General features: G+C 68.6%; 54 protein-coding genes (2 of these 54 only partly in view). 30 read left to right on the top strand and 24 right to left on the bottom strand.

All coding sequences use genetic code 11. The features are described 5' to 3' along the window. The 4 genes in view from ABI214_RS02660 to ABI214_RS02645 are tightly spaced (at most 2 nt apart) and all read left to right on the top strand, a layout consistent with a single transcriptional unit that may run on beyond the window. Positions 1-1,168, top strand: partial view of a cysteine desulfurase gene (locus tag ABI214_RS02660; protein ID WP_348605878.1) — the 3' portion only. Its footprint begins 95 nt before the window's first position; the window shows 1,168 of its 1,263 coding nt (coding positions 96-1,263); the start codon falls outside the window, past its left edge; the stop codon is at positions 1,166-1,168. A 2-nt stretch (positions 1,169-1,170) separates the two neighbouring features. Further along, on the top strand, positions 1,171-1,665 hold the full coding sequence (sufU, locus tag ABI214_RS02655; RefSeq protein ID WP_348611181.1) for a Fe-S cluster assembly sulfur transfer protein SufU: 495 nt from the start codon (positions 1,171-1,173) through the stop codon (positions 1,663-1,665). Continuing rightward, the gene (locus ABI214_RS02650) at positions 1,662-2,066 is read left to right on the top strand and encodes a metal-sulfur cluster assembly factor (RefSeq protein WP_127916953.1); all 405 of its coding nucleotides are present in this window, start codon (positions 1,662-1,664) and stop codon (positions 2,064-2,066) included. The genes sufU and ABI214_RS02650 overlap by 4 nt, the downstream gene beginning before the upstream one ends. Beyond that, the gene (locus tag ABI214_RS02645; RefSeq protein WP_348605876.1) at positions 2,044-2,553 is read left to right on the top strand and encodes a DUF1990 family protein; all 510 of its coding nucleotides are present in this window, start codon (positions 2,044-2,046) and stop codon (positions 2,551-2,553) included. Before ABI214_RS02650 ends, ABI214_RS02645 begins: the two co-directional genes overlap by 23 nt. A gap of 3 nt (positions 2,554-2,556) precedes the next feature. On the opposite strand, the gene ABI214_RS02640 is transcribed toward ABI214_RS02645, so the two are convergent. Beyond that, positions 2,557-3,387, bottom strand: a complete 831-nt coding sequence (locus ABI214_RS02640; protein WP_348605874.1) for a Ku protein — start codon at positions 3,385-3,387, stop codon at positions 2,557-2,559. 518 nt (positions 3,388-3,905) lie between these two features. Continuing rightward, entirely contained in the window at positions 3,906-6,392 is a 2,487-nt protein-coding gene (locus ABI214_RS02635; RefSeq protein ID WP_348605872.1) for a LuxR C-terminal-related transcriptional regulator, read from the bottom strand. Between the two features lie 330 nt (positions 6,393-6,722). Here ABI214_RS02635 and ABI214_RS02630 point away from each other — a divergent pair, with 330 nt between their 5' ends. Further along, positions 6,723-9,095, top strand: coding sequence for a sensor histidine kinase (locus ABI214_RS02630; protein WP_348605870.1), 2,373 nt, complete (start codon positions 6,723-6,725; stop codon positions 9,093-9,095). Positions 9,096-9,396: 301 nt separating this feature from the next. Here the strand turns inward: ABI214_RS02630 and ABI214_RS02625 are convergent, their stop codons facing one another. Then, on the bottom strand, positions 9,397-10,056 hold the full coding sequence (locus ABI214_RS02625; protein WP_348605868.1) for a response regulator transcription factor: 660 nt from the start codon (positions 10,054-10,056) through the stop codon (positions 9,397-9,399). Between the two features lie 915 nt (positions 10,057-10,971). Between ABI214_RS02625 and ABI214_RS02620 the strand changes: the two genes are divergently transcribed. After that, positions 10,972-11,664, top strand: coding sequence for an alkaline phosphatase family protein (locus ABI214_RS02620; protein WP_348605866.1), 693 nt, complete (start codon positions 10,972-10,974; stop codon positions 11,662-11,664). A 4-nt stretch (positions 11,665-11,668) separates the two neighbouring features. Here ABI214_RS02620 and ABI214_RS02615 read toward each other — a convergent pair whose 3' ends face one another. Both ABI214_RS02615 and ABI214_RS02610 read right to left on the bottom strand, forming a co-directional pair. Then, positions 11,669-12,784: a lycopene cyclase family protein gene (locus ABI214_RS02615; protein ID WP_348611176.1), complete on the bottom strand. Its 1,116-nt coding sequence runs from the start codon at positions 12,782-12,784 to the stop codon at positions 11,669-11,671. Beyond that, positions 12,781-13,551: an SDR family oxidoreductase gene (locus ABI214_RS02610; RefSeq protein ID WP_348605865.1), complete on the bottom strand. Its 771-nt coding sequence runs from the start codon at positions 13,549-13,551 to the stop codon at positions 12,781-12,783. Before ABI214_RS02610 ends, ABI214_RS02615 begins: the two co-directional genes overlap by 4 nt. Positions 13,552-13,711: 160 nt before the next feature. On the opposite strand from ABI214_RS02610, the gene ABI214_RS02605 reads away from it, so the two are divergent. Continuing rightward, the gene (locus ABI214_RS02605) at positions 13,712-15,343 is read left to right on the top strand and encodes an ABC-F family ATP-binding cassette domain-containing protein (RefSeq protein ID WP_348605864.1); all 1,632 of its coding nucleotides are present in this window, start codon (positions 13,712-13,714) and stop codon (positions 15,341-15,343) included. Between the two features lie 104 nt (positions 15,344-15,447). Continuing rightward, a complete protein-coding gene (locus ABI214_RS02600) occupies positions 15,448-15,669 on the top strand; it encodes a helix-turn-helix domain-containing protein (RefSeq protein WP_348605862.1) in 222 nt (73 codons plus the stop codon). A 6-nt stretch (positions 15,670-15,675) separates the two neighbouring features. Here the strand turns inward: ABI214_RS02600 and ABI214_RS02595 are convergent, their stop codons facing one another. Continuing rightward, a complete protein-coding gene (locus ABI214_RS02595; protein ID WP_348605860.1) occupies positions 15,676-16,242 on the bottom strand; it encodes a TetR/AcrR family transcriptional regulator in 567 nt (188 codons plus the stop codon). 111 nt (positions 16,243-16,353) lie between these two features. Next, positions 16,354-19,155: an aconitate hydratase AcnA gene (gene acnA / locus ABI214_RS02590; protein ID WP_348605858.1), complete on the bottom strand. Its 2,802-nt coding sequence runs from the start codon at positions 19,153-19,155 to the stop codon at positions 16,354-16,356. Between the two features lie 342 nt (positions 19,156-19,497). Here acnA and ABI214_RS02585 point away from each other — a divergent pair, with 342 nt between their 5' ends. From ABI214_RS02585 to ABI214_RS02545, 9 genes are all read left to right on the top strand, one after another. Next, entirely contained in the window at positions 19,498-20,079 is a 582-nt protein-coding gene (locus ABI214_RS02585) for a DUF6676 family protein (protein ID WP_348605856.1), read from the top strand. A gap of 318 nt (positions 20,080-20,397) precedes the next feature. Continuing rightward, the gene (locus ABI214_RS02580) at positions 20,398-21,873 is read left to right on the top strand and encodes an NlpC/P60 family protein (protein ID WP_348605854.1); all 1,476 of its coding nucleotides are present in this window, start codon (positions 20,398-20,400) and stop codon (positions 21,871-21,873) included. A gap of 167 nt (positions 21,874-22,040) precedes the next feature. Then, the gene (locus ABI214_RS02575) at positions 22,041-23,099 is read left to right on the top strand and encodes an AAA family ATPase (protein ID WP_348605852.1); all 1,059 of its coding nucleotides are present in this window, start codon (positions 22,041-22,043) and stop codon (positions 23,097-23,099) included. Further along, the gene (locus ABI214_RS02570; RefSeq protein ID WP_348605850.1) at positions 23,096-24,067 is read left to right on the top strand and encodes a DUF58 domain-containing protein; all 972 of its coding nucleotides are present in this window, start codon (positions 23,096-23,098) and stop codon (positions 24,065-24,067) included. The genes ABI214_RS02575 and ABI214_RS02570 overlap by 4 nt, the downstream gene beginning before the upstream one ends. Beyond that, positions 24,064-25,044 (top strand): VWA domain-containing protein, encoded by a 981-nt coding sequence (locus ABI214_RS02565; RefSeq protein WP_348605848.1) that lies wholly within the window; start codon positions 24,064-24,066, stop codon positions 25,042-25,044. The genes ABI214_RS02570 and ABI214_RS02565 overlap by 4 nt, the downstream gene beginning before the upstream one ends. A 77-nt stretch (positions 25,045-25,121) precedes the next feature. Then, positions 25,122-25,844, top strand: a complete 723-nt coding sequence (gene fabG1 / locus ABI214_RS02560; RefSeq protein WP_348605846.1) for a 3-oxoacyl-ACP reductase FabG1 — start codon at positions 25,122-25,124, stop codon at positions 25,842-25,844. Between the two features lie 54 nt (positions 25,845-25,898). Then, positions 25,899-26,696 carry an NADH-dependent enoyl-ACP reductase InhA gene (gene inhA / locus ABI214_RS02555; protein WP_348605844.1) on the top strand — a complete coding sequence of 266 codons (798 nt, stop codon included), beginning with the start codon at positions 25,899-25,901 and terminating at the stop codon, positions 26,694-26,696. Between the two features lie 42 nt (positions 26,697-26,738). Further along, positions 26,739-27,806, top strand: coding sequence for a ferrochelatase (locus ABI214_RS02550; RefSeq protein WP_348605842.1), 1,068 nt, complete (start codon positions 26,739-26,741; stop codon positions 27,804-27,806). A gap of 53 nt (positions 27,807-27,859) precedes the next feature. Then, positions 27,860-28,348 carry a helix-turn-helix domain-containing protein gene (locus ABI214_RS02545; RefSeq protein WP_348605840.1) on the top strand — a complete coding sequence of 163 codons (489 nt, stop codon included), beginning with the start codon at positions 27,860-27,862 and terminating at the stop codon, positions 28,346-28,348. A 6-nt stretch (positions 28,349-28,354) separates the two neighbouring features. Here ABI214_RS02545 and ABI214_RS02540 read toward each other — a convergent pair whose 3' ends face one another. Further along, positions 28,355-29,167, bottom strand: coding sequence for a hypothetical protein (locus ABI214_RS02540; RefSeq protein WP_348605838.1), 813 nt, complete (start codon positions 29,165-29,167; stop codon positions 28,355-28,357). Positions 29,168-29,234: 67 nt separating this feature from the next. Here ABI214_RS02540 and ABI214_RS02535 point away from each other — a divergent pair, with 67 nt between their 5' ends. The 4 genes from ABI214_RS02535 to ABI214_RS02520 all read left to right on the top strand — a co-directional run bounded on the left by ABI214_RS02535 (position 29,235) and on the right by ABI214_RS02520 (position 32,153). Then, the gene (locus tag ABI214_RS02535; protein ID WP_348605835.1) at positions 29,235-30,059 is read left to right on the top strand and encodes a DUF3097 domain-containing protein; all 825 of its coding nucleotides are present in this window, start codon (positions 29,235-29,237) and stop codon (positions 30,057-30,059) included. A 97-nt stretch (positions 30,060-30,156) separates the two neighbouring features. Continuing rightward, positions 30,157-30,588: an NfeD family protein gene (locus tag ABI214_RS02530; protein WP_348605833.1), complete on the top strand. Its 432-nt coding sequence runs from the start codon at positions 30,157-30,159 to the stop codon at positions 30,586-30,588. 5 nt (positions 30,589-30,593) lie between these two features. Continuing rightward, entirely contained in the window at positions 30,594-31,766 is a 1,173-nt protein-coding gene (locus tag ABI214_RS02525; RefSeq protein ID WP_348605831.1) for an SPFH domain-containing protein, read from the top strand. Positions 31,767-31,769: 3 nt separating this feature from the next. Continuing rightward, entirely contained in the window at positions 31,770-32,153 is a 384-nt protein-coding gene (locus ABI214_RS02520) for a ribosomal protein L7/L12 (protein ID WP_348605829.1), read from the top strand. 38 nt (positions 32,154-32,191) lie between these two features. On the opposite strand, the gene ABI214_RS02515 is transcribed toward ABI214_RS02520, so the two are convergent. After that, positions 32,192-32,887 carry a helix-turn-helix transcriptional regulator gene (locus ABI214_RS02515; protein WP_348605827.1) on the bottom strand — a complete coding sequence of 232 codons (696 nt, stop codon included), beginning with the start codon at positions 32,885-32,887 and terminating at the stop codon, positions 32,192-32,194. A gap of 89 nt (positions 32,888-32,976) precedes the next feature. On the opposite strand from ABI214_RS02515, the gene ABI214_RS02510 reads away from it, so the two are divergent. Together ABI214_RS02510 and ABI214_RS02505 are read left to right on the top strand one after the other, a co-directional pair. Further along, complete coding sequence (locus ABI214_RS02510; RefSeq protein WP_348605825.1) at positions 32,977-33,720, top strand: alpha/beta fold hydrolase; 744 nt, start codon at positions 32,977-32,979, stop codon at positions 33,718-33,720. Between the two features lie 65 nt (positions 33,721-33,785). Beyond that, a complete protein-coding gene (locus ABI214_RS02505; RefSeq protein WP_348605822.1) occupies positions 33,786-34,772 on the top strand; it encodes an IS481 family transposase in 987 nt (328 codons plus the stop codon). Here the strand turns inward: ABI214_RS02505 and ABI214_RS02500 are convergent. From ABI214_RS02500 to ABI214_RS02485, 4 genes are read right to left on the bottom strand one after another with little or no spacing between them, the layout of a single operon-like run. Then, positions 34,769-35,299, bottom strand: a complete 531-nt coding sequence (locus ABI214_RS02500; protein WP_348605820.1) for a hypothetical protein — start codon at positions 35,297-35,299, stop codon at positions 34,769-34,771. The genes ABI214_RS02505 and ABI214_RS02500 overlap by 4 nt on opposite strands. Beyond that, on the bottom strand, positions 35,296-35,877 hold the full coding sequence (locus ABI214_RS02495; RefSeq protein ID WP_348605818.1) for a hypothetical protein: 582 nt from the start codon (positions 35,875-35,877) through the stop codon (positions 35,296-35,298). Before ABI214_RS02495 ends, ABI214_RS02500 begins: the two co-directional genes overlap by 4 nt. 60 nt (positions 35,878-35,937) lie before the next feature. Next, positions 35,938-36,603, bottom strand: coding sequence for a TVP38/TMEM64 family protein (locus tag ABI214_RS02490; RefSeq protein WP_348605816.1), 666 nt, complete (start codon positions 36,601-36,603; stop codon positions 35,938-35,940). A gap of 30 nt (positions 36,604-36,633) precedes the next feature. Beyond that, entirely contained in the window at positions 36,634-37,494 is an 861-nt protein-coding gene (locus ABI214_RS02485) for a PaaI family thioesterase (RefSeq protein ID WP_348605814.1), read from the bottom strand. A 171-nt stretch (positions 37,495-37,665) separates the two neighbouring features. Here ABI214_RS02485 and mutA point away from each other — a divergent pair, with 171 nt between their 5' ends. Genes mutA through meaB form a run of 3 tightly spaced genes read left to right on the top strand, consistent with a single transcriptional unit; the run spans position 37,666 to position 42,825 of the window. Then, positions 37,666-39,579, top strand: a complete 1,914-nt coding sequence (gene mutA, locus ABI214_RS02480) for a methylmalonyl-CoA mutase small subunit (protein ID WP_348605812.1) — start codon at positions 37,666-37,668, stop codon at positions 39,577-39,579. Then, positions 39,576-41,837, top strand: coding sequence for a methylmalonyl-CoA mutase (gene scpA, locus ABI214_RS02475; protein ID WP_348605810.1), 2,262 nt, complete (start codon positions 39,576-39,578; stop codon positions 41,835-41,837). The genes mutA and scpA overlap by 4 nt, the downstream gene beginning before the upstream one ends. After that, positions 41,824-42,825, top strand: a complete 1,002-nt coding sequence (gene meaB, locus ABI214_RS02470) for a methylmalonyl Co-A mutase-associated GTPase MeaB (RefSeq protein WP_348605808.1) — start codon at positions 41,824-41,826, stop codon at positions 42,823-42,825. The genes scpA and meaB overlap by 14 nt, the downstream gene beginning before the upstream one ends. Positions 42,826-42,902: 77 nt before the next feature. On the opposite strand, the gene ABI214_RS02465 is transcribed toward meaB, so the two are convergent. The 4 genes from ABI214_RS02465 to ABI214_RS02450 all read right to left on the bottom strand — a co-directional run bounded on the left by ABI214_RS02465 (position 42,903) and on the right by ABI214_RS02450 (position 45,730). After that, positions 42,903-43,340 (bottom strand): VOC family protein, encoded by a 438-nt coding sequence (locus tag ABI214_RS02465; protein ID WP_348605806.1) that lies wholly within the window; start codon positions 43,338-43,340, stop codon positions 42,903-42,905. Between the two features lie 76 nt (positions 43,341-43,416). Continuing rightward, a complete protein-coding gene (locus tag ABI214_RS02460; RefSeq protein ID WP_348605803.1) occupies positions 43,417-44,094 on the bottom strand; it encodes a ScbR family autoregulator-binding transcription factor in 678 nt (225 codons plus the stop codon). Positions 44,095-44,192: 98 nt separating this feature from the next. Beyond that, positions 44,193-45,251, bottom strand: coding sequence for a nucleoside hydrolase (locus ABI214_RS02455; protein ID WP_348605801.1), 1,059 nt, complete (start codon positions 45,249-45,251; stop codon positions 44,193-44,195). After that, positions 45,248-45,730, bottom strand: a complete 483-nt coding sequence (locus tag ABI214_RS02450) for an OsmC family protein (protein ID WP_348605799.1) — start codon at positions 45,728-45,730, stop codon at positions 45,248-45,250. Before ABI214_RS02450 ends, ABI214_RS02455 begins: the two co-directional genes overlap by 4 nt. A 67-nt stretch (positions 45,731-45,797) precedes the next feature. Here ABI214_RS02450 and ABI214_RS02445 point away from each other — a divergent pair, with 67 nt between their 5' ends. Continuing rightward, on the top strand, positions 45,798-46,508 hold the full coding sequence (locus ABI214_RS02445; protein WP_348605797.1) for a lysoplasmalogenase: 711 nt from the start codon (positions 45,798-45,800) through the stop codon (positions 46,506-46,508). Between the two features lie 26 nt (positions 46,509-46,534). Here the strand turns inward: ABI214_RS02445 and ABI214_RS02440 are convergent, their stop codons facing one another. The 3 genes from ABI214_RS02440 to ABI214_RS02430 all read right to left on the bottom strand — a co-directional run bounded on the left by ABI214_RS02440 (position 46,535) and on the right by ABI214_RS02430 (position 50,995). Then, complete coding sequence (locus ABI214_RS02440; protein ID WP_348605795.1) at positions 46,535-47,968, bottom strand: ATP-binding protein; 1,434 nt, start codon at positions 47,966-47,968, stop codon at positions 46,535-46,537. Beyond that, on the bottom strand, positions 47,965-49,623 hold the full coding sequence (locus ABI214_RS02435; RefSeq protein ID WP_348605793.1) for an FAD-dependent oxidoreductase: 1,659 nt from the start codon (positions 49,621-49,623) through the stop codon (positions 47,965-47,967). The genes ABI214_RS02440 and ABI214_RS02435 overlap by 4 nt, the downstream gene beginning before the upstream one ends. Before the next feature lie 112 nt (positions 49,624-49,735). After that, a complete protein-coding gene (locus tag ABI214_RS02430) occupies positions 49,736-50,995 on the bottom strand; it encodes a CoA transferase (RefSeq protein ID WP_348605791.1) in 1,260 nt (419 codons plus the stop codon). A gap of 121 nt (positions 50,996-51,116) precedes the next feature. On the opposite strand from ABI214_RS02430, the gene ABI214_RS02425 reads away from it, so the two are divergent. Then, complete coding sequence (locus ABI214_RS02425) at positions 51,117-51,656, top strand: DinB family protein (protein ID WP_348605790.1); 540 nt, start codon at positions 51,117-51,119, stop codon at positions 51,654-51,656. Positions 51,657-51,734: 78 nt separating this feature from the next. Then, positions 51,735-52,610 carry a class II glutamine amidotransferase gene (locus ABI214_RS02420; RefSeq protein ID WP_348605788.1) on the top strand — a complete coding sequence of 292 codons (876 nt, stop codon included), beginning with the start codon at positions 51,735-51,737 and terminating at the stop codon, positions 52,608-52,610. 4 nt (positions 52,611-52,614) lie between these two features. Here ABI214_RS02420 and ABI214_RS02415 read toward each other — a convergent pair whose 3' ends face one another. From ABI214_RS02415 to ABI214_RS02400, 4 genes are all read right to left on the bottom strand, one after another. Then, entirely contained in the window at positions 52,615-53,862 is a 1,248-nt protein-coding gene (locus ABI214_RS02415; protein WP_348605786.1) for a saccharopine dehydrogenase family protein, read from the bottom strand. Between the two features lie 42 nt (positions 53,863-53,904). Then, complete coding sequence (locus ABI214_RS02410) at positions 53,905-54,279, bottom strand: DUF2784 domain-containing protein (RefSeq protein ID WP_348611172.1); 375 nt, start codon at positions 54,277-54,279, stop codon at positions 53,905-53,907. A gap of 44 nt (positions 54,280-54,323) precedes the next feature. Further along, a complete protein-coding gene (locus ABI214_RS02405; protein WP_348605784.1) occupies positions 54,324-54,719 on the bottom strand; it encodes a universal stress protein in 396 nt (131 codons plus the stop codon). Between the two features lie 102 nt (positions 54,720-54,821). Beyond that, positions 54,822-56,264 carry an SDR family NAD(P)-dependent oxidoreductase gene (locus ABI214_RS02400; protein ID WP_408586709.1) on the bottom strand — a complete coding sequence of 481 codons (1,443 nt, stop codon included), beginning with the start codon at positions 56,262-56,264 and terminating at the stop codon, positions 54,822-54,824. Positions 56,265-56,484: 220 nt separating this feature from the next. Between ABI214_RS02400 and ABI214_RS02395 the strand changes: the two genes are divergently transcribed. Beyond that, positions 56,485-57,458 carry the 5' portion of a S8 family peptidase gene (locus ABI214_RS02395; RefSeq protein ID WP_348605780.1) on the top strand. The gene runs 250 nt beyond the window's last position, so 974 of the gene's 1,224 nt are visible here — the first part of the coding sequence; it begins with the start codon at positions 56,485-56,487; the stop codon falls past the right edge of the window.

Below are 57,458 nucleotides of genomic sequence, written 5' to 3'. Positions count from 1 at the left end.
CCTGGATTCCGGCGCGACCTCGCAGCGTCCGGTGCAGGTGCTCGACGCCGAGCGGGAGTTCCTGACCACGTGCAACGCAGCGGTGCACCGCGGTGCGCATCAGCTGGCCGAGGAGGCCACCGACGCGTACGAGGGTGCCCGCGCGGCGATCGCCTCGTTCGTCGGTGTCGATTCGGACGAGCTGGTGTTCACGAAGAACGCCACCGAGTCGCTCAACCTCGTCGCCTACGTGTTCGGCGACGACCGCTTCGACAAGGCCGTCGGACCGGGTGACGAGATCGTCGTCACCGAGCTCGAACACCACGCGAATCTCGTTCCGTGGCAGGAGCTCGCGCGTCGCACCGGTGCAACGCTGCGCTGGTACGGCATCACCGACGACGGACGCATCGACCTCGATTCGCTCGAGCTGACCGACAAGGTCAAGGTCGTCGCGTTCACGCACCAGTCCAATGTGACCGGTGCGATCTCGCCGGTCACCGAACTGGTCCGCCGCGCGCAGGCCGTCGGCGCGGTCACGGTTCTCGACGCGTGCCAGTCCGTCCCGCACATCGCCGTCGACTTCCGTTCCCTCGGTGTCGATTTCGCGGCCTTCTCCGGGCACAAGATGCTCGGCCCGTCCGGTGTTGGCGTGCTGTACGGCCGCCGTGAGCTGCTCGCGTCGATGCCGCCGTTCATCACGGGCGGTTCGATGATCGAGACGGTGACGATGGAGGTCAGCACCTACGCGCCGCCGCCGCAGCGTTTCGAGGCGGGCGTGCCGATGACGTCGCAGGTCGTCGGGCTCGGCGCGGCCGTGAAGTACCTCCAGGACGTCGGTATGGACGCCATCGCGCAGCACGAGCACCTGCTCGTGACCGCGGCCCTCGAGGGACTCGCGGGCATCGACGGAGTGCGGATCGTCGGCCCCACCGACGGTGTCGACCGCGGCTCGGCCGTGTCGTTCCTGGTCGACGGGATCCACGCCCACGACCTCGGGCAGGTCCTCGACGACGACGGCGTCGCCGTGCGCGTCGGGCACCACTGCGCGTGGCCGATGCACCAGCGGTTCGGCATCGCCGCTACCGCGCGGGCGTCGTTCGCGCTGTACAACACCCTCGACGAGGTCGATGCGCTGCTCGCCGGCATCCGGCGCGCGCAGGACTTCTTCGGCGTGAGCGGAGGTGCGTGATCGTGCGTCTGGAGCAGATGTACCAGGAAGTGATCCTGGACCACTACAAGCACCCGCACGGGCGGGGGCTGCGTGACCCGTTCGGCGCCGAGGTCCATCACGTCAACCCGACCTGCGGGGACGAGATCACGCTGCGCGCGCTCCTCGCCGACGGTGAGGACGGGCAGCCGGTGGTCGCGGACATCTCGTACGACGGCCAGGGTTGCTCGATCAGCCAGGCGTCGACGTCGGTGCTGTTCGACCAGATCGTCGGCATGCCGCTGGACGAGGCGCTGCGCACCGTCGACGCGTTCAACGAGATGGTGAGCAGTCGCGGCACCATCGAGGGCGACGAGGACGTGCTGGGAGACGGCATCGCCTTCAGCGGGGTGTCGAAGTACCCGGCCCGCGTCAAGTGCGCGCTGCTGGGATGGATGGCTTTCAAGGACGCCGTTGTTCGAATAGTCGACGGCAACCCTGAAGACGACCTTGCTCGAACCGGAGGACAGACATCATGACGGACACCCAGGCCGAGCAGGCCCAGACCGAGACCACCGAGGCCGAGGCGACCGCCGCGTACGGCGCGACCCTCACCCCGGAGCGCCTCGACGAGCTCGAGGAGGCGATGCGTGACGTCGTCGACCCCGAACTCGGCATCAACGTCGTCGACCTCGGTCTGGTGTACGACTTCAAGGAGATCGACGAGAACGGCGTCGACGTCGTGCTGCTCGACATGACGTTGACGTCCGCGGCCTGCCCGCTGACCGACGTCATCGAGGAGCAGTCCAAGCGGGCCCTGGTGAACAGCAGCCTGTGTGACGAGCTGCGGATCAACTGGGTCTGGATGCCGCCGTGGGGTCCGGACAAGATCACCGACGACGGCCGCGAGCAGCTGCGTGCCCTCGGGTTCACGGTCTAGTCGGGCCGCGCGGGAACTGACGTATCGGGAGGTCGGTGCCACCGCCGGAGAGCTGCCGGCGGGGTACCGACACATCCGTGAATGGACATCGCTCGGACGCGGTGAGGACATCTTCCTCGCCGCGTCCGACGCGTTGATGCGGTGGGACGTCCACCGTCGTGCCGGCCTGAGGGTGGCGGCCGAGAACCCGACCGCGGCGCCCGGCACGACCGTCGAGCTGCGGTGGCTCGGGTTCACGATCCCGTGCCGGGTGGTCTACGTGCTCGACGAACCGGACCGCCGGGGATTCGCCTACGGCACCCTGTCCGGACACCCGGAGTCGGGGGAGGAATGTTTCTGCGTCGAACGCGCGCCCGACGGGTCGGTGCGCGCGACGATCACGGCGTTCTCCCGTCCCGGACGCTGGTTCACGCGCCTCGGCGATCCGGCCGCGCGTGCCGTGCAGCGCTACCTGACGCGCCGCTACCTGCGGGCCTTCGCGGACTGACGATCAGGCGCGCTTGCGTCGCGGCTTCTTCGCGGGGGCGGGAGTCGCTTCCTCGCCCGCGGCCTCGAGGCTCCGCTGCAGCGCGGCGACCAGGTCGACGACTTCGGCATCGGCGCCGGCCTCGACGCGCTCGGCCGCCGGGATCACCTTCTTGCCGCCGCTCGCGATCGCCTCGTCCAGCAACTGGCGCAGCTCGATCTGGTAGTCGTCGGTGAACTCCGTCGGGTCGAAGTTCTCGGCCATGCTGTCGACGAGGGTGCCCGCCATCGCCAGTTCCTTCGGCTTCGGCTCCTCGGCGTCGTCGAGCGACGGGAACTCGGCGGCGCGCACCTCGTCGGGCCACAGCAGCGTCTGGATCACCAGGACGCCGTCGCGCGCGCGCAGCGCCGCGAGCCGGGTCTTCTGCCGCAGTGTGAAGTGCACCAGCGCGGTGCGGTCCGTCTGCGCGAGGGTTTTCGCGAGCAGCACGTAGGCCTTCGGGGACGACGAGTCCGGTTCCAGGTAGTAGCTCCGCTCGAACAGGATCGGGTCGATCTGCTCGGTGGGGACGAACTGCAGCACCGGGATCTCGTGCTTCTCGGCGGCCGGCAGCTTCTCGAAGTCCTCGTCGGTGAGGATGACGCGGTCACCCTCCTCGGAGTCGTAGGCCTTGTCGATGTCGGCGAACTGCACCGTCTGCCCGCACTCGCTGCAGACGCGGTTGTACTTGATCCGTCCACCGTCCTTGGCGTGGACCTGATGGAAGCGGATGTCGTGGTCCTCCGTCGCGGAGTACACCTTGACCGGCACGTTGACCAGCCCGAACGCGATGGAACCCTTCCAGATTGATCGCATGCACCCCACTATCACCCAGATCGGTGCGTCGTGTGCGCCGTGGTACGAAGATCATCACCATCTCGAGACATTTCGGCTACATCGGGGCGACCGTCCGGCCGCCGCCCCCTCCTCCTCGCCGCGGGCACGCTCGCCGGCGGTGTCGTCACGGCGACCGCACCGGCACTGGTCACGAAGACCGTCGTGATCGGTCTCGACGGCACGATGCTCGATCACGTCAAGTCCGTGAACACCCCCAACAGTCCCGTGTGCTGTGCAGTCAGGGTGTGACGGTGACCGCTGAGGGGCGCCGACGGGAAGTAGGCGCCGCCACTGCCGCGGTCGGGCACACTCCGCCTCCGCCTCCGCCACCGCCACCGCCACCGCCACGAACTTGCAGGACTAGGGGGCACCCGCTGAGAGCGGCGGTACGTCAAGCGTGTCTTGTTCTTGCACCTGGCGTGCAGTACGGCGCAGGGCGCGGCAGATCAGGGCGGCTACCGTTCCGGAAAACCCGCCCGGAATGCACTTCATTCTGGCTAGGTATCGAGGAATCCGAAGGTGCGAGCACGGTCGATCGCCTCGGCGCGCGTGTGCGCCGCCAGCTTTCGGTAGAGCGTGCGCTTGTGCGTCTTGATGGTCGAGGTCGAGAGGAACATCAGCGCTGCGATCTGTCCGGCGGTCAGGCCTCGCATCACACCGTTGAGCACGGCCATCTCGCGTTCGGTGAGCTGGGGGAACTCCAGTGCGGCGGGATAGTGCTCGGGTACCGGTGTCGCCAGGAACTCGGCGACGGTCGCAGACGGCCGTGCCGCCCGTCCGCTGAGGGAAACTACTGCGGTGCGCTCGATCGTCGCGAACGCGCTCCGGATCCCGGTGCGATCGGCGATATCGCAGGCGTGGGTCCAGGTGCGGAGAGCATCCCTGTCACGGCCCAGTCGGCTGGCCGCCGCCGATTCGATCACGAGTGCCTCGAGATGCGATCGTGCGTAGGGCATCCCGAGCCAGTCGTACTTGCGGCACGTGATGATCGCGGACTGGTGGTCCCCGGCGAGGAGATGTGTACGTGCGACCGCGACAACTGCCCACGGTGTGGTGCATGACAGGGAATCCGTGAGGGCCCGCGCCCGCGCGACATCGCCGAGCGCGAGGCGCACCTCGACCTCGATGGCGTCGAGAAGCGTCTGTACGAAGGTTCCCCTCGCGCGTGACCGTGCTTCAGCGAACTCAGTGAGCGCCGCGACGCCGAGGGCTGGCGTGCCCGTCGCGATGGCGTATCGGCAGCGTGCGAAGGTGACGAACGGCCACAGCTCCACGACCTCGGGTAGCTCTCGCAGACTGTCGACGGCACGGCCAGCGGTGTCGAAGTCGAGGGTGTCGATCGCGGTAAGTGCGCGGGCGACCGCACCGCCGATCCGCACCAGCGACTCTGTCCAGTCGTCGGCGGGCGGGATCTGGTTCTCTTCCCTGAGCCAGTCGTATGCCCGCTGCGCCTCGCCGGCGAATGCCCAGTTGAGGGCGGAATTGCCGGCGGCGTTGCGCGAGACGAAGTGCATCCGGCGCGCCGTGCCCAGTCGATGGGCGAGTCGAAGTTGCACCGTGGACCCGGCAAAGTCTCCCGCCAACTGGTACGTGAGCCCGAACTGCATGCGCAGGAACGGCAGGAAATCGGTGGCCGCATCGGTGTCGACGTCGAGCAGTCGCCGCACCCCGACGTCGAGAAGACGCGTCTGCTCGGCGGCCGTCTCGTAGTTCCCGGCCAGGCGCCGCAGAAGAACCCGAAGCCCCAGCACGATCAGCGCCGCACGGGGATCCAAGGCGGCCGTCAGATCGAGCAGGTCAGCGGCGTCGTGGGAGTTCGTGGGGCCGGGATCGGGATTGCCCCCCTCCAGTTGAATCACCACGGCGCGGAGCAGGCGAATCCCAGGACGATCGTCCATGATCGCCTCGGGCAGGATCAGCAGGACGTCCCGAAGCAGATCCGTATGTGAGCTCGCCAGGGCGGCTCCGTGCTGGTCGAACACGTCGACGGCGAGTTCCCAGTCCTCGGCGTCGACGGCACAGCGCAGCGCGGCCGCGTGTTCGCCCCGATCCCGATGGTGGAGGGCGAGTAGCGCCGACCGGGCCGCCGGTTCGAGGCCCTCGGCCGACTGGACGGCGATCAGTTCGGTGCGCACCGCGGGCGGTAGCCGCCAGGTGTCACCGTCGGCGGTCCCGCGGTGGTCCAGGATCCCGGCCGACTCGAGGTCTCGCAGGTACCGCGGCGAGTCCGGGCCGCCACCGAGGTGCTGCGCGAGGTCCACGGTGAGGACGTGCGCGGTCGCGGCGCGCACCAGGAACTCTCGCTCCTCGGCATTCACCGCCGCCAGGATGTCGTCGTGAACGTGGCTCGTGACCGCGTCGGCGAACACCCGCTCGAGGTCTTCGCCGGTGAGGGGACGTTCGGACTTCGTCCTTTCGAGTACCGCTGTGCACAATCCGGGGTGCCCTCCGGACCTGTGCTGGAGGGCGCTCAGATCGGCATCCGACCGGTCGAGGCCCGCGGAGCGAAACATCTCCTGCAGGTCGTCCTGCGTGTACAGCAGATCGTCGGCCCGGAGGGTGTCGTCGTACGGCCCGATTGTCAGCGGGTCGTCGAACAGCGATTGCCCGATCACCGTCGCCACGACGTGCACAGCGGGACTGCCGTCGACCAGATCGAGGATCCGTCGTTCGACGATCGGGTCCCGGTGCAGGTCGACGCGTTCGATCGCGATGTCGACCGGACCATCAGCATCCGCCAGGGCAGCGGTGACCTGGGCCCAATGGGCGTCCGCGGTGATCGTCGGCGCGGGCGGCGCGATGCGGACCGCGAGGCGTCCGGCCGCGCGGGATGCGTCGAGCCAGGCGGACACCAGGCTCGATTGCCCGAATCCGTGCGGCGCCTGCACGACGATGAGCCCGGAGCTGCGTCGGAGTCGGTCGACCAACCTGCCCGGCGCCCAGACATAGGTGTCGGCACTCGAATCGATGAGCTCTTGCGTCATGGACGTCCTTCGGGTTCGGTGCGGCGACCGACGAAGTCCGCGATGTGGACCGGAAATTTCAGTCATATTGTTTGCGGCAGCCGTGACCGTAGGCTGGGCATTAATTAAGTGTCAAATAATATGACCCCCGGCAAGGGGACAGTCAACTAGTATGACCCCCGGCAAGGGGACATGTGATCAGGATTGGTAATGAGCCGGGCCTGGAAATCCACCGATTAGTGACGCCTGTGCAAGCGCCAGCCACTGACACCTCCCCCATGTGGGGCCTCCTGAAATCGCAGCCGAGCCCACTCCGTCTTGGGAGTTTCGACCGCGATTGCAACTAACAAGATGCTGGACGATACAATTGATTATTCGTTGCCCGCCACGATTGGAATCCAGAAGTTGAGAACGTTCTTTTCGGCAGCATTTCGGTTACCGATATTTGCCGTATTGTTCGTAGATCTTAGTGAACGCGAATCTGTATCTCCGAGAGAATTCTCCACCGCGGTGGAGACTCGTTCGATCCTTATGGCGTTCCGTCAATCTGCACTCGCCTTCGCTGCACTCTGGCAATTCGTCATGGTGTTCACCGCATTCGGCACCCTCGGCCGTGATGGTCTCGCACTCGCAGCCGCGGTGACACTTGTCGGATTAAGCGCACTTCTCGCGCGCACCGGGCGCCACCTGGACCCACTGATTTCGACAGGAATGGCGGGTACCGGACTCTGGGCCTACCTCGCGAGCGGAGATATAGATTCCGCTCTCGTTTTTGCCGCATGCTGGCAGATCAACTTTGCGACCTGCCTAGGAATCATACTGTTGCTCCGCCCCTACGGAGCCCCTCTCACTACCGGCATCACAGTGGCGCTGGTTGCGATCTTGGCTCTGGCACTTCCTGAGTGGGGAATAGGAACTTTCGTCTCGATTCTGACTACTCAGCTATCGATCATTATCGCCGTCCGGTGGGGAGTGTCACGACTTGTCATTATCGCATCCGAAGCGGATGCGATCGAATCTCGTAGAAACGCCGCCCTGCAGCGGACCCGGTTGGTCGAACGTGTAAGCATGGAACTTGTCGAGGAGTCTCGCATGCTTCACGACACGGCAATAAACACGCTCGGTGCCATCGCAGATGGTAGCGCCGACATCGCCGGTCATCGATACATACAAGAACAATGTCGCCGGGACGTGAAAATTCTCCGTGCGCTACAAGCTCGGACGACCCGTCCAATTCCTGAGAAGTTAGAGGAGATCTTTCATCAACCTGGATTTGCTATCCGCCGAAGCGGGGTTGCCGATGACGAAATCGCTCACTGCAATCAGCTTATTTCCGCTTCTACCATAGCCGCGGTCGTACACGTTGTCCGCGAAGCAGTGAAGAATTCTGCCAAACATTCCGGCGCCGATCACGTGGTGATCGATGTTCGAATGTCGGAGGCCCGACTGACTGTCACCATCAGTGACCTAGGCCGAGGCTTTGATCCCCGAACGCCTACCGATGGCCGTGGCATCGCTGAGTCGATTATCGGTCGCGCCTGCGACAACGGATTTCATGCCTCCATCGATTCCCGCCCAGGTGCGGGGACCCTGGTCACCGTTACGGTGCCACTGGATCAAGCAGGCACCGGATCGGGGCATACGGAAGTCGCCGGCGGTGCCAAGAACGCTCCCTGGACGTCCGCTGTCCAGCTCTACCAGCGTTCGAGCGAACTGTGGGCGATTGGCGTCACTGCGGTCAGCGTGATCCTCACGGCCGCGGGCGGTACGAACCACCACATGGCGCTCTTTCCGATGATCACTTTGATGGCAACTGCCTGTCTCGTCTACCGCTTCATCCCGGGTTTCCAGTATCACCGTCTCGCCGGCGTCCTCCTGGCCACTATCTCTATCACCGTCTTCGTATTGTCTGCCGCAGCAGTCGAGTTCGGAAGCGACGGTGCGATGCACTGGCAGGCTCTTGCCTCCACCGGGCCGTTCATCCTCCTTCTGGCCATAACGCCTAGACGGTCGACGCGAGGTCTCGCGGCCGCGCTCTGGATCCTTGTAGCCCTCGCGACTGCCCTCGTGGGCCTTTCCTATTCAGCAACGGCAGCGCAGATCGTGCTGGTGGCAGGGGCTGTCGGGATCGGTTTCTGCGGACTATGGGCGATGCTGCAACGGCTACTTGCAACTCTCGGTAGAGAAGTCGTGAGATCAGAACTCGAAGCACACGAAGCGTTGCTGCAGGCCGAAGTCGAGGAAGCCGCGCAGAAGAGCAAACAGAGATGGATGGACGCGGGGCTCGAGTCGGCGATCAGTTTGCTGGATGAAATCGGGCGAAGTGGTCGGAACCCGGCTTCGCAATTGACCCGTCAGGCGTGCGGGGTAGAAGAGCGGTACCTACGGCAGCTGGTTCAAATCAGCCCACATCTTGTAAACCTCAGCCGGGCCTTTCCTGCGACGCTCGCACGCGCTCGCCACCTCGGAGTGGCATACTTTTTGCAGCTCGGTGATGTTGACATCCGAGACGAGGAAACCGCTCAATCGATAGCCTCTTACATTCTGGGGATGCTGTTGAAGCTCAATCCAGGGGACGAACTACGCGTATCACTCTTTCCTGTCGGCGACGAGCTCCAGCTAACCCTCGTGGGTGAATCGATCACGTCGCCCGACTTTCCCTTCGCAAGGGTCACTAACACCCAGCTGGGAGCCGTCAACCTTGTTGAAATGATGTTCGCCTGAGTCGAATTTCGTGCGTCCAGCAACGGGTGCGAGTGAGTCGGTGGGAGTCTCGCAGGCAGTGGTGGCGGGGAGGTAGGCGGGTCCGCAGCAGCCGATACGACCATCTGGTGGATCGAGTCCGGTCGATAGCGCCCCGATGGTGTGGCCGAGGTGGTTTTTTCGATGCGCGGTTGAATACGATCAGGAAGAGCCTGTAAACGATGTATCATTGCTGCACTGTCGGCAACAGTTAACCGATGCCCTGCTCACTCGATGAGCGGAACACGTCGCGCTGTCCCAATATGGTTCGCCATACCCTGTGTCAGGGCTCGATGAGGCCTTCCCTCCAGGCGACCCTGCCGAAGTCCAGTTGGGTCTTCAGGGTAACGCCGGAGGCTGCATACTTCTTTCGTGTCCGGTCGAGGTACTGTTTTGCGGTTTCCTTGCTGATGTTCATGGCATCACCGACTTGTTGTAGCTTGAGCCCGGATGCGTACAGCAGGAGCGCACGTTCTTCCTGGACGCTCAGCTTCGGCCGGGTGGAATCCCCAGCGATAAATGCAGCGAGTTCGGGACTCATCCACTCTTCACCCCGGAGTGCGGCCCGGACCGCTGCGAGGATAGCTTCCTCGGAGTCGCGTTTGCCCACGATGGCCGAAACTCCTACTTTTATCATGCTCTGCACTAAGGAGGGAGAAGCGAGTGCCGACAGCACCACAATACGTAGGCCTGCCTCCAGGAGCTTCCGAACCAGTTCGACGTCCACGTTGGGCTGGCGATCCACCATCAGGTCTAGGACGAGCAGATGAGGGCGTTCGTTCCGCGTGACCGATCTGGACCATTCCAAGAACTCCAGGGCCGTCTCTCCGCTGAAGACCAACTCCAGCCCCGCGCTGTTCAGAAGTTCCTCGGTCCTTAACCGCTGGAGTCTGTGGTCTTCGACAATCGCTACGCGAAACCTGGGCGTTCGCACTGAGTTCACGCGGGTCCTTGCTCCTCTTAAGGTGTAGTCGGATATGAGACGCCTTCTAGAATCCATCTAGCCTATAGCTAGTTCGAAGCTATTCCGGAAAGCGCAAGGCCGAGGGACTGCCCCCACTCGTCGTGCCCCCGACGTTGATGTCGAAGTAGTCAAGAGATACTTCAGGGGTTCGGGGTCATTCAGCCGGCTTGGCTCACGGAAGACGGAGAGATCCGCGACCGGCTCCTGATTCAAGAGTTCCGGCCGACAGCGCTGACGTGGGCCACTGACCGTGGCGTCGGCGTCGACTACTCGGAGCTCCGACAGGCACTCCATCGGACTGAGCGGTGCATCCGATCTGAAACGAGCAATCTGGGAACGCCACCCGGAGGTTGGCACTCCCAGATTGTGATCACCAGAACTGCCAACAGAAGTTCTTGACCCAGTCGACACCGTGCGTAGACGGGTCAGACTTTTTCGCTCTGACGTCGGGTGTTTCGGCGCCCGGCACCTTCCTGCAGTGGTCTGGCATGTCACCGCATCGGAGTGGAAGCCCGATCACCGATCCAACCCGAGGTTGCGGTATCGCACCGTCCTCGATCGCCAGATCCTCGATCTCAACGACAAGCGTTCGACGGCCGGTCATGAGCCTTTCTGCAAGCTAGTCATGCCGGTGATGCTAACAGCGCATCCGGGGCTGTGCTGTCACCTCGCGCAGGTGGTGACCAGGGGGCCCTGATTCCGGTCAGCGCGCCACGATCGTGACTGTCCACGCTCGCGCCGCCACGCCATGCAAGCGAGAAGCTGCTCCCGCGCCTCACATGACAGAGACTACCCCCTGCGCCCCAGCTGCAATATGTACCCAGATCAGCAAGCATTAGAGGCTCGATCACTCGATACCAGAGGCAGATAACGCAGGGGCACACCAAGCACGGTGTGGTCGACAACTCGTTCAACGGTGCGCGCTACGACCAGTACCCGACCGCGTTCACTCGCATCGAGCAGGTGAAGCCCGAACTGCGCACCGCCTCGATCTCGACGTGGGGCGGTATCGCCACCATCGCCGGATCGGGTACGCCCAGGGCCGACGTCGTCGTGACGACCCCGGGCGCCGGTAGCGAGGCCGCGACCGATGCGGCGACCGCCTCGGCCGTCGCCGCCGAGATCGCCACCAACGGACCCGATTTCGTCTTCACCCAGCTCGACCAGGTGGACGGCGCCGGGCACTCGTCGGGCACCGCGGGGCCGGAGTACGCGCCGGCGCTCGAGCGCGTCGACGCTGAGGTCGGCAAGATCGTCGCCGCCGTCGACGCCCGCAGCAAGGCGACCGGCGAGAAATGGACGATCCTCGTCACCTCCGACCACGGACACAAGCCGACCGGCGGACACGGCGGCCAGAGTGCCGAGGAGGCAACGACGTTCGTGATCGCGCGGGGTGCGGGCTACCAGGCCGGCGCCACCGACGACGACTACGCGATCGCCGACATCACGCCCACCGTTCTCGACAACCTCGGCGTCGCGCAGCCCGCGGACCTCGACGGCGCGCCGCTGCCGAGGACGGCCCCGCCGGCGAGCGGGTCGCTCGGCCTGCTGCCGTGGTGGATCCCGACGGGTTCGCTCGGTTCCTGATTCGTCACCATCCGACGCCGGCCCGCGCCAGCGTCCGACGGATCGGCGGTGGGACCGTGCGGAACAACGCCCACATCGTGTGCATCGTCCCGGTCGCGTCGGCGCGCCCCGACAGGTAGGCGCGCTGACGCTCCACCGGCAGTGCGAAGAAGGCGTCGAAGAACTCCTCGGTGCGGGCGGGGTCGAGTCGGAGCAGCGCCGAGAGTCCGACCCCGCGGAGCGACCGCACGATGCGAGCGCGCCACGGCCACAGAGCGTTTCCGGGATCCCGACCTGCCACGAGGGCTTCGACGACGTCGTCGACGGCGGTCAGCGACGCCGCGACGCTGTACCCCGTGCCCGGGTGGATCAGGCCCGCCCGGGCGCCGAATGCGTCCACCGTCCCGGCACTTCGCGGGGCCTGCACCGGGAACCGGACCCGCTCCACCTCGAGGTTCGCGGGCGGTTCCACACCGCGTGCCCGCAGGCGGGCGTCGAGGCGCCGGCGCAGCTCGTCGAGCGCCAGCCCCGGCCGTCCGACCAGGCACGTCTCCTCGAGCAGAACGCTGTCGTCGCCCAGCGGCACGGCGTATAGGAACGACGGCGGATCCTCCGGCGTCGTGCCGTTGTCGCGACGCCAGTCCATGAACCAGCATGCGGCACCGCCCATCGCCGGGGCCGCCGCGGCGGTGGGCAGGACGAGGCCGAACGCCGTCTGCTCGGCCAGTGTCGGATCGGGGCGCAGGCCACGAGCGTCCATCACCCGGCGTGCCCGGACCTCGGTCCCGTCACGCAGGACGACGGTGTTCGACGCGACCGCGGCGGCGACTCCGGCGACCACCCGCACGCCCTCGAGGTCGAGCCGCCGGTGCAGCGCCGCGTTGTCGAGGATCGCGTACTCGCGGTCGAGCACCCTCGAACGGGTGGCCCACACGTTCGGCCGGCCGACCGTCGCGCGCAGCACCTCGGGTCCGAGCCAGCGGGGGAGTTCGTCCACCCAGGCCGCGTAGGTCGGCGACCACGGCCGGTCCGGGTGCGGGTCGATGCCCACGACGCGCAGACCGGCGCGGGCCGCGCGGTGCGCGAGCGCCCGGCCGGCGGGCCCCAGCCCGACGACCGCGAGATCCGGCGTGGGGGTCAGAGCGCGCCCGTCGCGAGCAGGCCGCCGTCCACGCGAACGGTCTCGCCGGTGATCCAGGCGGCGTCGTCGGAAACCAGGAAGCCGACCAGCCCCGCCACGTCCTCGGGTGTGCCGAGCCGCTTCATCGGGTAGATCGACGACGCCTGGTCCTCGCCGCCGGCGACGAGGGCCGCCGCGAACTTCGTCTTCACCACGCCCGGGGCGACGGCGTTGACCCGGATCGTGGGACCGAGCTGCCACGCCAGTTCCTCGGTGAGGCGGATGAGCGCCGCCTTGGACGCGCCGTAGGCGGCGATGACGCCGGTCGACCGGATTCCCGCGACGCTCGCGAGGTTGACGATCGCGCCGCCGTGTTCGGCCATCCACGCCCGGTACGCCTCCTGCACGTATCCGAGGGCGGCGACGACATTGACGTCGAAGATCTTGCGGACCGCGTCGAGGTCGGCGTCCATCAAGGCCCCGTACACGGGGTTGATGCCGGTGTTGTTGATGAGGATGTCGAGCGAACCGAGCTCGGACACCGTCCGGGTCACCGCCTCGCGGCGGGCGTCGGCGTCGCCGGAGTTGCCGGCGATCGCGACGACGTGGCCGGCGTGGCCGAGCGCGCGCAGTTCCATCGCGGCCTCGTCCAGCGGTTCGGCCTTGCGGGCGGTGACGACGACGTTGGCTCCGCGGGCGAGGAGTTCGGCGGCGATGGCCTTGCCGATTCCGCGGCTGGCGCCGGTGACGAGGGCGTTCCGTCCCTGCAAGTCGTTCTCGCGTGTCATGGCATCGCACGTTAGCGGAGTCACGTGGCCGCCGTGTGGCACCGAGCGGGCAGCACGGTAAAATCGGTGGTTCTTGTGCTCGTTCGCGGGCAACATGACATGCCGGTCACGCGTCTGCGTGGCCGAAGTTGTGCCTGTGGCTCTTACCGAGGAGATGTGCTTGATTACCGCCACCGACCTGGAAGTTCGTGCCGGTGTGCGGACCCTGCTCTCTGCGCCGGGGTCGGCGCTCCGCGTACAGGCGGGTGATCGGATCGGTCTGGTCGGCCGCAACGGCGCCGGTAAGACGACCACGCTGCGCATCCTCGCCGGCGAGGGCGAGCCCTACGCGGGCGCGGTGGTGCGCAGCGGCGATCTCGGTTACCTGCCGCAGGACCCCAAGGAAGGCGACCTCGAGGTCCTCGCCAAGGATCGGGTGCTGTCGGCACGCGGCCTCGACGAGATCATCAAGAAGATGGAGAAGCAGCAGGCCATCATGGCCGAGGCTGTCGACGACGCCACCCGGGACAAGGCCGTCCGTAAGTTCGGCAATCTCGAGGACCGCTTCTCCGCGCTCGGCGGCTACGTCGCCGAGTCCGAGGCCGCCCGCATCTGCAACAGCCTCGGACTGCCCGACCGGGTGCTGAACCAGCAGCTCAAGACCCTCTCGGGCGGTCAGCGTCGTCGCGTCGAGCTCGCGCGCATCCTGTTCGCCGCCTCGGACGGTTCCGGCGGCAAGTCGAACACCACGCTGCTGCTCGACGAGCCCACCAACCACCTCGACGCCGACTCGATCACGTGGCTGCGCGGCTTCCTGCAGAACCACGACGGCGGCCTGATCGTGATCAGCCACGACGTGGATCTGCTCGCCGACGTCGTCAACAAGGTGTGGTTCCTCGACGCCGTCCGCGGCGAGGCCGACATCTACAATATGGGCTGGAAGAAGTACCTCGATGCCCGCGCCACCGACGAGCAGCGTCGTCGCCGCGAGCGCGCCAACGCCGAGAAGAAGGCCAGCGCTCTGCGTCAGCAGGCAGCCAAGCTCGGCGCGAAGGCCACCAAGGCGACCGCGGCACAGAACATGGCCAAGCGTGCCGACAAGATGATGGCTGCGCTCGACGACGTGCGGGTGGACGACAAGGTCGCGCACATCCGGTTCCCCGAGCCCGCGCCGTGCGGCAAGACGCCGCTCATGGCGAAGGAACTCACCAAGGTCTACGGCTCGCTGGAGATCTTCACCGGCGTCGACCTGGCGATCGACCGCGGCTCCCGCGTCGTGATCCTGGGTCTCAACGGTGCCGGCAAGACGACGCTGCTGCGTCTTCTCGGCGGCGTGGAGACGCCGGACCTCGGCGAACTGGTGCCCGGACACGGCCTGAAGATCGGTTACTTCGCCCAGGAGCACGACACCCTCGACGACGACGCGAGCGTGTGGGAGAACATCCGGCACGCCGCCCCCGACGCGGGCGAGCAGGACCTGCGCGGACTGCTCGGCGCGTTCATGTTCTCGGGCCCGCAGCTGGACCAGCCGGCGGGAACGCTGTCCGGCGGCGAGAAGACGCGTCTGGCGTTGGCCGGTCTGGTGTCGTCGGCGGCGAACGTGCTGCTGCTCGACGAGCCGACCAACAACCTCGACCCGATCTCGCGCGAGCAGGTGCTCGACGCGCTGCGCAGCTACACCGGCGCCGTCGTCCTCGTCACCCACGATCCGGGCGCGGCCGAGGCGCTCAACCCCGAGCGTGTGATCCTGCTGCCCGACGGCACCGAGGACCACTGGTCGCAGGAGTACCTGGAGCTGATCCAGCTCGCCTGATTCGTCCGTCTCCGCTGGCTGAGCGAGTTTTCGGTTTGTTGATCACGCGTCGATCGGTGATCTAGCCTGGAAAGTGAGTCTCGCTCAGCTGACCGGAGGACGTCATGGCGGAGATCTCAGGGATTTCGCGGGGGGCCCGTATCACCGGGGAATCGCGTGACAAGCTCCGCGACGACTTGAAGGCGCAATACGAGGCGGGTGCCAGCATCCGCACCCTCGCCGAACAGACAGGCCGCTCGTACGGATTCATCCACAACGTGCTCGTCGAAGCGGACGTGACGTTGCGTCGGCGGGGCGGCCCGAACCGGCGCAAGAAGACGGAGTGACGCGCTTCAGCCCTTCCGCCGCACCGATTCCTCGACTAGATCGAGGACGGCCGAGAGGTTCTCGGCGCCGTGCCCGGATGCGATGCGGGCGATGAGCCCGTCGAGTACCAGGTCGAGGTAGTCGAGCAGAACGTCGGTGGGCAGGTCGTCGCGCAGACGACCGGCCGACTTCTGCTTCTCGAGCCGGCGGACGGTGGCCTCGGTGAGTTCGGCGCTGCGCTGGGTCCAGTCGCGCGCGAACTCGGGATCGGTGCGCAGACGCCGGGCGATCTCGAGGCGGGTGCCGAGCCAGTCGAACTGGTCGGGGGACGCGAGCATGTCGCGCATCACCTGGACCAGGCCGCCCTCGGCGACCACGTCGGCCATCCGCTTGGCGTCCTCGTGGGCAAGGGCGAGGAACAGTCCGTCCTTGTCCTTGAAATGGTGGAAGATCGCACCGCGCGAGAGTCCGGTGGTCTCCTCGAGGCGGCGCACCGTGGCGCCGTCGTAGCCGTACTGCGCGAAACATTGGCGGGCCCCGTCGAGGATCTGGCTCCGTCGCGCCGCGAGGTGGTCTTCGCTGACCTTGGGCACAGCCGACTTCCTTTCGTACGAAACTGCAACGGCGGGCCCGAGACTGACGTCCCGAGCCCGCCGTCAGCGCACTGGGTGATCCGGGAGGACCCGGATCACACGATCAGGTGACTAGCCCCGGATCATGTTGCGCAGCACGTACTGCAGGATGCCGCCGTTGCGGTAGTAGTCCGCCTCGCCGGGGGTGTCGATGCGGACGACCGCGTCGAACTCGACCTTGCTGCCGTCGGTCTTGGTCGCGGTGACCTTGACCGTCTGCGGGGTGACGCCCTCGTTCAGCTTCTCGATACCCGCGATGTCGAAGGTCTCGGTGCCGTCCAGGCCCAGCGATCCGGCGGACTCACCGGCCGGGAACTGCAGCGGCACGACGCCCATACCGATCAGGTTCGAGCGGTGGATGCGCTCGAAGGACTCGGTGATGACGGCCTTGACGCCGAGCAGGCTGGTGCCCTTGGCGGCCCAGTCACGCGACGAACCGGAGCCGTACTCCTTGCCGCCCAGGACGACCAGCGGGATGCCGGCCTTCTGGTAGTTCTGCGACGCGTCGTAGATGAACGCCTGCGGCGCACCCTCCTGGGTGAAGTCGCGGGTGTAGCCGCCGGAGACACCGTCGAGCAGCTGGTTCTGCAGGCGGATGTTCGCGAACGTGCCGCGGATCATCACCTCGTGGTTACCGCGACGCGAGCCCAGGGAGTTGTAGTCCTTGCGCTCGACACCGTTGGCGTCCAGGTACTGCGCGGCCGGGGTGCCGGGCTTGATCGGGCCGGCCGGGCTGATGTGGTCGGTGGTGACCGAATCGCCGAGCAGCGCGAGGACGCGGGCGCCCTTGATGTCGGTGACCGGAGCCGGATCCATCGTCATGCCGTCGAAGTACGGCGCCTTGCGGACGTAGGTCGAGTTCTCGTCCCACGCGAAGGTGTCACCGGCCGGGGTGGCCAGGTTCTGCCAGCGCTCGTCGCCCTTGAAGACGTCGGCGTAGGACTTGCGGAACATGTCCTGGCTGATCGCCGACTTGATGGTGTCGTCGATCTCCTGGGCCGAAGGCCAGATGTCCTTCAGGAAGACGTCGTTGCCGTCCTGGTCCTGGCCCAGCGCGTCGACCTCGAAGTCGAAGTCCATGGTGCCGGCCAGCGCGTACGCGATGACGAGCGGCGGGGACGCCAGGTAGTTCATCTTGACGTCGGGGGAGATGCGACCCTCGAAGTTGCGGTTACCGGAGAGCACCGCGGTGACCGACAGGTCGTGCTCGTTGATCGCCTTGGAGATTTCCTCCGGCAGCGGACCGGTGTTGCCGATGCAGGTGGTGCAGCCGTAGCCGCCCAGGTAGAAGCCGAGCTTCTCGAGGTACGGCCACAGGCCGGCCTTCTCGTAGTAGTCGGAGACGACCTGCGAGCCGGGCGCCATGTTGGTCTTGACCCACGGCTTGGTCTCGAGGCCCTTCTCGACCGCGTTGCGGGCGAGCAGCGCGGCACCGAGCATGACCGACGGGTTCGAGGTGTTGGTGCAGGACGTGATGCCCGCGACCGCGACCGCACCGTGGTCGAGAACGAACTCGCCGCGGTCGGTCTTCACCGTCACCGGCTTGCTCGGGCGTCCGTGCGAACCGTTGGCGGCCGACGGAATCACCGAGGCGACGTCGGAGACACCGGCCGTCGAGGCCGGGTCGGACGCCGGGAAGGACTCCTCGACGGCCTCGTCCAGCGCGGAGTGCGCGGCCTCGGCACCGTTGGTGACGTAGGTGACGATGTCTCGACGGAACGCGTCCTTCGACTCCGACAGCAGGATGCGGTCCTGCGGGCGCTTCGGGCCGGCGATCGACGGCACGACCGTGCCGAGGTCCAGCTCGAGGTACTCGGAGTACGCGGGCTCATGGTCCGCGTCGTGCCACATGCCCTGTTCCTTGGCGTAGGCCTCGACGAGCGCGAGCTGCTCCTCGGAGCGTCCGGTCAGACGCAGGTAGTTGATGGTCTCGCCGTCGATCGGGAAGATCGCTGCGGTGGAACCGAACTCGGGGCTCATGTTGCCCAGGGTCGCGCGGTTCGCCAGCGGAACCTCGGCGACACCGGCGCCGTAGAACTCGACGAACTTGCCGACCACACCGTGCTTGCGCAGCATGTCGGTGACGGTGAGCACGACGTCGGTCGCGGTCACACCGGGCTTGATCTCACCGGTCAGCTTGAAGCCGACGACGCGCGGGATCAGCATGGAGACCGGCTGGCCGAGCATCGCAGCCTCGGCCTCGATGCCGCCGACGCCCCAGCCCAGCACGCCCAGGCCGTTGACCATCGTGGTGTGCGAGTCGGTGCCGACGCAGGTATCGGGGTACGCCTGACCGTTACGGGTCATGACGGTGGGAGCCAGGTACTCGATGTTGACCTGGTGAACGATGCCCATGCCCGGGGGGACGACCTTGAAGTCGTCGAACGCGCCCTGGCCCCAGCGCAGGAACTGGTAACGCTCGCCGTTGCGCTGGTACTCGAGGTCGACGTTGCGCTCGAGGGCGTCGGCCTGGCCGAACACGTCGAGGATGACCGAGTGGTCGATGACCATGTCGGCGGGGGAGAGCGGGTTGACCTTGTTCGGGTCGCCGCCGAGGGTGGTGACGGCCTCACGCATGGTGGCGAGGTCGACGACACACGGCACGCCGGTGAAGTCCTGCATGATCACGCGCGCGGGCGTGAACTGGATCTCGACGCTCGGCTGTGCCGAGGGGTCCCAGTTCGCGATGGCGCGAATGTGATCGGCGGTGATGTTGGCGCCGTCCTCGGTGCGCAGGAGGTTCTCGGCGAGAACCTTCAGCGCGTAAGGCAGCTTCTCGGTGCCGGGCACGGCCGAGAGGCGGAAGATCTCGTACGAGTTGTCTCCGACCTCGAGCGTTCCCTTGGCGCCGAACGTATCAATACTGGTGGTCACGTCAGCTCCACTCGTCTTTGAGGTTCGCCATCGACGGGGCTGTGTCGACGGCTGAAGCGAGGCACGCGAACAGTGCCCGGTTCGATCGGCGAACCGAACCCGACAGTTCCGCGGGCGTCTCCAGAGAAGTCTAACAGTACGCTTGTCCTGTGAGACTTCAGGGTCTGGCGCCGGAACGAATGCGGCGTCGGGTCGGCTCGCGTCGGTCCAATCCTCACGCAGTCGGCACGCGGGCGCAACGGACGGAGGCGCTGCGGCGATAGGTCTTCACGTACTGTTCTTTCCAGGCTTCTGCCCGCCTGCCCTGCGAGTCCCTGTCTGCCCACTGATCCCGGATGAGAGATGCCTGCTCATATCGCGCCCGCCCGCCTCCCGCTCGCTGCCACGATTCCCGACGACGTGTCTGTGGACGCAGTGCTGGCGGATCTGTCGGACGACGGAGTCGCGGCGCCGGCCTCGGAAGTCGCCGACCTTCGGGACGTCGTCGCGCGTGCGCACGAACACGGCATCGACCTGAAAATCGTTGTGCTCGAGCAGAACCCGGGTCGTCCCGAGGAGTTGCGGGATCTGGCCACCGAGGTCGGCAAGGTCGACGGCGGCACGGTTCTGGTCCTGAGCCCGTCGTCGCCGGGAACGTACAGCGACACCATCAGTCGCGTCGTGCTCGAGGGAGCGCAGGACCGCACCTACACCGGCAATGCGGTCCAGTCGGCGAACAACTTCGTCGACGAGATCACCGAACCGGGCCACTCGTGGGGCCTCGTGACGGCGCTGCTCGTACTCGTCGTCGCGCTCGTCGGCGGCCTGTCCTACGTCGCGAAGGTCCGTCGTGGGCCGGCGTCGCACGCCGGCGATCCGGTCGCGCCCGACGCCGCCGCAGGAACGCTGTCCGCGGGCACGGAGACCGGCCGACTCGACGACTGACCTGCGCCCGCCGGGCGCGAAACGCCGCGCGGCCGTAGGCGCTGGTGCCCCCGTTTCACGCCCACAGGTGTCATCATTTCGCCTGGTGGAATTACCACGACGTCATTTGTGACAAGAGTTCACCAGAGCGCGCAAAGTGTCGTACGGTGCCAATGGCGCTTTTTGGGGAAGAAGTGTCGCAAGAGTGATGTGAAGATTCACGTGACAGTTGTGACGTCACGTGATCTGTGCGTCCTCGGCGGCTGTCCGCCGGGGACGTGCCTCCCCGCACGGATCGGTTGGACAGCCGATTCCGGTCGCAGCAGTAGGGAGGATGTTGTGAGGCGAAGGAGTTCACGCGCAGGCGTGCGACGTCCGGGTTTCTCACGTGCGCGGTCGCGTGTCGCGCGGGTGGTACTGGGTGTCGGTGTCGTCGGGGCTCTGGTCGTGGGTATGCCCGGCATCACCGCCGCGGTGCCGCCCCCACCACCCAATCCGTCCGACGCCGAGATCGAGAGCGGCAACGCCCAGGTGTCCGCCGGTGTCACGCAGGTCGGTGACCTGATCAACCAGGTCGCCGGCGCGAACCAGGAACTGGCACGCCTCGACGACGAGGTCGCGATCAAGCGCGAGGACGTCAACCGCGCGCTCGTCGACCTGCAGACCGCCCGCGACGCGGCCGACGCCGCCGGGAGTCTCGTCGCGCAGAGCCAGCAGGCGCTGCATGATGCGGGCACCCAGATCGAACAGGCGCAGCAGCGGTTCACCGACTACGCCGTCGAGAGCTACACCAAGGGCCGCAACGTCGCGTCGCTGTCGTCCTACTTCGGTGCCAAGGGGCCCGACGACATCCTCGACCGGGCCCAGATCATGCGGCTGCTCTCCGCCAGCCAGAAGGCCGTGCTCGACAACCTGCAGCGCGCGCGGACCGAACAGGCGAACCGGGATTCCGCTGCGCGCGAGGCGAAGCAGCGCGCCGACGCCGCGGCAGGCGCGGCCGAGGCGAAGAAGGCCGACGCCGAACAGGCGATCGCGAGTGCCCGTACGGCACTGCAGGAGCAGGCGTCCCGCAAGGCGGAGATCGAGGCATCACGGGACTCCGCTCAGGCGCAGCTCGACGCGGCCCGCAACAACGTGACGGGCCTGCAGGGCCAGCGCGACGCCTACGTCGCGTGGGACAACCAGCGCCGGGCCGAGGAAGCCGCCGCCGCGGCCGCCGCTGCCGCCGCAGCGGAGGCGGCCCGCCGAGCGGCCGAGGATCGCGCCGCGCAGGAACGTGCCGCGCAACTGGCCGACGGGCAGCGTCCCCACACCCAGCTCGACGAGGACTCCGGTGGATGGTCGCCGCCCGCGCCGGCGAAGCCGAAGCCGATGGCCCCGGCCGTCACCGGTAGTGCGGCGATCGAGACGGTGATCGACCGCGGCATGTCGCAGCTCGGCGTCCAATACGCGTGGGGAGGCGGCAACGAGAACGGCCCGACGCTCGGCATCCGGGACGGCGGCGTCGCCGACAGCTTCGGCGACTTCGGCAAGGTCGGCTTCGACTGCTCCGGGCTGATGATCTACGCGTTCGCCGGTGTCGGTATCTCGCTGCCGCACTACACCGGCTACCAGTACACCGCCGGCACACAGGTGCCGTCGTCGGAGATGCGGCGCGGCGACATGATCTTCTACGGCGCCAACGCGAGCCAGCACGTCGCGCTGTACCTCGGGAACGGGCAGATGCTCGAGGCGCCGCAGTCCGGTTCGGTCGTCCAGGTTTCGCCGGTGCGTTGGGACGGGATGACCCCCTACGCTGTCCGTATGGTGTCCTAGCTCGCCTCGGCTGGCGTCGTCCTTGTGTCGGGTATCGCCGGCACCTGGAATAGTTGAGCGGACAGGCAAGTCGATCCGATCGATCTAGGTGGAAGCGGGGATTCTTGGTGACCTCACGTGACGGTGCTGTGGCGGGATCCGGCTCGGAAGGGGCGACGCACGCGGGTATGGGAGGTCCGGCACCCGATCTCGCGCGTGACGTGCAGACCCTCGAGCGCGCGATCTACGAGGTCAAGCGCGTCATCGTCGGGCAGGACCGGCTGGTCGAGCGGATGCTCGTCGGCGTGCTCGCGAAGGGGCACGTGCTGCTCGAGGGCGTTCCCGGCGTCGCCAAGACGCTCGCGGTGGAGACGTTCGCGAAGGTCGTCGGCGGCTCGTTCTCCCGCGTCCAGTTCACCCCGGACCTGGTGCCGACCGACCTGATCGGCACCCGGATCTACCGGCAGGGCCGGGAGGAGTTCGACACCGAACTCGGACCGGTCGTCGCGAACTTCCTGCTCGCCGACGAGATCAACCGTGCGCCCGCGAAGGTGCAGTCGGCGCTCCTCGAGGTGATGGCCGAGCGGCACGTCTCGATCGGCGGCAAGACGTATCCGATGCCCGAACCGTTCCTCGTCATGGCCACCCAGAACCCGATCGAGAACGAAGGCGTGTACCCGCTGCCCGAGGCGCAGCGCGACCGCTTCCTGTTCAAGGTGCTCGTCGACTACCCGTCGGTGGAGGAGGAGCGCGAGATCGTCTACCGGATGGGTGTCGCCGCGCCCGAACCCAGCCAGATCCTCGACGCGCAGGAACTGGTCCGGTTGCAGACGGTGGCGAGCAACGTGTTCGTCCATCACGCCCTCGTCGACTACGTGGTGCGCGTGATCGCCGCGACCCGCACCCCGCGCCAGTTCGGTCTCGACGACGTCGCCGGGTGGATCGCGTACGGCGCCTCCCCGCGCGCGACCCTCGGCATCATCTCCGCGTCGCGGGCGCTCGCGCTGCTGCGGGGCCGCGACTACGTCGTCCCGCAGGACGTGCTCGAGGTCATCCCCGACGTGCTGCGCCACCGCCTGGTGCTGTCGTACGACGCCTTGGCCGACGAGGTGTCGCCCGACGACGTGATCATCCGGGTGCTCCAGACCGTCGGCTTGCCGCAGGTCGGCGCGCAGCCGGTGGCACAGCCGGCGCCGCCGGCGTTCGATCCGGGCCCGGTGCCCGCGGCGACCACCCCGCGGCAGTGACCCGGTCTGCGGGCGCGGTCCCGTCGTTTCGCTCCGGATCGTTGCGCGATCCGGAGCTGACCGCGGCGCTGCGGACCCTCGAGCTCACCGTCCGTCGACGACTCGACGGTGTCCTGCACGGCGACCACCTCGGACTCATCCCCGGGCCCGGCTCCGAGCCCGGCGACGCGCGCGAGTACCAGCCGGGCGACGACGTCCGGCAGATGGACTGGTCGGTCACCGCCCGGACCACGCACCCGCACGTGCGCCAGACGGTCGCCGACCGCGAACTGGAGACCTGGCTCGTGGTGGACCTGTCGTCGAGCCTGGACTTCGGCACCGCATCGTGCGAGAAGCGGGACCTCGCGATCGCGGCCGCATCGGCGGTCACCTACCTCGCCGGCGGCAGCGGGAACCGGATCGGGGCAATCGTCGCCACCGGTGACCGGATGCAGCGGATCCCGGCCCGTGGAGGTCGGGTGCACGCGCAGGCGATGCTGCGCCGGATCGCGTCCACCCCGCATGCCGCGGAGGGTGTGCGGGGGGATCTGCGCGGCGCGCTCGAATCCCTGCGCCGACCCCAGCGACGCCGCGGTCTGGCGGTCGTCGTCAGCGACTTCCTCGGGCCGATCGACTGGGAGCACTCGCTGCGGGCACTGTCGGGCAGGCACGACCTGCTCGCGGTGGAGGTACTCGACCCGCGTGACATGGAACTGCCCGATGCCGGTGACGTCGTGCTGTTCGACCCGGAATCCGGTCGGACACGGGAGTTCTCGACGACGCCGAAGCTGCGTGCCGACTTCGCGCGCGCGGCGGCCGCACACCGCGCGGACGTCGAGGCGACGCTACGACGCTGCGGCGCACCGCGGCTGAGTCTGCGCACCGACAGGGACTGGATCGCCGACGTCGTGCGGTTCGTCTCGGCCCGCAGACACAGCTTCGGGGCACCACAGAACCGGCCGGGTGCGAGCCGGGTGGCACGCGGATGAGCCTGTCGCAGTTCGCGTCCCCGTGGTGGCTGCTGTTCCTGGCGGTCGTCGCCGCGCTCGCCGCGGGGTACGTGGTGATCCAGCGCCGCCGGCAGAAGCACGTGCTGCGGTTCGCGAACATGGAACTGCTGGAGAAGGTCGCGCCCAACAGGCCGAACATCACCCGGCACATTCCGACGGCGCTGCTGCTCGTCGGTCTGCTGTTCCTCACCGTCGCACTCGCCGGACCGACTGCCGACAAACGCGTTCCGCGCAACCGCGCGACGGTCGTGCTCGTGATCGACGTCTCGCTGTCGATGAAGGCGACCGACGTCGAACCGACCCGCATCGCCGCCGCACAGGAGGCCGCGAAGGCGTTCGCCGACGGGCTCACGCCCGGCATCAACCTCGGACTGGTCGCGTTCGCCGGCACGGCGTCGGTGCTGGTGTCGCCGACTCCGAACCGCGAGGAGACCAAGGCGGCCATCGACAACCTCAAGCTCAGCGAGCGCACCGCGACCGGCGAGGCCATCTTCACCTCGCTGCAGTCGATCGACACCCTCGCGGCGGTCCTCGGCGGCAGCGAGCAGGCTCCGCCCGCGCGGATCGTGCTGCTCTCCGACGGCAAGCAGACCGTGCCGGAGAGCCCGACCGATCCGCGCGGCGGCTTCACCGCGGCGCGGCAGGCCAAGGACAAGGGCGTCCCGATCTCCACCATCTCGTTCGGCACCAGCTACGGCACCGTCGAGATCGAGGGTGACCGGATCCCGGTCCCGGTGGACGACCCGTCGCTGCGCGAGATCGCGAACCTGTCGGGTGGCAGCTTCTTCACCGCCTCGAGCGTCGAGGAACTGCGCGCCGTCTACGACACCCTCGAGGAGCAGATCGGCTTCGAGAACGCCCGCGGTGACGCCAGCCGGCCGTGGCTGGTCCTCGGCGTCCTGTTCTGCGCCGCCGGCCTCGGCTCCGCCCTGGTGCTGCGGCAACGACTGCCGTGAGGCGCAGGGGCCGGTCCAGTTCGTCGAATTCGTCCACCTGCGCCCGTAACGGGTAGTCGAGCAGATAGGTTGATCGCATGTCGAAAACCAGCACCCCGTCCCGTTCCGTGCTCGTGACCGGAGGCAACCGCGGCATCGGCCTCGCCGTTGCGCAGCGCCTCCTCGACGACGGACACAAGGTCGCCGTCACTCACCGCGGATCCGGCGTTCCGGAGGGTCTGTTCGGCGTGAAGTGCGACGTCACCGACGCGGACTCGATCGACCGCGCCTTCAAGGAGGTCGAGGAGCACCAGGGTCCGGTCGAGGTGCTGGTCGCCAACGCGGGAATCACCGACGACACGCTGCTGATGCGCATGGACGAGGAGCAGTTCTCGCGCGTCATCGACTCCAACCTGACCGGCGCGTTCCGGTGCGCCAAGCGCGCCAACCGAGCCATGCTCCGCGCGCGCTGGGGGCGGATGATCTTCCTGGGCTCGGTCGTCGGCCTCGCCGGCCAGGCGGGTCAGATCAACTATGCGGCCTCGAAGGCCGGCGTCATCGGCATGGCGCGGTCGATCACCCGCGAACTGGGTTCGCGGTCGATCACGGCCAACGTGGTCGCGCCCGGCTTCATCGAAACCGACATGACCGCGGACCTGTCGGACGACCTGCGCGACACCGCCAAGAAGTTCATCCCGCTGCAGCGCTTGGGGAAGCCCGAGGACGTGGCCGCGGTGGTCAGCTTCCTCGCCTCCGACGACTCCGCATATGTCTCCGGCGCCGTGATCCCGGTGGACGGCGGCATGGGCATGGGCCACTAGGCCCACCCGAAACCTCACGCACCCACAGACTTTCATACAGGAGGACCATCACCCATGGGCGGACTGCTCGAGGGCAAGACCATTCTCGTCACCGGCATCATCACCGACGCGTCGATCGCGTTCCACGTCGCGAAGGTGGCGCAGGAACAGGGCGCGAAGGTGATCATCACCGGGTTCGACCGGCTGCGGCTGATCGACCGGATCGCCCAGCGGCTTCCGCAGCCGGTGCCGCCGGCCGTCGAGCTGAACGTCCAGGACGAGGAGCACCTGGCCACTCTCGCCGATCGCGTTCGCGAGCTCGCCCCCGAGGGCATCGACGGCGTCGTCCACTCGATCGCGTTCTCGCCCCGGTCGGGTCTCGGTGCGCCGTTCCTGGACGCGCCCTGGTCGGACATCTCGAACGCCATGGAGATCTCGGCGTACTCGTACGCGTCGCTGGCGAAGGCGCTGCTGCCGGTCCTCAACGACAACGCCTCCATCGTCGGCATGGACTTCGACCCGTCGCGGGCGATGCCGTTCTACAACTGGATGGGCGTGTCCAAGGCCACCCTCGAGGCCGTCAACCGGTACGTCGCCAAGGAGGTCGGTGGCCGCGGCATCCGATCGAATCTCGTTGCGGCCGGACCGGTCAAGACCCTCGCCGCGAAGGCGATCGCGGGCGACGCGACCGGCCCGGGCGCGGAGCTGAACAAGCTGAACACCGCGTGGGACGCCGCCGCCCCGATCGGCTGGGACGTCGACGATCCGACGGCCGTCGCCAAGAGCGTGTGCACGGTGCTCTCGGACTGGCTGCCCGGCACCACCGCGTCGATCATCTACGTGGACGGCGGCTTCCACGCGGTGGTCGGCTGACCCGTCCGCGGCGGCGGTTCCGGGACGGGCGAGAATGAGGGCATGAGCGGTCAGCGGGACACGGCATTCGACGCACTACTCGTGCTCTCCTTCGGGGGACCCGAGAAGCCGGAGGACGTGCGGCCGTTCCTCGAGAACGTCACCCGGGGTCGGGGCGTTCCGCCCGAACGCCTCGACGCCGTCGTCGGGCACTACATGCACTTCGGCGGTGTGTCCCCGATCAACGGCCTCAACCGCGACATCATCGCGCGGGTCGAGGACGAATTGCGTGGGGCCGGAATCGATCTGCCGGTGTACTTCGGTAACCGCAACTGGCATCCGATGGTCGAGGAGACCGTCGCCCGCATGCGGGACGACGGGGTGCGCAACGCGCTCGTGTTCCCGACGTCGGCCTGGGGCGGGTACTCGGGGTGCCGGCAGTACCACGAGGACATCGTCCGTGCCCGCGCCGCGGTCGACGCGGCGCCGACCCTGACGAAGTTGCGGCAGTACTACGACCATCCGTTGATGGTCGCCGCCTTCGCCGATGCGATTCGTGTTGCGCGACAGGAACTGTCGGCGGACGCCCGGGACCGGGTGCGGCTGGTGTTCACCGCGCACTCGGTACCGGTCGCCGCCGACGCGAACGCCGGACCGCCTGCCGAGGGCGGGCACCTCTACAGCCGTCAGGTCGCCGAGGCGGCGCGCCTGTGCGCGGAGGCGGCCGGCGTCGACGAGTTCGACCTGGTGTGGCAGTCCCGGTCGGGGCCGCCGCAGGTGCCGTGGCTCGACCCCGACATCTGTGATCACCTCGAGGCGGTCGCGGCCGCCGGTGCCCCGGCCGTGATCGTGTGTCCGGTCGGGTTCGTGTCCGACCACCTCGAGGTGGTGTGGGACCTCGACACCGAGGCCCGCGACAAGGCCGCGGAGCTCGGAATCGAGTTCGCGCGCGTCGCGACGCCGGGTACCGATCCACGCTTCGCGCGGATGGTGCTCGACCTCGTCGAGGAGCGTCGCTCCGGCGTGGCGCCGCAGCGGCTCGGTCGTGAGCCGCTGCTCGGTGCGTCCGTCGACGGGCGCCTGTGCGCCGTCGACTGCTGCGCACCGGTCCGTCGGCCGAGCACCCGCTGACCGGCCCGCCGCGTTTCCGGAGGGAAACAGACGGGGCGGGCTATGTTGAGCGGGTGCACGACAGCCTCTACCACCGCTTCGAATTCACGTTCATCGTTCCGTTGCTGACGGTTTCGCGGGAGACCGCGGTCGCGAAGGAGTTCGACGGTCGGGTCGACGACCACGGCGGTCTGCAGCTGTTGACGGTGGCGGCCGAGGGCATGCGCTGCGCGACGGCCGGGATGAGCCTGGTCGATCAGTTGGTGGCCGAGGGGGTCCGTCCGCTGCGCACCCACCCGGATCTGGTGACCCGTCAGGACATCGCCGATCGCGCCGGGGTGACCCGTCAGGCGGTGGGGCAGTGGGTGCGGGGGGTGCGTCAACGCGGGACGCCGTTCCCGGTCCCGTTCAACACGGTCTCGGGTGGCATCTGGTTGTGGGGCGACGTCTACGCGTGGCTACGACACCACGGCTACGGCCCCGACACGGGCCTGCGGTACCCGACGCTGGACGAGCATGTGCGGATCGACCGGCACATCGTGATGAACCACCGCGACGGCTGAACCCGGTCAGGCGCGGTACGGGGAGCGGGCGCACGCCGACACGGCCGCCACCCGGGCCGTCCGCACCGCGGTCCACAGCGGCCGCAGCAGGTCCTCGCGGGCGGCGGCACTGGACGCGGACGGGGCCTCGGTCGGTGAATCATCCTCGGCCACGGCGAGAATGGCGGCCACCTGGTCGGCCGAGTCGAGGATGCGCAGGGCCCGGGTCGGCGCCGCGTCGGGATAGCGGTGGTGTGCCCGGTCGTCGAGCGCCTCGGCGATCCGCCGACGCGGATCGGTGCCCGGGTGCCCGGTGTGCACCGACGACAGTTGCAGGAGCGCGTCGGCGGCGTCCCGGATCGCTTCGCGCATCGCGTACTCGGCTTCGCCGAGCCCGGTGTGCTCGCCGGGCGCCGGCACCGTATCGATCGGAAAGATCGTCCAGCGCAGCACATCCGGTCCCTCGACGACGGGGACCAGGCCGATGCCCGGCTGACCCGTCTCGCCGACGAGGACGCCCTCACCGGCGTCGAGCGCGGCTCGGGCGAACCCGGTGCCGGCCGGAAGCCCGCGGACGTCGCCGGGTGCCGGCAGCACCAGTCGGACCTCGGCCGCGTCGGATGCGGCGGCCTGGCGCACCAGGCGAAGCAGGATCGGGCCCGCGCCGTCCTGCACACCCGGCCAGCCGAGGCCGGTCGACATCGCGGTTCCGGCGTCGGACGCGCCGACGATGTGCATCGGCGCCCACTGGTGGAGGGCGTCGATCACGTCGTCGGGTGCGCTGTCGCCGGCGAGCCAGGAACCGGCCCACACGGTCAGCGTCGCGCTGAGGGAACTCACGGTAAACGAGCATAGGACGGCGTGGCGGGAACCGCGCCCGCCCCGGTCTGACATAGCGTGAGGTGCCGTGAACGCGAGCAACAAGTACGGCGACATCTTCGCCGGTCATCCCCGGACCCGAAAGCCCACGACTCCGCAGGTGGCCGCCGAGCGTGACCTGGTGGTCGAGGATGCGGCAACCGGATTCTGCGGGGCCGTCGTCGGCATCGAGCGCACCTACGACGGCGACTTCGTGCGCCTCGAGGATGCCGCCCGGCGCACCCGGTTGTTCGCGATGCGGGAGGCCGCGTTCCTCATCGACGGCCGGGCCGTCACCCTCGTCCGGCCGACTCCGCAGTCGGCGCAGAAGGGGCCGCAGCGCTCGGCGTCGGGGTCGACCAAGGTCGAAGGTCTGCGCGCCCGCACCGCGCTGCCCAGCCGGATCTGGGTCGAGGGCGTGCACGACGCCGCGCTCGTCGAGCGGGTGTGGGGTCACGATCTGCGTGTCGAAGGCGTCGTCGTCGAGCATCTCGAAGGCCTCGACAACCTCGCCGACCGCCTGGCCGAGTTCCAACCGGGGCCCGGCCGGAAGGTCGGTGTCCTGGTCGACCACCTCGTCACCGGATCGAAGGAGGAACGCCTGACGCAGGGGCTCGGCCCGTACGTGATGGTGACCGGGCACCCGTACATCGACGTGTGGGAGGCGGTGCGGCCGAAGGCCGTCGGAATCGAGGCGTGGCCGCGGATTCCGCACGGGCGGGACTGGAAGACCGGCGTGTGCGACGCCCTCGGCTGGGGCACACCGCAGGACGGCTGGCGTCGGGTCTACGGGGCGGTCGGCAGCTTCCGGGACCTCGAGGCGCCGCTGATCGGCGCCGTGGAGCGGCTCGTCGACTTCGTGACCGTGGACTGACCGGCGGATTTGCCGCGCTCGGTCCGCGGCGCCGCCCTTGTCCACAGCCGGAGTTCGCGCATGTCTCGCTCAGCGGAACTTCTGGTTAGATGGTGCTGTGGCAGCTCTGATTTGGCTGGTAGCGGGGGTGTTGTTGGCGGCTGCGGAAGCGCTGGTGGGGGAGTTCTTCCTGCTGATGCTGGCAGGCGGCGCGCTGGTGACGTCCGGCTTCAGCGCGGTGACCGACTTCCCGGTCTGGGTCGACGCGGTCGTGTTCGGTGTCGTGTCGCTCGCCCTCGTCCTGGGGGTGCGGCCCGCGTTGTTGCGCCGTTTCGAGAAGCCGCCGCTCAAGCTCATGAATACTGCTGCCCTGCCCGGCAAGCAGGCGCTGGTCCTCGAGGAGGTCGCGGCGCACAGCGGTCAGGTCAAGCTCGACGGTGACGTGTGGACAGCGCGTCCGCTCGACGTCACCGAGGTGTACCCACCGGGGACGACAGTCACGGTGATGGAGATCGACGGCGCCACCGCCGTCGTATGGAGGGGACCGTAGGAGAGATGGCTGCACTGATAGTTCTGGCGGTACTGGTCGTACTCGTCGTCGTCGTGGTCGCGAAGTCGGTGGCGCTGGTGCCGCAGGCCGAGGCCGCGGTGATCGAGCGCCTGGGCCGCTACATCAAGACCGTGTCCGGTCAGTTGACGTTCCTGGTCCCGTTCGTGGACCGGATCCGGGCGAAGGTCGATCTGCGTGAGCGGGTCGTGTCGTTCGCTCCGCAGCCGGTCATCACGCAGGACAACCTGACGCTGTCGATCGACACGGTCGTCTACTTCCAGGTGACCAACCCGCAGGCCGCGGTCTACGAGATCAGCAACTACATCGCCGCCGTCGAGCAGCTCACCATCACCACGCTGCGCAATGTCGTCGGCGGCATGACCCTCGAGGAGACGCTCACCTCGCGTGACTCGATCAACGGTCAGCTGCGCGGCGTGCTCGACGAGGCCACCGGCCGGTGGGGCCTGCGCGTCGCCCGCGTCGAACTCAAGAGCATCGATCCGCCGCCGTCGATCCAGGAGTCGATGGAGAAGCAGATGAAGGCCGACCGCGAGAAGCGGGCGATGATCCTCAACGCGGAAGGCCATCGCGAGTCGGCGATCAAGACGGCCGAGGGTGCCAAGCAGAGCCAGATCCTCGCCGCCGAGGGCGCGAAGCAGGCGTCGATCCTGTCGGCCGAGGGCGAGCGCCAGTCGCGGATCCTGCGCGCACAGGGCGAGCGCGCCGCCAAGTACCTGCAGGCGCAGGGGCAGGCCAAGGCGATCGAGAAGGTGTTCGCGGCCATCAAGTCGGGCAAGCCCACGCCGGAACTCCTTGCGTACCAGTACCTCCAGACGCTGCCTCAGATGGCGCAGGGCGACGCGAACAAGGTGTGGCTCGTGCCCAGTGATTTCGGGGACGCGCTCAAGGGGTTCGCGAAGACGCTCGGGGCGCCCGGCGAGGACGGCGTGTTCCGGTACGAGCCCAGCCGCACCGAGGACGAGAACCTGCCACGGCCCGAGGACGACTCCGACGAGATCGCCGGCTGGTTCGAGACCAAGACCGATCCGGCGGTCGAGCGTGCGGTCCGCGCGGCCGAGGCTGTCGCGCGTACGCCCGTCGAGAGCCCACTGACCCAGGAGCACCTCCTCGGCGGCGGTAGTGAGCAGCAGGAGGAGTTGCCGCCGGGCCAGGTGTAGGTCGTGCTGCGCTGGCTGGAGAGCGAACGGGTCGAGCGCTGGGTCGGGACGCTGATCCTGGCTTGGCTCGTCGTCCTGGCGGGACCGTCCGCCGTCGACCGAGTCACGTCGGAACCGTCGGCGTGGGACTGGGTGTCGCTGGGTATCTGGGTGTACGCAGTCCTCAGCTTCGCCGTGACGACCGTGTCGGCGTGGCGGCACCGAAACGAGCCCCGGACCACGGCGGCGCGCGTGTCGCCGGCGGACGTTCCCGTCGAGGACGTGCGGGCGGCGATCGCGGCGACGTCCGAGCGGATTCCGGCGATCAAACGGCTGCGCGAGATGCATCCCGGTCTGGGATTGCGCGACGCGAAGGACCTCGTCGAGTCGCAGCCGCCATATCGGTAGCCGCTAGGTGTACTAACCGGAGACGTTGATCGAGTGCCTCACTCACCTTGGCCATTCACGGGTCTTGCTGTCGCTGGGGGGATGCCGATCTCGTCAATGTCATGGCCGCTGCAGGCAATCTTGGTTGCACTGGCGTGCTCGATACGGGACACGAGGAACCACCGCATATCGCTGCGTAGCCTGCACCAGCCGATCAGGTACCAATGGCCGTTCGTGGAGGCGAACATCACCGGCTCGACGTCGCGGGTGGTGGTGTTGCCGTCACGCGAGGTGTAGCGGATACGCACCACCCGTTGCTCGGCCATCGCTTCCTCCAGCGCTGACTTGATCGTGCGCGGAGTAGGAGGCGCGTTGACCCAGACGCGAGTGGCCAGCTCATCAGCCTTCGTCCGGGTCCGTGGATCGAGTACGTCCATTATCTTCCGAACGCCCGCTAAGGCGAGATCGGCGTAGGGGGCATCGGGTGCAGCAGAGACTGCCGCGAGTAGCGCCACTGCCTGCACAGGGGTCAGGCTGACCGGTGGCAGGGTGCCTCGGGCGACTAGCCCGTAGCCACCGCCGGGGCCCGGACGCGACCAGATCAGCGCGCCACTGTTCTCGAGCGCGGTGAGGTCTCTCTTGACCGTCCGCACGGACACGCCGAACTCTTTTGCCAGTCGCTCAGCAGTGCATCCACGCGATCCGCTGCGTCGCAGCATCTCGGACAGGGCGTGGAGCCGCTCCGCCCTCTTCATCTCCCACTCCTGCTCATTTCCCATCCCGGCAAAAAATCATGCCAAAATGGTGACATGCCCTTGTCCTAGAGGCTTGAGAGCATCGTGGTGTGACGACAAACGCGAGCAGCCCGACCATCATCCTGATCGCTGGCCATTGGCTGGGGGCTTGGGCATGGGACGAGGTGCTGGAACACCTGACCGCTGACGGCTGGCGAACCATCCCGATGACGCTTCCCGGCCTCGATGAGCGGGACCCCAAGCGGGCGTCCAGGACGCTCGATGACCAGGCGATGGCGATCGAGCAGACTATGACCCAGGCTGAGGCTTCCGAGGCCCAGCCGGTAGTCATCGTGGCGCACAGCGGAGCCAACGCGCCGGTAAGCCTTGTGCTCGATCAGCATCCTGAACTTGTCCGCCGAGTGGTGTGGGTCGATAGTGGGCCTGTCGCGTCCGGCAGTGTCTTCGCCCCGGATGCGCCCGAGGATCTGGACGAGTTGCCCCTGCCGCCCTTCGACGCGCTCGGGGAGCAGGCCAGCCTTGAGGGCCTGAGCACCGAGGCTCTCGAGCGCTTTCGAGCCAGGGCCGTTCCAGAACCCGGTCCCGTGCTACGCCAGCAAGTGGAGCTCACCAACGATGCGCGTCTGGCGGTCCCGACCACTCTGGTGTGCTGCTCGATCCCGAGCGCGCAGATAATGGAGCTGGCCAACGCGGGTCATCCCATGTTCGTCGAGGTGTCAAACCTCGACCATGTTGACCTCATCGACCTCCCGACCGGGCATTGGCCCATGTGGAGCCGCCCCGGCGACCTCGCCCACATCCTCGCTGCAGCAGCGACTTCCCCAGCTAACTGAACCGCAGACAGACCTGAAGAGGGCCAGCCGAAACGGCTGGCCCTCTTACATTCCCGAAAGATTTCATGACACACCCCAATGCCGCGCTCACGCCAAGACACCGCCTCAAGGTTGCCCGTCTCGTCGTCGAGGAGGCGTGGCCGATCAGCGAGGTCGCCGCCCGTTTCCAGGTGTCCTGGCCGACCGTGAAGCGCTGGGTCGATCGCTACCTCGCCGGTGTGCCGATGCACGATCGCTCCTCGCGGCCGAGAACATCGCCGAACAAGACGGGCAAGGCCGTGACGCAGCGATGTGTGAGCCTGCGGATGCGGCTGCGCGAAGGCCCGGTTCAACTCGCGAGCAGGCTTGGCGTCGCCCCGTCGACGGTGCATCGCATCCTGTGCTCGGCGCGTCTGAATCGGCTGTCCTATATGGACCGGGCGACCGGTGAGCCAATTCGCCGGTACGAGCACGACCACCCGGGGTCGCTCGTCCACGTGGACGTGAAGAAGCTCGGGAACATCCCCGACGGCGGCGGCCGGCGCTACGTCGGCCGCCCCCAAGGCGACCGCAACCGCGCAGCCACCCCTGGCAAGCCGAAGAAAAAATGGCGCAACCCGAAGCTCGGGTACACCTTCGTGCACACAGTTCTCGATGATCACTCACGGGCGGCATACACCGAGGTCCACGATGATGAGACAGCCGTCACCGCCGTCGCCGTTCTGCGCCGTGCAGTCGAATGGTTCGCCGACCGCGGCGTCACGATCGAGCGGGTTCTGTCGGACAACGGTGGCGCTTACCGATCGTTCCTGTGGCGCGATACGTGCGAGGACCTGTCAATTACACATAAGCGCACGCGACCGTACCGGCCACAGACAAATGGAAAGGTGGAGCGCTTCCACCGCACTATGGCCGACGGATGGGCCTACGCCCGCTGCTACACCTCAGAACAAGAGCGGCGGGGAGCGCTTGGGGTGTGGTTGCACCAGTACAACCAGCATCGCCCGCACACGGCGTGCGGCAACCAGCCGTCGTTCTCACGATTGATCAACGTCCCCGAGCAGTACAGCTAGGTGACCAGCGCCCGGCCGACCCCCGCAACGGCGACTGCCCACAGCACGCTGGTGAAGGTGCCGATGATGAACTGCTCCGACGCGTGCGGCTCGCGCAGCTCGGGGTAGCGGGCCAGGCCCTTGACTGCGAGGACGATGGCGATCCCCTCGGGCCAGCCGGCGAGGATGGACACCGCGACGGCGGTCCGTTCCAGCAGGCCGATCACGCGGCCGCCGCGGAGCGGGCCGTCGTCCGGTTCCGGTCCGGCGTCGGGCTGCTTGCGCGCGAAGCGGAAGGCGGCCAGCACCATTGGCGCGCCGCCGGTCGCCGCCGCGGCGACCGTCAGGACGTACGTCGCGGCGAGGGCGAATCCGTGGACCGGCGGCGCGGCGCTCGCCGCGAGTGCCGCGCCGGCCAGGGCGAGGACGGCGGCGACCGGGGCGAGTCGGACGCCGACGCCCGCGGGCCGGGAGGCCGCCCCCAGTCTGCCCGCCATCGTCCCCACCAGCGCGGCGAGGCCGATGAGCGTGAGGCTGAGTGCGGTCATCGTTCGGCCCTCCCGAGTAGTCGCGCGGCCAGGCGCCGGCCGGCCACCTCGGCCTGCCATCCCGCGGCGGAAAGCCGCTGGGACACGGCCTGCTTGCTGATTCCGAGTTCGGCGGCGGCCTCGGCCTGGGTGAGCCCGCGCTCCATCAGATCCACCGCGGCCTGTCCCTGCGGTGACCGCCGCGCCACCAGCAGGGCGATCAGCGACAGGGCCGTGTCGGCGTCCAGTGCCGCGTCCGGGTCGTCGGCCTCGACGGCCACCGCGGCGGGCGCCTTCTTGGCCCGGTCGACGGCCACCCGCGCGGCTTCGAAGGCCGGACCTCGTCCGGCGCGTGTCTGCGCGGGAAGCGGTTCCTCGACCGCGCCGGCACCGATGCCGACGCTCCAGTGCCCGCGGCGGACGAGCTCCAGGGCCAGGTCGACGACGATCGCGGGGTCGTCGGCGACGGCCTGCACCTCGTCGCCCGCGGTGCGTTCGAACGGTCGCAGGAGCGGGCGCTGCGCGAGGTCGGCGAGGAGCGGCGCGACGCGGTCGATGTCGCGTCGGCTGCCGCGCTGATCCACGGTCAGGACGTACATGGAGCAAGGCTAAGGCCTTGATTGCCAGATATCAAGCCTCAAAGCTTTACTTCCTGGAGTTCAGTCCAGATCCTTGACGGCGGCTTCCGGGATCGGCGTCCGCGCGTCGACGAACAGCCCGAGGACGCCGACGGCGATGCAGACCCCGGACACCGCCAACATGGCCGGATCGGTCTCGCCGGTGAGCGCGTCCGCGAGCAGCACCACGCCGACCGTGCCCGGCAGGGCCCCGACGACGGTCGCGACGGTGAAGGGGAGCACGCGGATCGAGGACACGCCGCAGCAGTAGTTGACCACCGAGAACGGGATCGCGGCGATCAGCCGGAGGGAGCCGACCGCGAGCCACCCGCGCCGCGCCAGCCGTGCGTCCACCGCCTTCACCGCCGGGTGCGTCAGATGGGCGGCCACCGCGTCACGGCCGATTGCGCGCACCACCAGCAGCGCGAGCACCGCGCTCACGGTCGTGGCCGCGATCGACACCGCGATGCCCGTCGCGGCACCGAACAGCACGCCCGCGCTGACCGTGAAGATGGTGCGGGGGATCGGTGCCATCGTCACCACGACGTGCACGAGGAAGAACACGACCACGAACATCGGTCCGACGGCGTCGGCCCACGCCCGGATCTGGTCGACCGAGGGGTGCGGAACCATCGCGGCCACCACGAACAGCACGGCCAACCCGACGAGGGCGCCGAGAAGCCGGGGATCCCTCAGTCGCGCAATCACGATCGGTCAGGATACCCCCGCGGCGCACCGCTATTCGCGCACGAACGCGGCGCCGCGGCGCGCCGGTGCGGCGGACCTGCTCGGCCTGCGGCACGTGACGGTGGCGACCGCGCACACCCGACCGTCGCCGCCGGTGCTCGTCACCCGGGCGACGGCGACCGAGCGACCCGCCCGGATCACCTCGGCGGCGAACACGACGTCGGAATCGACGGGTGCGGGGCGGAAGTAGTTGATGCGCAACGACGCGGTGTGCATCGGTGCTTCGGGTGTGCTGACGGCCGCGTTGCCGACCAGGTCGATCGCGCTCGCCTGGATGCCCCCGTGCATCACTCCGAGCTTGTTCGCCAGGGCCGCGTTGGGCGGCACGATCAGGCGGGTGCGGTCGCCGACCTCGAATCGTCCGCCGATGCGCACGAGGGGAGCCGTGGACGGCGCGGGGATCGTGCCGGCCGTGGCGAGCGGGCGCACGACGGCGGAGCTGCGGTCGGCGCCGGCGTCGACGAAGTTGCCCCACGCGGTGCCGGTCGCGATCAGGGTGCCGTCCGAGTCGCGGATCTCCGTGGCGCTGACGCCGCCGTCCTCTGTGACCGCGACCACACGACCGTCGGCGTGGAGTTCCGGGCCGACCCAACCGGTCGGTGTGATGAAGTCCACTGACAAATCCGCGGTGACGAGGCCGGTGCGCTCGCCGCGACGGTCCCACAGCGTGAATCCGAGGACGTCGTCGACGAGAATGCCCAGCGTGGCGGTAGGGGAGGCCGCCCGAGGGTCGAGTCCGTCGATCTCCATGGTGATGCGGTTGAAACCGTCGAGTCGCTGCGGCGGCAGCATTCGGAACAGCCGTTGCGGGGTGATCGAGACACCTTCTTCCAGGACGTTCGCAACGGTCATGATTCGAGGCTAACGAACCGTGGGTGGCCTCACGTCGGCGACCGCGTGGGTGCGGTTAGCATCACAAGTCAGGGGACGGCAATCGTCCCATTTGTTTGTCCGATTGTTCTGTCCGATTGGAAGACCGTTCGCCATGAGCGATCGCACACGAGAGTGAGAGGGAGTCGCCCCGTGTCACCAGCTTCAGAAGCCGAGGACGCCGCGCGCGCCTACTCGGAATGGCAGCAGGCCGTCGCCGGCGTGCTCGCCAAGTCGCGTCGAGTGGACGCCGCCGAGCTGGGCCCGGAACCGCAGAAGCTTCTCGACACCACCACGTACGACGGTGTCACCGTCTCGCCGCTGTACACCGGACGCGACGAGCTCCCCGAGGCCCCGCTGCCCGGACAGTTCCCGTTCGTCCGCGGCGCCGACGGCAGCCGTGACGTCAACTCCGGTTGGCTCGTCGCCGCGCTCTTCGGTCAGGACGCGCAGAACGGCGCCGAGGTCAACCGCGCGATCCTCGACGGCCTCGAGAACGGCGTGAGCGCCGTGCGGCTGTCGCTCGGCGGCAAGAACCTCCCCGTCGCCGCGCTCGACCTCGCGCTCACGGGAGTGCTGCTGGATCTGGCGCCGCTGACCCTGGACGCCGGTGCCGACGTGGCGGCGGCAGCGCAGCAGGTCTACGCGCTGCTCGACGCGCGCGCCGCCGCGGGTGACGGTGTCACCGATCGCGCCCAGGTTCGGATCGGTCTCGGCGCCTCGCCGCTCACCGACGCGTTCTCCGGTGCCGCCGGTGTCGAGCTGGCCGATGCGGTCGCGCTCGCGGACACCGCCGCCGCGCGCGCCGAGACGGTGCGGGCGATCACGGTGGACGGCACGGCCTTCCACAACGCCGGTGCCGGCGATGCCGAGGAGCTCGGTGCGGCCGTCGCGGCCGGCGTCGAGTACCTGCGCGCGCTCACCGAGCAGGGCCTGACGATCTCGGCGGCCCTGGGCCAGCTCGAGTTCCGCCTCGCCGCGACCGACGACCAGTTCCAGACCATCGCGAAGTTCCGTGCCGGACGCCAGGTGTGGGCTCGGGTCGCGCAGGTGTGCGGGGCCTCCGAGTTCGGTGGCGCCGTCCAGCACGCGGTCACGTCGGCCGCGATGATGTCGCAGCGCGACCCGTGGGTGAACATGCTCCGCACCACCCTCGCAGCGTTCGGTGCGGGTGTCGGCGGCGCCGACTCGGTCACCGTCCTGCCGTTCGACGTCGCGCTGCCCTCGGGTGCCGCGGGTGTCTCGAAGTCGTTCTCCGAGCGCATCGCCCGCAACACCCAGCTGCTGCTGCTCGAAGAGTCGCACCTCGGTCGCGTCCTCGATCCGGGCGCCGGATCGTGGTACGTCGAGCAGCTCACGCAGCAGGTCGCCGACAAGGCGTGGGAGTTCTTCCAGCAGATCGAGGCCGCCGGCGGCTACAGCGCCGCGCTCGCTGCCGGTGTCGTCGCCGACCGGATCGCCGCCACCAAGGCGGCCCGCGACGCCGACATCGCGCATCGCCGGACTGCCGTCACGGGCATCAACGAGTTCCCGAACCTCGGCGAGGCCCCGCTGCCCGCAGGTGCCGCCGAGGCGGGTTCCACCGCCGCCGGCGTGACCGTCGCTCGCTACGCCGCCGCGTTCGAGGCGCTGCGCGACCGCTCGGACGCCTTCCTCGCCGCGAACGGCGCCCGGCCCCAGGTGCTGCTGGCACCGCTGGGCCCGGTCGCGGAGCACAATGTGCGCACCACTTTCGCGACGAACCTGCTGGCCTCCGGTGGCATCGAGGCCGTCAACCCGGGTCCGCTGGATCCGGCCGACGGCGGCATCGCTACGGCTGTCAAGGAGTCGGGCGCGACGATCGCGGTGCTGTGTGGCACCGACAAGCGCTACGGCGAGCAGGGTGCCGCGGCTGTCGCCGCGCTCCGCGACGCCGGCATCGAGCAGGTGCTGCTGGCCGGGCCGGAGAAGATCTTCGCCGAGGTCGAGGGTGCCGAGCGCCCCGACGGATTCCTTACCGCTCGCATCGACGCAGTCGCGGCCCTGACCGAACTGCTCGGCGCTATCGAAACTGGGAGCATCAAGTGACAACCAACGAGGTCAAGCACCTCATCGGCAGCTTTGCCGACGTCGCGTTGACGGACCCGGAGTTCCCGCAGCCGGCTGCTCCCACCGCGGAGCAGACCGACGCACTCGTCGAGAACCTGGCGACCGCGAACAACTACACCGCCGAGCAGGTGGTGTGGTCGACGCCCGAGGGCATCGACGTCAAGCCGGTCTACACCAAGGCCGATCGCGACGCGGCCGAGGCCGACGGCTACCCGCTGGGCAGCTACCCGGGCGCGGCGCCGTTCCTGCGCGGCCCGTACCCGACGATGTACGTCAACCAGCCGTGGACCATCCGCCAGTACGCGGGATTCTCCACCGCCGCCGAGTCCAACGCGTTCTACCGCCGCAACCTCGCGTCCGGTCAGAAGGGCCTGTCGGTCGCGTTCGACCTCGCGACGCACCGCGGCTACGACTCCGATCACCCGCGCGTGCAGGGTGACGTCGGCATGGCCGGCGTCGCGATCGACTCGATCCTCGACATGCGACAGCTGTTCGACGGCATCGACCTGTCGCAGGTGTCGGTGTCGATGACGATGAACGGCGCGGTGCTGCCGATCCTCGCGCTGTACGTCGTGGCAGCCGAGGAGCAGGGTGTCGCCCCCGAGCAGCTGGCCGGAACCATTCAGAACGACATTCTGAAAGAGTTCATGGTCCGCAACACCTACATCTACCCGCCGAAGCCGTCGATGCGGATCATCTCCGACATCTTCGCGTACACCTCGGCGAAGATGCCGAAGTTCAACTCGATCTCCATCTCGGGCTACCACATCCAGGAGGCCGGTGCGACCGCCGACCTGGAGCTGGCGTACACGCTCGCCGACGGCATCGAGTACATCCGCGCCGGTCTCGACGCGGGCATGGACATCGACAAGTTCGCTCCGCGCCTGTCGTTCTTCTGGGCGATCGGCATGAACTTCTTCATGGAGGTCGCCAAGCTTCGCGCCGGGCGTCTGCTGTGGGCCGAGCTGGTCGAGAAGTTCGCTCCGAAGAATGCCAAGTCGCTGTCGCTGCGTACCCACTCGCAGACCTCCGGCTGGTCGCTGACCGCGCAGGACGTGTTCAACAACGTCGGTCGCACGTGTGTCGAGGCGATGGCTGCGACGCAGGGCCACACCCAGTCGCTGCACACCAACGCGCTCGACGAGGCGATCGCGCTGCCGACCGACTTCTCGGCCCGCATCGCCCGCAACACGCAGCTGCTGATCCAGCAGGAGTCGAACACCGTCCGTCCGATCGACCCGTGGGGTGGCTCGCACTACGTCGAGTGGCTCACCAACGAACTCGCGAACCGGGCCCGCGCCCACATCGCCGAGGTCGAGGAGGCCGGCGGCATGGCGCAGGCCATCGGTGAGGGCATCCCGAAGCTCCGCATCGAGGAGGCCGCGGCCCGTACCCAGGCCCGTATCGACTCCGGTCGCCAGCCGCTGATCGGCGTCAACAAGTACGTGCCGGACGAGCCGGACAGCATCGAGGTCCTCAAGGTCGACAACACCAAGGTGCGCGCCGAGCAGATCGCCAAGCTCCAGCAGCTGCGGGCCGAGCGCGACGAGGCGGCCACGCAGGCGGCGCTCGCCGAACTCACCCGCGCCGCGGCCTCCACCGAGGGCGGCATGGAGAACAACCTGATGGCGCTGGCCATCAACGCGGCCCGTGCGAAGGCGACCGGCGGCGAGATCTCCGACGCGCTCGAGAAGGTGTACGGGCGCCACCAGGCCGAGATCCGGACCATCAGCGGTGTGTACCGGGACGAGGCCGGAAAGGTGAGCAACATCTCGAACGCAATCGAACTCGTCGAGAGGTTCGCCGAGGAGGAGGGACGTCGTCCCCGCATCCTCGTCGCGAAGATGGGCCAGGACGGTCACGACCGAGGCCAGAAGGTGATCTCCACGGGCTTCGCCGACCTCGGCTTCGATGTCGACGTGGGACCGCTGTTCCAGACCCCCGAGGAGGTCGCCCAGCAGGCGGCCGACGCCGACGTCCACATCGTCGGTGTGTCCTCCCTCGCCGCCGGTCACCTCACGCTGGTGCCGGCGCTGCGGGAGGCCCTCGCCGCGGTGGGTCGCCCCGACATCATGGTCGTGGTCGGCGGCGTCATCCCGCCGGGTGACTTCGACGAGCTGTACCAGGCCGGTGCAGCGGCGATCTTCCCGCCCGGCACGGTCCTCGCCGACGCGGCGATCGGCCTGCTGCAGAAGCTGTCGGAGCAGTTGGGACACGATCCGATTGCCGCCGACTAACCGTCCGCCGCTCGATCTGGCTGCACTCGGTGACGCGGTCCTGGAGGGCCGGCGAAGTGATGTCTCCAAGGCCATCACTCTCGTCGAGTCCACCCGGGCCGATCACCGGGAGCAGGCGCAGCAGCTGCTGCTGCGCCTGCTCCCGCACGCCGGCAACGCGATCCGGGTCGGGATCACGGGTGTTCCCGGCGTCGGCAAGTCGACGACGATCGAAGCCCTCGGGATGCACCTGCTCTCGTTGGGGCACAAGGTCGCCGTCCTCGCGGTCGACCCGTCCTCGACCCGCACGGGTGGATCGATCCTGGGCGACAAGACCCGGATGCAGAACCTGTCGGTGGAGCCCAACGCGTTCATTCGGCCGTCCCCGACGTCGGGCACGCTCGGTGGCGTCGCGAAGGCGACCCGCGAGACGATGGTGCTGCTCGAGGCCGCCGGCTACGACGTGATCCTCGTCGAGACGGTCGGGGTCGGGCAGTCCGAGGTGACGGTCGCGAACATGGTCGACACGTTCACGTTCCTCACCCTCGCCCGCACCGGTGACCAGCTGCAGGGCATCAAGAAGGGTGTCCTCGAGCTCGCCGACATCGTCAGCGTCAACAAGGCCGACGGCAGGCACGAGATCGAGGCGAAGGCAGCGGCCCGCGAGCTGGCGGGCGCGCTGCGGCTGATCTACCCGCACGACGCGCTGTGGAAGCCGCCCGTGCTGACGATGAGCGCGCTCGAGAACACCGGTGTCGACAAGTTCTGGGACGAGGTGCTCCGGCACCGCACGGTCCTCGGGGACGCCGGTGAACTCGAACGCAAGCGGCACCAGCAGCAGGTGGACTGGACGTGGTCGATGGTCCACGACCAGTTGCTGCGCCGGCTCGACTCGAACGAGCGCGTGAAGAAGATCCGCGGCGAGGTCGAGGACCAGGTGCGCGACGGCTCGCTCACCGCGGCCCTCGCGGCGCACCGGATCCTCGACGCGTTCGACGGAACCGAATAGCGTTCGCCGCAACGTTTTCCGACGCGGGCCCCGCACCACTCCCGGTGGTGCGGGGCCCGCGTCGTTCCCCGACAGGGTCAGAAGTCGGTCGTCAGCCGCACCCGCCCGGCCGGATCGACACTCCACCCGGGGTTGTGGCAGATCTCCCAGACCACGCCGTTCGGGTCCGCGAAGTGCCCGTGATAGCCGCCGAATGCCGCCGGCTGCGGGTGTTTGACCACGCTCGCACCCGCGCGCGCGGCCTGGGCGACGAGCGTGTCGACGGCCTCCGCGCTGTCGACGTTGTGGGAGAAGGTGATTCCCGTGGTCGCCAGGTGGGTGCCGGGCCGGCCCAAGTCCTCACCGAACTTCTCCGCGTCGAACAGGCCGAGCACGGTGCCCGGCGCGGTCTGGAAGAAGATGATCTCCCCGGGCACGTCCAGCAACGGCTCCCACCGGAGCCCGCCGCAGTAGAACGCGCGCGCCGCATCGAGATCCGGTGTCGCGAGGGTGACGAAGTGGATGCGTTGGTCCATGTGCGGCAGTGTGCCCGACAGCGGCGGGCCCCGCAGCTGAAACAGCTGCGGGGCCCGCTGACGCGGTGAGTTCCGCTCAGGCGCCGACGGCGGAATCCGCCTGCGGCGCTTCCGCTTGGGTCGGTGGCGCCCAGCGGGCGGCACGAATCTCGGCGAGCTCGGCGGCGTCCTGGCTGGTGGCGATGCTGGGGAGCAGCAGCGACCACATCTCGTCGATCCGTTGTTCGAGGTCCTCGCGCCCGGCCAGGACCTGCGACACCAGTTGGACGCCGATGAACGAACCACTCAGGAAGCGCGCCAGCGTGTCCGGATCGACGGTCGCGAGGATCTCGCCACGGCCGACGCCGGATTCGACGATCTGCCGGCTGCTCTCGATCCAGTCGACGTACTGCTGGTCCGGGCCGCCCGCACCGCTGAGCTCGAGCGTGAGCCGCATGCCCGCCCGGACGATCGGATCGTGGACGATCTGTCTGCCCATTTCGTGGCACAGCATCACGAGTTGTCGAAGCGGGCTGACGCCGGACAGGGTAATCGCCCGGACGGTGTCGATCGATGTCTGATGGTGCGTGTCGATGACGACTCTCGCGAGCTCGTCCTTCGAACGGAAGTGGAAGTAGAGCGCGCCCTTGGTGGTGCCCGCTCCGTCGACTATGTCGCCGAGGCTTGCCCCTTCGAACCCTGACCGCTCGAACATTCGAGCCGCTCCGCTGATGATCTGCTGCCGTGTTGCCACGGCGCGTGCCTGTCGTGCCACGTGTACCGCCTTATTTCCCGACTGAACGACCTGGTTGATGCAGCCGGACGCCCGACTGGACGTTCATCCAGATCGTCGAAAACGGTACCAGTGACGAGCTACCGGTCGGTTCGCTTCGGCGACACCGCAACGGTCTTCGCGAGGCCTGCGATCCGGCGAACGAGGTCGTCGAGAAACGCGTCGGGGTCGGTTTCCCAGGTGATGTACGCGTTGGGTGATCTCTGCCACAATCCGTACCAGTCCGCGACGGTCTGACCGCGGGTGATCCGACCCTCCGTCTCCACATCGACGGTCGCACTGCGATACCGGGCGATGCCCGGGTCGAGTGCGACCGCGGCCGCGAAGGGGTCGTGCATGTGCGCGATGAATCCCTGCCCGTGGTCGCGGTGGAACTCGAAGTAGAAGCGCACCGCGTCCGACAGATGTCGCACAACCGGATTCGAGGTGATCGACCTGACCGACGAATCGTCCTCGGTGCGGATCGTCTCGGCCGGTGTGCTCTCGGCGAGTTCGGCGAGCCGGCGAAGATGGTCGGGCCGCATGATGATTCGTTCGGTCACGTCGAGGCCGCAGATGATCGGCGAGCGGTCCTCGGGGACCGCCGAGAAGGCGGCGAACACCTCGGCGGCGGCCTCTGGATCGACTGAAATGTTCCACTCTGCGACCGGTGTCGTGTTGCCCGGATGCTGGAAAGCGCCTCCCATCACGACCAGACGCTTCAGGTGTCCGGGGAGATCGGGATCGGCGCGGATCGCCAGCGCGAGGTTGGTGAGCGGGCCGGTCACGAGCCCGACCAGTTCTCCTGGATGCTCGCGGGTGAGATCGATCCACGCCTGCGACGCGGTGCGGTCCGACGTGCCGCGCGTCGGGCGGGGGAGTACCGCGTACCCGATTCCCTGCGGCCCGTGGGTGTCCTCGGTGGTGCGCAACGGGGCGCTCAGCGGACCGTCGGCGCCGACGGCGACCTCGATGTCGGGCCGCCCGCACAGTTCGAGCCAGGCCAGGTTGTTGATCGCGACCTGCGCGGTCGGGACGTTGCCGGCGGTCGAGAGGACCGCGAGGATCTCGGCGTCGTCGCGCGCGAGCAGGTAGAGCAGGGCGACCGAATCGTCGATGCCGGTGTCGACGTCGACGATCAGCCGGGTGCGCGCGCTCATCGGGCCGCCCCCGCGACGGCGACGTCCGCGCGGTGTTCGACCGGGAAGTTCACCGATCGCGCGATGAAGCACTTGCCGTGCGCGTCGGCGTGCAGTCCTTCGGCCGCCGCCACCATCGACGGGTCCGCCACCAGCACCTTCGGCGCCAGGACCACCTCGGTGAACTGGCCGGACCCGTCGGAGTTCAGTCGCATCCGTCCAGTCGGCTGATCGGTGTATCCGAGGACGACGACGCCCCCTGCCGCGGCCAGTGCCAGGTACGACAGCATGTGGCACTGGGACAGGGCGGCCACGAGCAGCTCCTCCGGATTCCACCGGTCCGCCTCCCCGCGGAAGGCGGGGTCGGCGCTGCCGCGCAGCGGCGGCTTACCGGGCGCGGTCACCGTGTGGTCACGGTCGTAGTCGCGGTAGCCGCTCGTTCCCGTACCGCGGTTCCCTGTCCAGGCGACGTCGAGGGCGTAGCTGTGTTCTGCTGCCATGGCATTCATCATTGCGGACATGGCTGGATCCCGTCGGCGGCGCCGGTGCAGGACCTAGCATGTGACCGTGAAACGGCAGCAGAATACGCCGGTCCGGGTCGCGTGGGCGGCATTCGCGGCCCTCGCGCTCGTGCACCTGGCGGCGCAACTCGTCGGCGCGGAGACGGCAGCGGACGTCACTCAGTGGTTTCTGATGCCGATGCTCGCGGCGGTGCTGTGGCTGTCCACCGTGGCCCCGCGCAGTCGGTTGGTCGTCCTCACGCTCGTCGCGCTGGGGCTCTCCTGGCTCGGCGACTCCGCGCCCGACCTGGCGCACGGCGACACCGCGTTCCTGCTGATGGTGGGGTTCTTCCTGCTGGCTCAGATCACGTACATCGCTGCATTCGCGCCGTTCACCACCGCGAACGTGCTTCGTCGGAATCGCGGTGTCGTCGTGGCCTACGTCGTCGTGGTGGCGTTGCTGATCGCCGCGTGCGCACCGGGGGCGGGCGCGCTCCTGGTGCCGGCGCTCGTGTACGGCGCCGCGCTGGGTGCCATGGCGATCCTGGCGGCCGGTGTGAACCGCACCGTCGCGATCGGGGGCGGCCTGTTCCTGGTGTCGGACGGGATGATCGCGCTGGGCGCGTTCGCCGACTGGTTCACCCCGCCGGTCGAGGGCTTCTGGGTGATGGCGACGTACATCGCCGCCGAGGTGCTCATCGTGCTCGGCGTGCTCGCGGCGGGCGGTGACCGCCGGCGGGGCGCGTCGGCTCCCCGGGCGCGCGCGGGGAACGGGTGAACGGGGAGTCGTCGATTCCCCGGACCTCAGTCGTCGTCGCGTCCTTGCGGTGCGGTCAACGGGACGCGGACCACGAACTCGGTCTGCCCCGGCTGAGACGTCACGCGGATGTCGCCCCCGTGCCTGTTCACGATCCTCCACGAGATGTCGAGGCCGAGTCCGGTGCCTTCGCCCACCGGCTTGGTGGTGAAGAACGGTTCGAAGATCCGGCCGCGGATCGCCTCGGGGATCCCGCTCCCCGTGTCCGCGATCGCCACGGCGAGGCAGTCCCCGTCCCGGTAGGTGCGGACGGTGAGGGTGCCGCGACCGTCCATGGCGGCCACCGCGTTGTCGATGAGGTTGGTCCACACCTGGTTGAGTTCGGCGGCGTATGACGGCACGCGTGGCAGGCTGCGGTCGTAGTCCTTGACGACGTCGATGCCGTCGCCGATCTTGCCGCTCAGCATCACCAGCGTGCTGTCGAGCAGTTCGTGCACGTCCGAGACCTGGAACGGCGCACGGTCCATCTGCGAGTACTGTTTGGCGGCGCCGACCAACGAGCTGATCCGGGTGGTGGAGTCCGAGATCTCGTTCATCAAAAGCTCGGTCTCGATGGTGTAGTTGAGCCAGGCGACGGCACCGGCGAGGATCGGCGGCTCGACCGCGGCCGCGACCCGCTCGAGCCAGGCGACGTCGAGCCCGGCCTGCACGAACGTCGGTGCGATGTTCCAGCTTCCCGCGATGTCGTGGTCCTCGAGCCACTCGCCGAGGGTGTCCTCCCGGTCCGACGCCTCCAGTGGGCTCAGCGTGGGAGCCTTCGCGACCAGTTCCACGGCCTCCTCCTGGATGCGGATCAGTGCCCGGAGGGTCGCGGGTTCGTAGGCGCCCGAGGCGATCAACCCCAGCTTGTGCCGCATCCCGGCGACCCGGTCCCGCAGTGAGGACGTCGCCCTGACCGCGGCCGCTGCAGGGTTGTTCAGCTCGTGTGTCAGCCCGGCCGACAGGGATCCGAGGGCGAGCAGTCGCTCCCGCTGGTCGAGGATCTCGCGGGCGCTCTGGTTGCCGAAGAACAGCCCCTCGAGCAGATGGATCGCCATCGGGAACCACTCCGCCATGAAGCGGGCGAAGTCGGCCGCGTCCAGGACGAAGAAGGTGGACCGCTCGGGCACCGTCATCGAGCCGTTGTAGATCTGCGGCACACGGTCGCCCATGTAGGCGGTCCAGGCGCCCGCGTACGCGCCGCGGTGCGAGGTACGCACGGTCTCCACGTCCTGGCCACCCGAGAGCTTGGTGAGCACCACCGATCCTTCGACGAGCACGTAGAAGCACGTCGCGGGGTCGCCCTCGCGGTACACCGGGCCCGGCTCGACGACCTCGATCCGCCCGGCGCGGCACAGCTGTCCGAGCTGGTCGTCGTCCAGCTTCTCGAAGAGGAACAGCGTCCGCAGTTCCTCCGGCGTGCATGTCGGCCCGGTGCTCATGGCTTGGCCAGATATCGGTGCACGAGCATCACTGCCATCGCTCCCTCTCCGACGGCGGATGCCACCCGTTTCGCGGAGTCGGCGCGCACGTCCCCGGCTGCGAAGACCCCGGGCACACTGGTCTCGAGTTGGTGCGGCAGGCGATCGAGTTCCCAGCCGGGCGGCCGTTTGCCGTCGACTATCAGATCCGGGCCGGAGACCACGTATCCATTGTCGTCGCGCACCACTACGCCGTCGAGCCACTCGGTGCGTGGCGCAGCTCCGATGAAAAGGAAAAGCCACTGCGCGGCGACGGACTCGGTGCGTCCAGTGGTGTTGTCGCGCAGAGTGATCCGCTCCAGGTGGTCCTCACCGTCCACGCCGATCACTTCCGAGCACGTCCGGACCGTGATCTTCGGGTTCTGCTGGATCTGCTGAATCAGATAGTGCGACATGGAGTCGTCCAGAGAGCCGGCACGCACCACGATGGTCACCGAGCGGGCGCCCCTGGCGAGATAGACAGCCGCCTGTCCCGCGGAGTTGGCGCCGCCCACCACGTACACGTCCTGGTCGCAGCATCGCGCGGCCTCCGTCACGGCCGAGCCGTAGTACACGCCCCGGCCGGTGAACTCGCTCAGCCCGGGTGCCGACAGCTGCCGATAGGACACCCCGGTCGCGAGGATGACGCTGTGCGCGTCCAGCGCGGCCCCGTCGGCGAACCGAACGGTGCGCGCGGACCCGTTCACCTCCAGGGCGACGACGTCGCGGGTGGTGATCACCTCGGCGCCGAACTTGGAGGCCTGCCTGCGTGCCCGGTCGGCGAGCTGGGCGCCGGACAATCCGTCCGGGAAGCCGAGATAGTTCTCGATGCGGGAACTCTGCCCTGCCTGCCCGCCCGTGGCGGTGCGTTCGACCAGTACGGTGCGCAGGCCTTCCGACGCCCCGTACACCGCCGCGCCGAGTCCTGCCGGCCCGCCGCCGACGACGACGAGGTCGTAGAAGTCCGACAACGGGGTGGTCGCGAGCCCCACACGGGCGGCCAGTTCCGAGTCGGTCGGCTCCACCAGTGCACTGCCGTCGCTCGTGATCACCACGGGCAGTCGCATTCCGTCGGCGCCCGCGGCCTCGAGCAGCCGTCGGCCCTCCGGCTCGTCGGACATGTACCACCGGTAGGGGAGTTGGTTGCGGACCAGGAACTCGCGCACGTCCGAGGAGCGCGCCGACCACCGGTGTCCGACCACCCGGATCTCGGTGACCGGCCTGTGTTCATCGCTGATCCACGCTTCGAGGAGGGCGTCGACCACCGGATAGAGCTTCTCCTCGGGTGGATCCCACGGCTTGAGCAGGTAGTGGTCGAGGTCGACGATGTTGATCGCGTCGATCGCGGCGTCGGTGTCGGCGTAGGCGGTGAGCAGTACCCGCCGGGCGGCCGGGTACAGGTCCATGCCCTGCTCGAGGAGCTCGATGCCGCTCATCCCGGGCATCCGGTAGTCGACGAGCAGGACCGCGACGGCGTCGCCGCGCAGCTTCATCTCCTTGAGCGCCGCCAGTGCCTCGTCGCCGGACTGGGCTCGGATGATCCGATACCTGTCCCCGTAGCGTCGTCGCAGGTCCCTGGCTATGGCGCGGGAGACGCTCGGGTCGTCGTCGACGCTGAGAATCGCGGGCTGTGCCATTCCTCTCCCATCCGCCGCGGCCGTTCGGCCACTGATTCGAGTATGCCGCGGTCGGCGTCGCGCGGCGCGATGTTCGCAACCGTGGTCGAGCGGCTGCGTGAGCTCCGCCGCGCTACCAGCGGGGAGCGTCGGCTCCCCAGGTCCGTGCCGGGAACGGGTAGTCGTCGAACTCGGCGAGTGCCGGCCGGGACGCGGTGATCTCTCCGTGGGTGACGACGGTGTCGGGGCCCGGGAGTTGCGCCGGTAGTGGTGACTGTTGACGGTTCGGCCGATCGAGCAGCCACGCGGCGGTCCGGGCCAGAGCGACGTCGACGTCACGTCCGGCGCCGTCGCGTCGTGCATCGACGAGCGCGTCGACCACGCCGGCTGCCAGCAGGTATCCGGAGGCGTGATCGAGCGCCTGCGCGGGCAGCGCGCCGGGCGCGTCGTGGCCCTCGATCACCGCGATGCCCGACGCGGCCTGGACGATGCTGTCGAACCCGCGCCGCCCAGCCCACGGCCCGGTGCGGCCCCACGCGCAGACCCGGCCGTGCACGAGGCCGGGCCGGGTGGACCCGGGCCGGCCGATCAGCGCCTCGAGCGAGCCGGGCCGGTAGCCGGTGAGGAGGATGTCGGCGTCGGCGAGCAGGGCCCGGAAGGTGCTGAGGCCGTCCGGATCCCGCAGGTCGAGCCGTGTCGACCGCTTGCCCTGTCCGGTCCCGCTGTGCTGCCAGCGGATCTCGGGCATGCGCGGCGGATCGATCCGCAGGACGTCGGCGCCCAGCAGCGCCAGCGCCCGCGACGCGACGGGTCCGGCGATGACCCGCGTCAGATCCAGCACCCGGACACCGGCGAGTGGCGCGCCGGCGTCGGACGGTCGCCGCGTGCCGTAATCGGACCGGATCCGCATGCCGACGAGATCGCCGGTCGCGGCGGCGAGGCCGGGTTCGGATGCGGCCCAGTCTCTTTCGGTGCGAACGCGGGCGGCGATAGCCCCGGCGTCGGCCGCCCGGTCCTCGACGTCCGCGGCGGACAGGTCGGCGACGCGCCGCACGAACCGTTCCCGGTCGGCGTCCTCGGGGAGTCCTACCGCGGTGAGCAGGCGTGCCCGGTGATGCGGGTAGTTCGCGTGCGTGCGCACCCACCCGTCGGCGGTCCGGAAGAACCCGGACAGCTCGGCGAACCCGTCGGCGGGTGCCCCGTTCGCCCGGAACATCTTGTCGCCGGAGAAGGACGCGGCGATCCGGTCGGGCCGCAGGTCCGTCCTCTGCGGTGCGAGACCGACGGATTCTCGCAGTGCGTTCGCGGCTGACGCGTACGCCGATACGGCGGTGACGGCGAGGTCGTACACCGGCAGTCGTGCCGCCAGGTACGCGTGCGTGGGAGCGCTCACGACGTCGAGGCTAGATCGGACGCTGAATTCTCGAAGGGCGATCGATAGAGGACCGAAACTGTCCGCAATCATTCGTAGCGTGATTCTCGTCGAACTTCACCGAACCGACCGGAGGACGAAGATGACCGAGAACACCACCGCAGCGGCCGGCGAGCGCGCCGACATCCTGGCACTGCTCGCCGACCAGCGGCACAACTTCCTGATCACGATGCGTGGCATCGACGACGCGCAGGCCCGGACCCGAACGACGGTCAGCGAACTTACTCTCGGCGGCCTCCTCAAGCATCTCGTGCACACCGAGCAGGAGTGGGTGACGACGATCCTCGAACGCGACGAGACCGCCACCTTCGACATGGATACGGCGATGGAGCAGTACCGGATGGCGGACGGGGAGACGGTCACGCAACTGCTTGCCGACTACGAGGCGGCCGCACAGGCGACGGAGGCCCTCGTCGCATCGCTCGACGACCTGGACCTGCTCGTGCCCCTCGCGACCGCCCCGTGGGCACCCGAACGGCGGTGGTGGACGGTGCGGCGCGTGCTACTGCACATCCTGCGGGAGACCGCGCACCACTCGGGCCACGCGGACATCATTCGCGAGTCGCTGGACGGCGCGAACACGACGATGCAGATGGGTGCCGACGCCGGCATGGAGTTCTGACGCCGCGAATGGTCCCGCCGACCTCGGGTGCGCGGTCATACTGATCGATGACCGGCCTCGAGGCGAGGAGAGATCGCCATGTGTCGATTGTTCGGATTGTCCGCGGCGCCGCACCGCGTTCACGCGACGTTCTGGTTGCTCGATGCGGAGGACAGCCTCGAGGAGCAGAGTCGGCGCATGCCGGACGGCACCGGGCTGGGCACGTTCACGGCCGACGGGACGCCGCGGGTGGAGAAGCAGCCACTGGCGGCATACCAGGACCGGGACTTCGAGTGTGAGGCGAAGAAGCGCGAATCGCGCACGTTCGTCGCGCACATCCGGTACGCCACCACCGGCGACGCGCTGCCGGTGAACACGCATCCGTTCGAGCAGAAGGGGCGCCTGTTCGCCCACAACGGGGTGATCGAGGACCTCCCGCAGCTCGAGGCCGAACTCGGCCCCTACCGGGACCTGGTCCTCGGCGACACCGACTCCGAGCGCTTCTTCGCGCTGATCACCCGGCACATCGACGAGCACGACGGCGACGTGGGCGCCGGAATCGCCGCAGCCGTCGGGTGGGTCGCCGACAACCTGCGACTGCTCGCAATCAACTTCGTGCTGGTGAGCGACGACGAGATGTGGGCGTTCCGGTATCCCGACACGCACGACCTGCTGGTGCTGTTGCGCCGACCCGGCGGACCCAGCGGCCGCCGGCACCTCGACCATGCCAGCGGCATCGGGACTGTGCGGGCCCGTTCCGGCGCGTTGGCGACGCTGCCCGCCGTCGTCGTCGCCACCGAGCAGATGGACGAGGATCCCAACTGGGAATCGCTGATCCCGGGTGAACTCCTGCACGTCGGTCCGAACCGGGACGTGACGCGGACGATGATCATCGACCGTCCACCGAAGCGCCGGCTCACGCTCGCCGACCTCACCGGGCACGCGGCCGCCGCGCAGGCGCCGACCGGCCACTGACCGGTTACTGCCGTCGGGCGCGGATCTCGAACCCGGCGCCGCGCAGGCGCTGCACCAGCACGTCACCCAGCGCGGTGGCAGGCGTGAGGACGCCGCCCGGCGAATCCGGCAAGGCGTCGCGCTGGAGTGCCAACGCCAGCGCGGACTCCCCGAACATCACCGCAGTCGCGGCGTAGCCGGGGTCGCCCTTCGCGGCGACGCGCGCGCAGTAGCGGGCGCCCGTCGTCGTCCGGCCGTAGATGTCGATCGTGAAAAAGCCTTTGCGCCTGGACTTCTCGCTCGGCCCCTGTCCCGGCTTCGGAAGCACCCGGTCCAGCAGCCACCGGGTGGGCGGGAACGCCAGCCCGGCAACGAGGGCGCCCATACCGGCGCCGACACCGCCGGCGATCACCGGTGACACGAACGACGATCCGACGTTCAGCACCTCGCGGTAGCGGAACTGCTTGCCGTACGCGTGGCGGGTGAGGGCGTTGCTGCGGCGCACCACCCGCGAGTTGGGCAGCCCCATGAAGAACGGTGGCTTCCATCCGGCCAGTCCCGGCGCGATGTCCGAACCGCGGACGAGCGCCATGTCCGACTGCCGGCCCAGATCCGGTTCGGCCGCGCGATCCGGGCTGAGGGAGTACGGCGAGGCGGTCAGTCGGCGCAGCGCCGCGTCGTGCTTGGTGACGTCGATCTGGGTGCGCAGCGAGTCGATGGTGCCGCCGCTGACGCCGCCGCGCATCGCGGTCACGACCAGCGTGGTGTCCGTCAGTTCGCCCGCGCCGTCCGCCTGGACCTGCCGGTGCAGGACGTGCACGCCGAGATCGGACGGTATGGAGTCGAATCCGCAGGAGTGCACGATGCGGGCACCGCTCGCCGCTGCGGTGTCGTGGAACAGATCGATGCTCTTCCTCGCGAACGGCACCTCCCCGGTGAGATCGATGTAGTCGGTGCCCGCCTCGGCGCAGGCACGCACGAGCGGCAGGCCGTACTTCTCGTACGGTCCGACGGTCGTGGCGACGACGTGAGTGGCGGCCGCGAGGTCGCGCAGTGAGGCGTCGTCGGTGGCCTCCGCGCGCAGCAGTGGCCAGTCGGCGGCGGCCGGACCGAGGCCGGCGCGAACCTGCTCGAGTTTCTGGACGGACCGTCCGGCGAGGCCGATCCGGGTCCCGGCGGGCGCGTGCCGGGCGAGGTACTCGGCCACGAGCGTGCCGACGAAGCCGGTGGCCCCGTAGACGACGACGTCGAGATCGCGTGCACGTGAGGTCATGCACATGACCCTACTTGCGGGTAAGGATCTGTGCGACCGATGTCACACAGCGGCGCGCTGATGGTCACGACGACGGAGCAGGACGTAACCGACCCACGACACCACGACACAGACCGCGGCGAGCGCACGAACCAGGTTGAGGGCGTGCTCGGGGTACACGACACCCGTCAGGTAGTGCGCGATGAACCCGGACGACGGTAGCGCCGGCTCGCCGGCGCGCTCGCGGGCCCAGTCCTCGACGTACGTCAGCGGACAGTCGTAGCCGATCAGCACGCTTCCCAGTCCCCAGGTGGCCGCGACGAGGTGCAGCCAGATCGTGCGGCGCCAACGCCACGCCAGGAATCCGCCGAACACGACATAGCCGATGAAGGCCAGGTGGACGACCACGGTGGCGTCCGCCAACACCCGATACAGCACCGCGACACCTCCCGCCGTGGGGAGTGACCTCAATCGGTTTCAGGCTACTGCGGTTCCTTGACAACCAGAACGGGGACATCGGCCTCGAGCAGCAGACGCTGCAGCGAGCGTTCGAGGAGGAACTTGCCGACCGGCGTCATGCGGCGGGTGCCGACGACGAACAGCCCGGCTCCGCAGTCGCCGACGAGGTCGACGAGCGCGCCGACGCGGTCACCGCTGTGCTCGGCGGTACGCAGCTCCCACGCCGTCCCGACGACACCGCCCTCGTCCAGCGCCGCTTCCACGGCGGAACGCGTCGGATCCGGCTCGGCCGGCGACGCCGCATCGTCGACGATCTGCAGCACGAGGAGTTCCTCGCCGCGTTGCATCGCTGCTCGGGCGGCGTACACCAGCGCATTGCGGCCCTCCGGACTGTCGCTGAACGCAACGGCGATGGCCATGGAGCCTCCCGATCGGTCGGTGTCAGGTGCGCTCGTCCAGTATCCCCGCTCCGGCGTGGGATCCGGGTGTGGCACACGTCGCTTCCCGGCCGTGACCCTGCTCTACCAGGGGGACGGTTCGTAGTCCTTGAGGAAGCAGCCGTGCAGGTCGACACCGGCCTCGCCCTGCACGATCGGGTCGTACACGCGGGCCGCGCCGTCGACGAGGTCGAGCGGCGCGTGGAAGCCCTCGTCGGCCAGCCGCAGCTTCGTGTAATGCGGTCGCTCGTCGGTGATCCACCCCGTGTCGACCGCGGTCATCAGGATGCCGTCCTCGAGCATCTCCTTGGCGCTCGTGCGGGTGAGCATGTTCAGTGCGGCCTTCGCCATGTTGGTGTGCGGGTGGCCCGGGCCCTTGTAGGCGCGGCTGAACTGCCCCTCCATCGCGGAGACGTTCACCACGTACTTGCGCCTGGCCGCTGCCGCGGCCATCGCGGGACGCAGGCGCGAGACGAGGATGAACGGGGCCACCGAATTGCACAGCTGCACCTCGAGCAGCTCGATCGGATCGACCTCCTCGACCGTCTGCACCCAGCTGTTGGTGTGGGCGAGGTCGGGCAGCAGGCCGCCCGCGTCGATCGCGACGCCCTGCTCGATGCGGGCCGGCGTCGCCGAGCCGGCGACCAGCGCGAGCGAGCTGACCTCGTCGGCCGACAGGTTCGTCGACGCCGTCAGCGCCGCGGTGGACAGCGACCCGGCGAGTGCCGCCGGGTGGGCCTCGCTGGTCTTGCCGAACGTCACGACGTCGGGCAGCTCACCGGCCGGCAGCGGACCCGACTCGGCGTCCGCCAGCGCGCTGTAGGCGCCGGGGGAGCGTCGGACCGTCTGCGCGGCGTTGTTGATGAGGATGTCCAGCGGGCCCTGCGCGGCAACGGAATCGGCGAGCGCGACCACCTGTGCGGGATCGCGCAGGTCGATGCCGACCACCCGCAGTCGATGGATCCAGTCGGCGCTGTCCTCCATGGCCTTGAACCGGCGGATGGCGTCGTTCGGGAAGCGGGTGGTGATCGTCAGGTGCGCACCGTCGCGGAGCAGTCGCAGCGCGATGTACATACCAATCTTGGCGCGGCCGCCGGTCAGCAGTGCGCGTCGGCCCGTGAGATCGGTTCGCTGGTCCCGCTTGGCGTGGCTACGGGCGGCGCACTCCGGGCACAACTGGTGGTAGAAGGCGTCCACGTGCGTGTAGCGCTGCTTGCAGATGTAGCAGGGGCGCGGGCGGATCAGGGTGCCCGCGCTGGCGCCGACGGCGTTGGACGAGAGGGCGATCCCCGCGGTCTCGTCGTCGATCCGGTCGGGAGATCCCGTCGCCGTGGCCGCGACGACGGCGCGGTCGGCCTCGGAGACCGCGTCCCGCGTCTCGTTGCGACGGCGGCGCTTGAGCTTCTTGAACAGATTGCCGACGGCTCGCTGCAGTGCGACGGAATCGGGGTGGTCGGCGTCGAGCGCGGATGCCTCCGACAGCACCCGCAGGCAGACGTCGAGGTCGGCGGGGTCGATACCCGTCATCGGTTGTGCCATCGGTGGGTAACTCAGTCCTGATCTCGTGCGGGTACCCGACCCGGAGGATCGGGCCGACGTCCGAGTCTACCGAGTACGCGAACCCGGACTTTCGGGCGCCGTACTGGTGACACGGCGCACGCGCGAGAGGAGCATTTGTAGTACCAGGGGGAGTGCCCCCGGGGGCAGTTCCCCGCTCGAGAAATGACACTCGAGGAGGGTGAGGACAATGAACGCGTCGAAGGGATCGTCCGGCCAATCGGGCTCGGACGCCACCGGCAGTGCCCCCAGAGGCGGCGCCATCGGCACATTCGAAACGTTGCACGCGGAGTCGGTGGTGCCGGTCGAACCACCGCTGCAGAAGGAAGGCCCGTTCCTTCCCGAACTGACCGAAGTCGACCTGCTGGTGCGGGCACCGCAGGCACGCCGCGACTTCAACGTGTCGGGATCCGGCGTGACGGTGGCCGTGCTCGACACCGGGTTGCGGACCACCCACGTCGACTTCGCGGGGCGGGTCCTTCCGGGCCGCAACTTCACCGCCGACTACGGCGGCGATACGGCGGAGGTCTCCGACGGCCACGGCCACGGCACGAGCGTGACCGGGATCGCGGCCGCCGGACGGATCCACACCGGCGTCGCACCGAACACGCGGATCGTTCCGCTGAAGGTGCTCGCGAACGACGGCACCGGTCGCTTCACCGACATCCGGGACGCGCTGGACTGGGTGCTCGATCACCGCGCGTCGCTGGGGATTTCGGCCCTGTGTCTGGCGACGGGAGCTGCGGACAACCGGACGACGGACACCGACATGCCCGGTGACGCGATCGGGGCGCTACTGCAGCAGCTCGCCGACGAGGGCGTGTGCTGCTGCCTCGCGGCCGGCAACGACTACTACGCGCACGGCGGCATGCAGGGCATGTGCTACCCGGCGATCTTCCGTCAGTCGATCAGCGTCGGCGCCGTGTACGACGCCGACGAGGGCAGCTTCCGGTACCGCGACGGCGCGAAGGCGTTCGCGTCGGACTCCGATCGGTTGACGCCGTTCACGCAGCGGTTGCACCGCACGGTGGGCGGACCGTGCGCGACCGACGCGTTCGCGCCGGGTGCGCCGATCACGTCGTCGGGCATCCTCAACGACACCGGTGAGTCGATCCAGTACGGCGCCAGCCAGGCCACGCCGGAGGTGTTGGGCGTGGTGGCGCT

It is taken from the genome of Prescottella soli (genome assembly GCF_040024445.1).
Lineage (GTDB): Bacteria > Actinomycetota > Actinomycetes > Mycobacteriales > Mycobacteriaceae > Prescottella > Prescottella soli.
The sequence above is the reverse complement of the archived record's forward strand: the minus strand, read 5'-3'. Positions and strand labels throughout refer to the sequence as shown.

What these genes read in the sequence shown, in the direction of transcription:
- ABI214_RS02600 (WP_348605862.1), top strand. Translation starts at nt 15,448, where the DNA reads ATGGCGGAGATCTCAGGGATTTCGCGGGGGGCCCGTATCACCGGGGAA.
- ABI214_RS02565 (WP_348605848.1), top strand. Translation starts at nt 24,064, where the DNA reads ATGAGCCTGTCGCAGTTCGCGTCCCCGTGGTGGCTGCTGTTCCTGGCG.
- ABI214_RS02550 (WP_348605842.1), top strand. Translation starts at nt 26,739, where the DNA reads ATGAGCGGTCAGCGGGACACGGCATTCGACGCACTACTCGTGCTCTCC.
- ABI214_RS02425 (WP_348605790.1), top strand. Translation starts at nt 51,117, where the DNA reads ATGACCGAGAACACCACCGCAGCGGCCGGCGAGCGCGCCGACATCCTG.
- ABI214_RS02420 (WP_348605788.1), top strand. Translation starts at nt 51,735, where the DNA reads ATGTGTCGATTGTTCGGATTGTCCGCGGCGCCGCACCGCGTTCACGCG.
- ABI214_RS02650 (WP_127916953.1), top strand. Translation starts at nt 1,662, where the DNA reads ATGACGGACACCCAGGCCGAGCAGGCCCAGACCGAGACCACCGAGGCC.
- ABI214_RS02575 (WP_348605852.1), top strand. Translation starts at nt 22,041, where the DNA reads ATGGGAGGTCCGGCACCCGATCTCGCGCGTGACGTGCAGACCCTCGAG.
- ABI214_RS02640 (WP_348605874.1), bottom strand. Translation starts at nt 3,387, where the DNA reads ATGCGATCAATCTGGAAGGGTTCCATCGCGTTCGGGCTGGTCAACGTG.
- ABI214_RS02485 (WP_348605814.1), bottom strand. Translation starts at nt 37,494, where the DNA reads ATGACCGTTGCGAACGTCCTGGAAGAAGGTGTCTCGATCACCCCGCAA.
- ABI214_RS02455 (WP_348605801.1), bottom strand. Translation starts at nt 45,251, where the DNA reads ATGAGCGCGCGCACCCGGCTGATCGTCGACGTCGACACCGGCATCGAC.
- ABI214_RS02440 (WP_348605795.1), bottom strand. Translation starts at nt 47,968, where the DNA reads ATGAGCACCGGGCCGACATGCACGCCGGAGGAACTGCGGACGCTGTTC.
- ABI214_RS02435 (WP_348605793.1), bottom strand. Translation starts at nt 49,623, where the DNA reads ATGGCACAGCCCGCGATTCTCAGCGTCGACGACGACCCGAGCGTCTCC.
- ABI214_RS02495 (WP_348605818.1), bottom strand. Translation starts at nt 35,877, where the DNA reads ATGTACGTCCTGACCGTGGATCAGCGCGGCAGCCGACGCGACATCGAC.
- ABI214_RS02630 (WP_348605870.1), top strand. Translation starts at nt 6,723, where the DNA reads ATGCTGGACGATACAATTGATTATTCGTTGCCCGCCACGATTGGAATC.
- ABI214_RS02585 (WP_348605856.1), top strand. Translation starts at nt 19,498, where the DNA reads ATGCCTGCTCATATCGCGCCCGCCCGCCTCCCGCTCGCTGCCACGATT.
- ABI214_RS02500 (WP_348605820.1), bottom strand. Translation starts at nt 35,299, where the DNA reads ATGACCGCACTCAGCCTCACGCTCATCGGCCTCGCCGCGCTGGTGGGG.
- inhA (WP_348605844.1), top strand. Translation starts at nt 25,899, where the DNA reads ATGGGCGGACTGCTCGAGGGCAAGACCATTCTCGTCACCGGCATCATC.
- ABI214_RS02515 (WP_348605827.1), bottom strand. Translation starts at nt 32,887, where the DNA reads ATGAAGAGGGCGGAGCGGCTCCACGCCCTGTCCGAGATGCTGCGACGC.
- ABI214_RS02505 (WP_348605822.1), top strand. Translation starts at nt 33,786, where the DNA reads ATGACACACCCCAATGCCGCGCTCACGCCAAGACACCGCCTCAAGGTT.
- ABI214_RS02525 (WP_348605831.1), top strand. Translation starts at nt 30,594, where the DNA reads ATGGCTGCACTGATAGTTCTGGCGGTACTGGTCGTACTCGTCGTCGTC.
- fabG1 (WP_348605846.1), top strand. Translation starts at nt 25,122, where the DNA reads ATGTCGAAAACCAGCACCCCGTCCCGTTCCGTGCTCGTGACCGGAGGC.
- ABI214_RS02405 (WP_348605784.1), bottom strand. Translation starts at nt 54,719, where the DNA reads ATGGCCATCGCCGTTGCGTTCAGCGACAGTCCGGAGGGCCGCAATGCG.
- ABI214_RS02635 (WP_348605872.1), bottom strand. Translation starts at nt 6,392, where the DNA reads ATGACGCAAGAGCTCATCGATTCGAGTGCCGACACCTATGTCTGGGCG.
- ABI214_RS02400 (WP_408586709.1), bottom strand. Translation starts at nt 56,264, where the DNA reads ATGACGGGTATCGACCCCGCCGACCTCGACGTCTGCCTGCGGGTGCTG.
- ABI214_RS02450 (WP_348605799.1), bottom strand. Translation starts at nt 45,730, where the DNA reads ATGGCAGCAGAACACAGCTACGCCCTCGACGTCGCCTGGACAGGGAAC.
- ABI214_RS02610 (WP_348605865.1), bottom strand. Translation starts at nt 13,551, where the DNA reads ATGACACGCGAGAACGACTTGCAGGGACGGAACGCCCTCGTCACCGGC.
- ABI214_RS02465 (WP_348605806.1), bottom strand. Translation starts at nt 43,340, where the DNA reads ATGGACCAACGCATCCACTTCGTCACCCTCGCGACACCGGATCTCGAT.
- ABI214_RS02415 (WP_348605786.1), bottom strand. Translation starts at nt 53,862, where the DNA reads ATGACCTCACGTGCACGCGATCTCGACGTCGTCGTCTACGGGGCCACC.